This is a genomic window from Paraburkholderia susongensis (assembly GCF_900177725.1).
Lineage (GTDB): Bacteria > Pseudomonadota > Gammaproteobacteria > Burkholderiales > Burkholderiaceae > Paraburkholderia > Paraburkholderia susongensis.
Map to the genome: position 1 here is coordinate 170,361 of NZ_FXAT01000002.1, position 57,148 is coordinate 227,508.

General features: G+C 65.1%; 47 protein-coding genes, 1 tRNA gene and 1 pseudogene. 20 read left to right on the forward strand and 29 right to left on the reverse strand.

The annotated features are described in order from the left end of the window. Positions 1–4: 4 nt before the first annotated feature. The 5 genes from B9Z01_RS05880 to B9Z01_RS05900 form a co-directional block, all read right to left on the reverse strand. Positions 5–2,203 carry a polysaccharide biosynthesis tyrosine autokinase gene (locus B9Z01_RS05880; RefSeq protein ID WP_085481323.1) on the reverse strand — a complete coding sequence of 733 codons (2,199 nt, stop codon included), beginning with the start codon at positions 2,201–2,203 and terminating at the stop codon, positions 5–7. A 203-nt stretch (positions 2,204–2,406) separates the two neighbouring features. Further along, positions 2,407–3,612, reverse strand: coding sequence for a polysaccharide biosynthesis/export family protein (locus tag B9Z01_RS05885; RefSeq protein ID WP_085481324.1), 1,206 nt, complete (start codon positions 3,610–3,612; stop codon positions 2,407–2,409). Next, positions 3,606–4,061: an arsenate reductase/protein-tyrosine-phosphatase family protein gene (locus tag B9Z01_RS05890; protein ID WP_085481325.1), complete on the reverse strand. Its 456-nt coding sequence runs from the start codon at positions 4,059–4,061 to the stop codon at positions 3,606–3,608. Before B9Z01_RS05890 ends, B9Z01_RS05885 begins: the two co-directional genes overlap by 7 nt. 49 nt (positions 4,062–4,110) lie before the next feature. Continuing rightward, on the reverse strand, positions 4,111–5,586 hold the full coding sequence (locus B9Z01_RS05895) for a UDP-glucose dehydrogenase family protein (RefSeq protein ID WP_085481326.1): 1,476 nt from the start codon (positions 5,584–5,586) through the stop codon (positions 4,111–4,113). Positions 5,587–5,677: 91 nt separating this feature from the next. Further along, complete coding sequence (locus B9Z01_RS05900) at positions 5,678–7,075, reverse strand: undecaprenyl-phosphate glucose phosphotransferase (RefSeq protein WP_085481327.1); 1,398 nt, start codon at positions 7,073–7,075, stop codon at positions 5,678–5,680. 44 nt (positions 7,076–7,119) lie between these two features. Here B9Z01_RS05900 and B9Z01_RS34685 point away from each other — a divergent pair, with 44 nt between their 5' ends. Beyond that, on the forward strand, positions 7,120–7,344 hold the full coding sequence (locus B9Z01_RS34685; protein ID WP_143808840.1) for a hypothetical protein: 225 nt from the start codon (positions 7,120–7,122) through the stop codon (positions 7,342–7,344). 439 nt (positions 7,345–7,783) lie between these two features. After that, the gene (locus tag B9Z01_RS05905) at positions 7,784–9,391 is read left to right on the forward strand and encodes a mannose-1-phosphate guanylyltransferase/mannose-6-phosphate isomerase (RefSeq protein WP_085481328.1); all 1,608 of its coding nucleotides are present in this window, start codon (positions 7,784–7,786) and stop codon (positions 9,389–9,391) included. 111 nt (positions 9,392–9,502) lie between these two features. On the opposite strand, the gene B9Z01_RS05910 is transcribed toward B9Z01_RS05905, so the two are convergent. Both B9Z01_RS05910 and B9Z01_RS05915 read right to left on the reverse strand, forming a co-directional pair. Continuing rightward, complete coding sequence (locus tag B9Z01_RS05910) at positions 9,503–10,801, reverse strand: transposase (RefSeq protein ID WP_085481329.1); 1,299 nt, start codon at positions 10,799–10,801, stop codon at positions 9,503–9,505. Positions 10,802–11,424: 623 nt separating this feature from the next. Next, positions 11,425–11,721 (reverse strand): YciI-like protein, encoded by a 297-nt coding sequence (locus B9Z01_RS05915; protein ID WP_085481330.1) that lies wholly within the window; start codon positions 11,719–11,721, stop codon positions 11,425–11,427. Positions 11,722–12,177: 456 nt separating this feature from the next. On the opposite strand from B9Z01_RS05915, the gene B9Z01_RS05920 reads away from it, so the two are divergent. The 3 genes from B9Z01_RS05920 to B9Z01_RS05930 all read left to right on the forward strand — a co-directional run bounded on the left by B9Z01_RS05920 (position 12,178) and on the right by B9Z01_RS05930 (position 14,040). After that, complete coding sequence (locus tag B9Z01_RS05920) at positions 12,178–12,474, forward strand: PsiF family protein (RefSeq protein WP_085481331.1); 297 nt, start codon at positions 12,178–12,180, stop codon at positions 12,472–12,474. Between the two features lie 294 nt (positions 12,475–12,768). Next, a complete protein-coding gene (locus B9Z01_RS05925) occupies positions 12,769–13,218 on the forward strand; it encodes a hypothetical protein (protein ID WP_085481332.1) in 450 nt (149 codons plus the stop codon). 231 nt (positions 13,219–13,449) lie between these two features. Further along, entirely contained in the window at positions 13,450–14,040 is a 591-nt protein-coding gene (locus tag B9Z01_RS05930; protein WP_085481333.1) for a BPSL1445 family SYLF domain-containing lipoprotein, read from the forward strand. Positions 14,041–14,144: 104 nt separating this feature from the next. Here B9Z01_RS05930 and B9Z01_RS05935 read toward each other — a convergent pair whose 3' ends face one another. The 10 genes from B9Z01_RS05935 to mltG all read right to left on the reverse strand — a co-directional run bounded on the left by B9Z01_RS05935 (position 14,145) and on the right by mltG (position 24,011). Then, positions 14,145–15,212 carry a glycosyltransferase family 4 protein gene (locus tag B9Z01_RS05935; RefSeq protein ID WP_085482014.1) on the reverse strand — a complete coding sequence of 356 codons (1,068 nt, stop codon included), beginning with the start codon at positions 15,210–15,212 and terminating at the stop codon, positions 14,145–14,147. 250 nt (positions 15,213–15,462) lie between these two features. Continuing rightward, positions 15,463–16,875 (reverse strand): alpha,alpha-trehalose-phosphate synthase (UDP-forming), encoded by a 1,413-nt coding sequence (otsA, locus tag B9Z01_RS05940; RefSeq protein WP_085481334.1) that lies wholly within the window; start codon positions 16,873–16,875, stop codon positions 15,463–15,465. 113 nt (positions 16,876–16,988) lie between these two features. Then, positions 16,989–18,212 (reverse strand): mechanosensitive ion channel family protein, encoded by a 1,224-nt coding sequence (locus B9Z01_RS05945; protein WP_085481335.1) that lies wholly within the window; start codon positions 18,210–18,212, stop codon positions 16,989–16,991. Positions 18,213–18,401: 189 nt separating this feature from the next. Then, complete coding sequence (locus B9Z01_RS05950; protein WP_085481336.1) at positions 18,402–18,758, reverse strand: Rap1a/Tai family immunity protein; 357 nt, start codon at positions 18,756–18,758, stop codon at positions 18,402–18,404. Between the two features lie 214 nt (positions 18,759–18,972). Beyond that, positions 18,973–19,728: an ankyrin repeat domain-containing protein gene (locus tag B9Z01_RS05955; RefSeq protein WP_085481337.1), complete on the reverse strand. Its 756-nt coding sequence runs from the start codon at positions 19,726–19,728 to the stop codon at positions 18,973–18,975. 51 nt (positions 19,729–19,779) lie between these two features. Beyond that, positions 19,780–20,571, reverse strand: coding sequence for a TatD family hydrolase (locus B9Z01_RS05960; RefSeq protein WP_085481338.1), 792 nt, complete (start codon positions 20,569–20,571; stop codon positions 19,780–19,782). A gap of 58 nt (positions 20,572–20,629) precedes the next feature. Further along, the gene (locus tag B9Z01_RS05965) at positions 20,630–21,151 is read right to left on the reverse strand and encodes a GNAT family N-acetyltransferase (RefSeq protein WP_085481339.1); all 522 of its coding nucleotides are present in this window, start codon (positions 21,149–21,151) and stop codon (positions 20,630–20,632) included. A gap of 91 nt (positions 21,152–21,242) precedes the next feature. Further along, the gene (locus B9Z01_RS05970; protein ID WP_085481340.1) at positions 21,243–22,286 is read right to left on the reverse strand and encodes a DNA polymerase III subunit delta'; all 1,044 of its coding nucleotides are present in this window, start codon (positions 22,284–22,286) and stop codon (positions 21,243–21,245) included. Positions 22,287–22,380: 94 nt separating this feature from the next. After that, positions 22,381–23,001 carry a dTMP kinase gene (tmk, locus tag B9Z01_RS05975; RefSeq protein ID WP_085481341.1) on the reverse strand — a complete coding sequence of 207 codons (621 nt, stop codon included), beginning with the start codon at positions 22,999–23,001 and terminating at the stop codon, positions 22,381–22,383. Continuing rightward, a complete protein-coding gene (mltG, locus tag B9Z01_RS05980; protein ID WP_085481342.1) occupies positions 23,001–24,011 on the reverse strand; it encodes an endolytic transglycosylase MltG in 1,011 nt (336 codons plus the stop codon). The genes tmk and mltG overlap by 1 nt, the downstream gene beginning before the upstream one ends. A gap of 225 nt (positions 24,012–24,236) precedes the next feature. Here mltG and B9Z01_RS05985 point away from each other — a divergent pair, with 225 nt between their 5' ends. The 4 genes and pseudogenes from B9Z01_RS05985 (at position 24,237) to B9Z01_RS06000 (ending at position 27,347) form a co-directional block, all read left to right on the forward strand. Continuing rightward, complete coding sequence (locus B9Z01_RS05985) at positions 24,237–24,926, forward strand: class I SAM-dependent methyltransferase (RefSeq protein ID WP_085482016.1); 690 nt, start codon at positions 24,237–24,239, stop codon at positions 24,924–24,926. A gap of 81 nt (positions 24,927–25,007) precedes the next feature. After that, positions 25,008–25,211: pseudogene (locus tag B9Z01_RS05990) on the forward strand (tyrosine-type recombinase/integrase); the annotation flags it as partial. 111 nt (positions 25,212–25,322) lie between these two features. Then, positions 25,323–26,411 (forward strand): CAF17-like 4Fe-4S cluster assembly/insertion protein YgfZ, encoded by a 1,089-nt coding sequence (ygfZ, locus tag B9Z01_RS05995; protein WP_085481343.1) that lies wholly within the window; start codon positions 25,323–25,325, stop codon positions 26,409–26,411. A gap of 84 nt (positions 26,412–26,495) precedes the next feature. Then, the gene (locus B9Z01_RS06000; RefSeq protein ID WP_085481344.1) at positions 26,496–27,347 is read left to right on the forward strand and encodes an NRDE family protein; all 852 of its coding nucleotides are present in this window, start codon (positions 26,496–26,498) and stop codon (positions 27,345–27,347) included. Positions 27,348–27,422: 75 nt separating this feature from the next. Here B9Z01_RS06000 and B9Z01_RS06005 read toward each other — a convergent pair whose 3' ends face one another. The 4 genes from B9Z01_RS06005 to B9Z01_RS06020 form a co-directional block, all read right to left on the reverse strand. After that, a complete protein-coding gene (locus B9Z01_RS06005; protein WP_085481345.1) occupies positions 27,423–28,382 on the reverse strand; it encodes an alpha/beta hydrolase in 960 nt (319 codons plus the stop codon). A gap of 84 nt (positions 28,383–28,466) precedes the next feature. Next, positions 28,467–29,375 (reverse strand): SDR family oxidoreductase, encoded by a 909-nt coding sequence (locus B9Z01_RS06010; RefSeq protein ID WP_085482020.1) that lies wholly within the window; start codon positions 29,373–29,375, stop codon positions 28,467–28,469. 40 nt (positions 29,376–29,415) lie between these two features. Beyond that, complete coding sequence (locus B9Z01_RS06015) at positions 29,416–30,414, reverse strand: NADP-dependent oxidoreductase (protein ID WP_085481346.1); 999 nt, start codon at positions 30,412–30,414, stop codon at positions 29,416–29,418. A gap of 83 nt (positions 30,415–30,497) precedes the next feature. Beyond that, positions 30,498–30,983 carry a PaaI family thioesterase gene (locus B9Z01_RS06020; RefSeq protein ID WP_085481347.1) on the reverse strand — a complete coding sequence of 162 codons (486 nt, stop codon included), beginning with the start codon at positions 30,981–30,983 and terminating at the stop codon, positions 30,498–30,500. Positions 30,984–31,346: 363 nt separating this feature from the next. Between B9Z01_RS06020 and B9Z01_RS06025 the strand changes: the two genes are divergently transcribed. Next, positions 31,347–31,811, forward strand: a complete 465-nt coding sequence (locus B9Z01_RS06025; RefSeq protein ID WP_143808873.1) for an LEA/WHy family protein — start codon at positions 31,347–31,349, stop codon at positions 31,809–31,811. A 9-nt stretch (positions 31,812–31,820) separates the two neighbouring features. Here the strand turns inward: B9Z01_RS06025 and B9Z01_RS06030 are convergent, their stop codons facing one another. From B9Z01_RS06030 to B9Z01_RS06040, 3 genes are all read right to left on the reverse strand, one after another. Continuing rightward, positions 31,821–32,999, reverse strand: coding sequence for an acetyl-CoA C-acyltransferase (locus tag B9Z01_RS06030; RefSeq protein ID WP_085481349.1), 1,179 nt, complete (start codon positions 32,997–32,999; stop codon positions 31,821–31,823). 189 nt (positions 33,000–33,188) lie between these two features. Continuing rightward, positions 33,189–35,294 carry a 3-hydroxyacyl-CoA dehydrogenase NAD-binding domain-containing protein gene (locus tag B9Z01_RS06035; RefSeq protein ID WP_085481350.1) on the reverse strand — a complete coding sequence of 702 codons (2,106 nt, stop codon included), beginning with the start codon at positions 35,292–35,294 and terminating at the stop codon, positions 33,189–33,191. 171 nt (positions 35,295–35,465) lie between these two features. Then, positions 35,466–37,160 carry a 3-(methylthio)propionyl-CoA ligase gene (locus B9Z01_RS06040; RefSeq protein ID WP_085481351.1) on the reverse strand — a complete coding sequence of 565 codons (1,695 nt, stop codon included), beginning with the start codon at positions 37,158–37,160 and terminating at the stop codon, positions 35,466–35,468. A 144-nt stretch (positions 37,161–37,304) separates the two neighbouring features. Here B9Z01_RS06040 and B9Z01_RS06045 point away from each other — a divergent pair, with 144 nt between their 5' ends. The 5 genes from B9Z01_RS06045 (at position 37,305) to B9Z01_RS06065 (ending at position 41,296) form a co-directional block, all read left to right on the forward strand. Further along, complete coding sequence (locus tag B9Z01_RS06045; protein ID WP_085481352.1) at positions 37,305–38,861, forward strand: protein adenylyltransferase SelO; 1,557 nt, start codon at positions 37,305–37,307, stop codon at positions 38,859–38,861. A gap of 67 nt (positions 38,862–38,928) precedes the next feature. After that, entirely contained in the window at positions 38,929–39,351 is a 423-nt protein-coding gene (gene msrB, locus B9Z01_RS06050) for a peptide-methionine (R)-S-oxide reductase MsrB (RefSeq protein WP_085481353.1), read from the forward strand. A gap of 311 nt (positions 39,352–39,662) precedes the next feature. Next, on the forward strand, positions 39,663–40,193 hold the full coding sequence (locus tag B9Z01_RS06055; protein WP_085481354.1) for a septation protein A: 531 nt from the start codon (positions 39,663–39,665) through the stop codon (positions 40,191–40,193). 1 nt (position 40,194) lies between these two features. Beyond that, the gene (locus B9Z01_RS06060) at positions 40,195–40,506 is read left to right on the forward strand and encodes a BolA family protein (RefSeq protein WP_085481355.1); all 312 of its coding nucleotides are present in this window, start codon (positions 40,195–40,197) and stop codon (positions 40,504–40,506) included. Positions 40,507–40,516: 10 nt separating this feature from the next. Next, positions 40,517–41,296, forward strand: coding sequence for a peptidylprolyl isomerase (locus B9Z01_RS06065; RefSeq protein WP_085481356.1), 780 nt, complete (start codon positions 40,517–40,519; stop codon positions 41,294–41,296). Positions 41,297–41,405: 109 nt separating this feature from the next. On the opposite strand, the gene purL is transcribed toward B9Z01_RS06065, so the two are convergent. Then, positions 41,406–45,485 (reverse strand): phosphoribosylformylglycinamidine synthase, encoded by a 4,080-nt coding sequence (gene purL / locus B9Z01_RS06070; RefSeq protein WP_085481357.1) that lies wholly within the window; start codon positions 45,483–45,485, stop codon positions 41,406–41,408. A 312-nt stretch (positions 45,486–45,797) separates the two neighbouring features. On the opposite strand from purL, the gene B9Z01_RS06075 reads away from it, so the two are divergent. The 3 genes from B9Z01_RS06075 to pgi all read left to right on the forward strand — a co-directional run bounded on the left by B9Z01_RS06075 (position 45,798) and on the right by pgi (position 50,960). Further along, a complete protein-coding gene (locus tag B9Z01_RS06075; protein ID WP_085481358.1) occupies positions 45,798–47,093 on the forward strand; it encodes an FAD-dependent oxidoreductase in 1,296 nt (431 codons plus the stop codon). A 219-nt stretch (positions 47,094–47,312) separates the two neighbouring features. Continuing rightward, positions 47,313–49,052 carry an NAD(P)H-hydrate dehydratase gene (locus tag B9Z01_RS06080; RefSeq protein ID WP_085481359.1) on the forward strand — a complete coding sequence of 580 codons (1,740 nt, stop codon included), beginning with the start codon at positions 47,313–47,315 and terminating at the stop codon, positions 49,050–49,052. A 285-nt stretch (positions 49,053–49,337) separates the two neighbouring features. Then, positions 49,338–50,960, forward strand: coding sequence for a glucose-6-phosphate isomerase (gene pgi / locus B9Z01_RS06085; protein ID WP_085481360.1), 1,623 nt, complete (start codon positions 49,338–49,340; stop codon positions 50,958–50,960). 153 nt (positions 50,961–51,113) lie between these two features. On the opposite strand, the gene B9Z01_RS06090 is transcribed toward pgi, so the two are convergent. Beyond that, a complete protein-coding gene (locus B9Z01_RS06090; protein ID WP_085481361.1) occupies positions 51,114–51,800 on the reverse strand; it encodes an ABC transporter ATP-binding protein in 687 nt (228 codons plus the stop codon). On the opposite strand from B9Z01_RS06090, the gene B9Z01_RS06095 reads away from it, so the two are divergent. Together B9Z01_RS06095 and B9Z01_RS06100 are read left to right on the forward strand one after the other, a co-directional pair. Continuing rightward, positions 51,799–52,503, forward strand: a complete 705-nt coding sequence (locus B9Z01_RS06095; RefSeq protein ID WP_085481362.1) for an arylesterase — start codon at positions 51,799–51,801, stop codon at positions 52,501–52,503. The two genes, B9Z01_RS06090 and B9Z01_RS06095, sit on opposite strands and share 2 nt — an antisense overlap. A gap of 121 nt (positions 52,504–52,624) precedes the next feature. Beyond that, positions 52,625–52,966, forward strand: coding sequence for a hypothetical protein (locus B9Z01_RS06100; RefSeq protein ID WP_085481363.1), 342 nt, complete (start codon positions 52,625–52,627; stop codon positions 52,964–52,966). A gap of 74 nt (positions 52,967–53,040) precedes the next feature. Here the strand turns inward: B9Z01_RS06100 and B9Z01_RS06105 are convergent, their stop codons facing one another. From B9Z01_RS06105 to B9Z01_RS06115, 3 genes are all read right to left on the reverse strand, one after another. Beyond that, complete coding sequence (locus B9Z01_RS06105; RefSeq protein WP_085481364.1) at positions 53,041–54,975, reverse strand: SurA N-terminal domain-containing protein; 1,935 nt, start codon at positions 54,973–54,975, stop codon at positions 53,041–53,043. A gap of 86 nt (positions 54,976–55,061) precedes the next feature. Beyond that, positions 55,062–55,138: transfer RNA gene (locus B9Z01_RS06110), tRNA-Asp, on the reverse strand. 322 nt (positions 55,139–55,460) lie between these two features. Continuing rightward, positions 55,461–56,861, reverse strand: coding sequence for an MFS transporter (locus B9Z01_RS06115; protein WP_085481365.1), 1,401 nt, complete (start codon positions 56,859–56,861; stop codon positions 55,461–55,463). Positions 56,862–57,148: the final 287 nt, after the last annotated feature.

The window sequence follows — 57,148 nt, forward strand, 5'->3', positions numbered from 1 at the left end:
GGTGTCACGTGCTCAGGTATTCCTGAACCGCCGCATAGCCGCGGTCGTAGCCGACGCGCGAGCGCGCGGGCATACCGTTGAAGATGCCGCCCTGCACGTGCACGCCCGCCGCGCGCAGACGCTTGAGCGCATCGGCGATCTCGACTTCGCTGTGCATGCCCGAGCGCATCACGAAGAACGTCGAGCCCGCGTACGCGCCGATGATCGACGCATCGGTCACCGCGAGCACCGGCGGCGTGTCGATCAGGATCACGTCGTAGCGCTTCGCGAGACCGTCGAGGTATTGCGGCAGACGCGGCGACATCAGCAGCTCGGACGGATTGGGCGGGCGGCGGCCGCACGAAATGAAGCTCAGGTTTTCGACACCCGAGGCGCGGATCGCTTCCTCGAGCGAGATCTGGCCGCTCAGCAGTTCGGACAGGCCGTTCTCCTGCGCCCCGCCCACGTAGCGTTCGAGCACGCCGCGACGCATGTCGCCGTCGATCAGCAGCACGCGCTTGCCCGAATGCGCGAGCAGCATCGCGAGATTCACGCTCAGGAAGCTCTTGCCGACGCCGGCCATCGGGCCCGTCAGCATCACGATGCGGTTGCGCGCGTCCATCATCGTGAACTGCATCGCGGTGCGCAAGCTGCGCAGACTTTCGATCGTCACGTCCTTGGGCCGCGCGTTCGCGAGCACCGGGCGCAGCCGTTCGCCGCCGCGCTCGAAGCTGTGTTCGAGCTGCACCTGCTGCGCGCTTTGCGGCACGATGCCGAACACCGGCAGATGGAATGCGCGCTCGACGTGATCGGGATCGTCGATGCCCTTGAACAGATTGCGGCGCAGGAACACGAAGCCGGTGCCCGCGATCAGGCCGAGAATCACCGCCGCCGAGATGATCAGCATCTTCTTCGGCTTGACCGGCGCGCCGGGTCGCAGCGCGGCGTCGACGATATGCACGTTGCCGCCCGTGCCCGCCTTCTGCACCGACAGTTCCTGCACGCGGTTGAGCAGCAGCACGTAAATGTCTTCGGCGACCTTCGCGTCGCGCTGCAACTGCACGGCCTTCACTTCGGTGGCCGGCAGATCGCGGAAGCGGTCCGCGTATTTGGCGCGCTGCGCCTGCAGCTCGGCCATCTGCTCGCGCGCGGCGACCAGCATCGGGTGGTCGTCGCCGTAACGCTGGGTGAGCTGCGTCATCTGCAAACGCAGTGCGGCGATCTGCTGCTCGTACTGCATGCTGCCTTCGAGGTAGACCTTCGCCTCGTCGCTCGCGTTGATCGAGCCGGACTGGCGCTGGTACGCGGTCAACGCGGCCTCGGCGCGTTCGAGGTCGGCCTTCAGGCGCGGCTCCTCGCTCTTCAGGAAGTCGAGCATCTTGCTTGCGTCTACCTGCTTGTTCGACACGTGCTGGCGCAGATACGACTGCGCGAGCGCATTGGCGACGAGCGCCGCATGTTCAGGGCTCTTGTCCTCGAGCGAAATCTGGATCACGCCGGTCTGCTTGCCCTGCTCCTGCACGGTGATCGCCGACTGGAATGCGGTAATCGCGTCGAGGTCGTTCGAGCGTACGACGATGAATTCCTGCCCCGGACGCGCGACGAGCGTCTTGACGCGCATCGTCACGCCGCCGCCCTGCGCCTCCTCGCCGACCTGGCCGCGCAGCAGCAGCGCGCCATTCGGCGCGAGCAGCTCGTAGTGCTGCGCATCGACCACGCGCAGCGTGAGCTTCTGGCCTTCGAGCGCAGGCATGACGTCGATCGAATCGACTTCGACGCTCTCGCCGCCCCACGCATACGAGGTCAGGCCGAGCCACGGACGTGCGGGCTGACCCGGCGTCGCGAGGCGCGCGGCGATGTTGCCGAGAACCGGAATCGTCTTCGGCGTGACGCTGAAGTTCAGCTTCAGCTGCTGCACGACCGGGCCGACCACGCCGCGGCTCTTGATGATCTCGATCTCGGCGTCGGTCGGCAGCGAGGTCGAGCCGCTCGTGATCGCGGCGCCGGTCTGCGTTTGCGTGAGTGCCTGCGAGGTGTTGTCGGACTGCTCGACGCGCACGTGCGCGTCGGCCGAATAGATCGGCTTGGCGAGGTAGCAGTACGCGACCGCCAGCGAGACGATGATCGCGGTGATCGCGAGCAGCCACCAGATGTCGTCGAGGATCACCTGCACCAGTTGTCCGAGGACGACGTCTTCTTCTTCGGTCTTGATCGGACCAGCCATGTGTGGAGAAATTTGATTGCTCACAATTCAATCCCGTTTTGTTTGCCCCGGCGGTTGCCTGGTTGCGTGCGTGGTTTCCTGCTTCTTCACTCACTTCAGCAGCCGCTTCGGCGGGTACTTCGGCGTTTGCTGCGGCCCCGCGCCGCGCGCTCATCAAAGTTCATGAAGGCGATACGGCGCGGGACGCTCTACGGCCCAAACGTTCAGCGCGTCAACTGCTTCAGATAGAACGCTGTCTCCACGGTCGGCAGGATCTGCTGCAACACGCGGTTGAACGTGGTCGACGCGGCGGTGCCGATATAGACGACGTCCATCGGTTGCAACTGGAACTGCGAGGACAGCATGATCGAGTCCGGCTGCGTCATGTCGAGGCGGAACACCTCCGGCGTGGTCGGGTTCTCGCGCATGCCGCGCATCACGAAGATCTGGCGCGGATTGGCGTCGGTGTTGAGAATGCCGCCCGCCTGCGTGAGCGCGTCGGCGATCGTCAGCTCACCCTTGATCAGCGGCATCTGCATCGGCGTCTTCACCTCGCCCATCACGAAGATGCGGCTGTCGCTGCGGTCCGGCACGTTGATGACGTCGCCGTTTTGCAGCATCACGTCCTGCGAGGTGTCGCCGCGATCGAGCATGCGGTTCGCGTCGAGCACGTAGAGTTGCTTGTTGCGCGTCAAGCGCACGCGCTGGATGTCGGCGTTGTCCGTCGTGCCGCCCGAGCGCGTGAGCGCGTCGACCAGCGTGAGCGGCACGTCGCTGACCGCGAGCGGCCCCGGCTGCTTCACGTCGCCCGTGACCTGCACCTTCTGGCCGCGATACGACAGCACGCGCACGTCGACCTGCGGATTGCGGATGTAGCGCACGAGCCCGGAAGCAAGCTGATCGCGCAACTCGGTCGTGGTCTTGCCCGCGGCCTTGATGCGGCCGACGAACGGGAAGAAGATCGTGCCGTCCGCGGCGATGGTCTGGCCGTACGGATCGGCCTGGCCCGGCAGCGCGGCCGTGTACGGCTGCTGCAATGCGCCCGCGACGGACTGCGTGGTATTGCCGCCCGACGAGAGCGTGCTGCCCTGCGGCGTAGTCAATTCGGGGTGATCCCACACCGTGATGCCGAGAATGTCCTGCGGCGCGAGGTGGTACACGTACTGCGACGCATCGGGCAGCGCCGAGGGCGGCAGCACCTGCGTCTTGCTGGCGGCGGCCTTAGCCTGCGCCATGATGAGGCTCGCGTCGATCAGATGGACCGGATAGGTTTCGGTCGGCGCCTTGTCGTTGTCTTTCAGGCGCGACGTGTCGAGATAATTGCCCGGTGCGGTGGCGCAGGCCGACAGAAAGGACGTCAGCAAAAGCGAGGCGGCGAGCTTCGTGCGGAAGCTCGCGAATGAGTTTGCAGTGAGTTTTTTCATCAGCATATTTTCTTCAGCCATCCCATGACCAGATGTTCGATGAGCACGAGACTCTCCTTGTAATCGGCTTCCGCGCAGCCATGCGGGTCGGCGACGTCCGAGTCGGCTTCCCATTTGCCGAGCGGATAGACCTTGCCGCGCGAAGCCGGATCGAGCGCTTCGACCACGCCCACCTGCGCGCGCTCGGTGACGAGCACGAGGTCGGCGGCCCGCACGAGCGCGCGGTCGAGACGCCGCGCGTAGTGGATGCCCGAGGTGATGCCGCGCTCCGTGAGCAGGCGCCGCATCACCGGGTCCATGCCGTCGCCGTTCACTGCGCGAAGGCCCGCCGAATGAAACGCGATCGGCACCGCGCCCGCGCGCGGCGCGGCAGGCTGCCGGGCCTTGAACAGCATTTCGGCGGCAGGCGAGCGGCACACGTTGGCGTGGCAGACGATCAGAACGTTGTCGAACATGGCGGACTCCTTCGAGGCGCGGCGATCGAGGCATTATTCCGGGGTTGTCCTAACGGACCGATGATTCGGCTTCGGTTTCGGCTGCCTTTGGGGCTGCCCTCGGGGCTGCCGCCTCGGCCTGCATGAACCCGTTCGCGCCGACCCTTGCCGGCGCACTGCGCAGCGCATGCTGCCGCCCGATCGCGTGATACTCGATGCCGAGTTCGAGCAGCACGTCCGGCTCGTACAGATTGCGGCCGTCGAAAATCAGCGGCGTTTTCATCACCCGATTGAGCGAATCGAAATCGGGGCTCTTGAAGACTTTCCACTCGGTAAGGACCACGAGTGCGTCGACATCGGTCGCGGCTTCCATCTCTTCGTTCACGAACGAGAGCCGCGCCTGGTGCTGCGGCACGTCCTTCAGATCGAGCGCGAAGACGCGCTTCGATTCGTCGATCGCGACCGGGTCGTACGCTTTCACACGCGCGCCGCGCCGCAGCAGTTCGGCGATCAGCACGCGGCTCGGCGCCTCGCGCATGTCGTCGGTATTCGGCTTGAACGCGAGGCCCCATACGCCGAACGTCCGGTCCGACAGATCCTCGCCGAGGCGCGCGACGATCTTCTGCGAGAGGATCTGCTTCTGCGCGTCGTTGACCGCTTCCACCGCCTCGAGAATGCGCAGGTTCGCGCCCTGATCGGCCGCGGTGCGGATCAGCGCCTGCACGTCTTTCGGGAAGCACGAGCCGCCATAGCCGCAGCCCGCATACAGAAAGTCGTAGCCGATGCGCGGATCGGAGCCGATGCCGCGGCGCACCGCCTCGATGTCCGCGCCGACGCGATCGGCCAAATTCGCGAGTTCGTTCATGTACGAGATGCGCGTGGCGAGCATCGCATTGGCCGCGTACTTCGTGAATTCGGCCGAACGCACGTCCATGTAGAGCGTGCGCTCGCGATTGCGGTTGAACGGCGCATAGAGGCGCTTCATGAGCTCGCGCGCCCTTTCGCCGGGCACGTCCTCGTCGCAGCCGATCACGATGCGATCGGGCCGCGTGAAGTCGTCGACGGCCGCGCCCTCCTTCAGGAACTCCGGGTTCGAGACGACCGAGAACATGTGGTCGGCGCCGCGCGCGGCCAATTCGGCCGCGACCACGTCGCGCACGCGCGAGGCCGTGCCGACCGGCACCGTCGATTTATCGACGATCACCTTGAAGCCCGTCATATGGCGGCCGATGTTGCGCGCGGCCGCGAGCACGTATTGCAGATCGGCGGAACCGTCCTCGTCGGACGGCGTGCCGACCGCGATGAACTGGATGTCGCCGTGCGCGACCGCGGCCTCGACGTCGGTGGAAAACGTCAGGCGTTTCGCGCGCCGGTTGCGCGCGATGATCTCCTGCAGACCCGGTTCGTGGATCGGCACGCCACCGCCGTTGAGCACGTCGATCTTGCGCTGATCGACGTCGAGACAGAACACGTCGTGGCCAATGTCGGCCAGACATGCGCCCGTCACGAGGCCTACGTAGCCGCTACCGATGATCGTCAGGTTCATGTATTACACCTCGGAAAATGGAGTTGATTCAGGAATGCGCTCGCGTGACGCGTTGCCCTGCGTCGTGTGAGCAAGGCAACGCGCTCGACGTTCAATAAGCGTTGCTGCCCACGAAGCCCTTCCACAGCGTCAGCGCGACGATCTTGAGGTCGAGCCAGAAGGTCCAGTGCTGCATGTAGTACAGATCGAGCTTCACGCGGCCCATCATCTTTTCGATGCGGTCGGTTTCGCCGCGATAGCCGTTGATCTGCGCCCAGCCGGTGATGCCCGGCTTGATCCGGTAGCGGTGCATGTAGCCCTTCACCAGATCCTTGTAGATGTCGTCGTGTTCGAGCGCATGCGGGCGGGGACCGACCACCGACATCTCGCCGCGCAGCACGTTGATGAATTGCGGCAATTCGTCGAGGCTCGTGCGGCGCAGGAACGCGCCCACCGCGGTAATGCGCGGATCGCGCCGCGTCGCCTGAGTGATCTTGCCGGCCTCTTCCTTGTGGACCCGCATCGAACGGAACTTGTAGATTTCGAACTGGTTGCCATCGATGCCCTTCCTCTTCTGGCGGAAGAACACCGGTCCCGGCGAGCTGAGTTTCACCAGCGCCGCGATCACGAGCATCAGCGGCGACAGCGCGAGCAGCGCGCCGAGCGCGAACACGCGATCGAAGACGCGCTTGGGCAGCACGCGCAGATCGGTGATCGGCGACGCAGCGAGGTTGATCGCGGGCACACCGAGCAGCTCGACCATCGGCTGATTGAACAGCGTGAGGCTGCCCACGTCCGGAATGAAGCGGATGTTCACGAAGTCGTTGCGCAGATCCATCACGAAGCGATGGATCTCCTTCTCCTTCGAGATCGGCAAGGCGAGCCACAATTCGCGGATCGCGCGCTGACGCACGAGCTGGATCATGCGCTGATAGTCGCGCTCGACCGGCACGCCGTCGATTTCGCGCGCGGCGTCGGGGTCTTCGTAGTGATTGATCGTGCTGTTCTCGTCGAACACGATGGCGGGCGCGAAGCCCGCTTCCGGACGGCCGCGCATCTGCTCGATCAGGAAACGCCCATACGGCGCCCCGCCGACGATCGCCACGGCGCGCTGATTGAAGCCCTCACGGCGCAGTCCGCGCAGAATCGAATACACGATCGCCTTCGTGACGACGAGCAGCACGATCGTCGCGACGGCCCAATACACGAGCCACAACCGCGACAGGCTGTCCGAGCGGTGCACGCTGAAGCTGATGAGCACGCCGGCCACTTCGACCATGAGCCAGCCGCCCGCGACGCGCGAGAGCAGATCGTAGAGCGGCTTGCCGCGCCACGACTGATAGATCCCGAGCGCCGGAAAAAACACCACGACGAGCAGGCAGCCGAATGCGAGCGACACGCTTTGCATGTCGTCGAGCCACGCCACTTTCCCGCTGTGCACGGCCGCCGCCAGGACAGCGCCGAGCGCGACCATGGCGATGTCGATGATTCTCGCTAGAACACTCAGCATGCGCTGCCCCTCAGTTCGTCAGTCAAGTGCCATCCGTCGGTTAGTTGAAATTCGTCTTGCACGTCTATTGCACGTCTCCTGCGCTTCGATTCCGCTCTGCTGCGCGCAACGCCGGCAGCCGCATCGCGCGAGTCGATGCGCGACGCGAAACTGATAAGAGCCGGGTGCCGGTGCGCGTCGTGCTGCTTTGCGCCTTCATTTCCAATCCACCGATCGACGCGCCGATCGTCCAAATGGCCGGATTGGAAAAGCCGAGTCGGAATGAGTGAATACCCTTGTACAGGTATAGATAAAGCGGCATTAAAATTCGTACGGCAAGGCCGCAAAAATCTCAAATTGTATCGGTCAAAATTTCAGTATTTTTTCTGAGTTTTATCCGGCAATTGTTGCCGGAATATGGGCTCGAAAAGGCGTTCGGCACGCCTTTCCGGCGTTTCCGTAAGGTACATCCACCTCGCCGGCAAGGTTCCCTACGAAGCTTACGCGATCAACTCCGGCGCCATTCTGCCGCGAAAAATCGATGTAAAAAAATCGCCGCCAATTTTTTCGGATATTTTTTATTTTTGACTCAATATGGCGGACATTTTTCCTGACTTTTTAAAGCAGATTTAATTGCACGATTTATCGTTACTGGATTTAACGCGCTTTTATTGATTTGCAACTTCGTGATAAAACTCGACGCATTCATTCAGCCTCGAGGAGTCCATCATGACAGCTCCGGCCCCGGTCACCCCCGCCGGCACCCGGCCCACGCAAGCCCAGTCCCCCATGTCGTCAACGCCTACTCACGTCAAGCTCAAGGTTCATCCCGTGATTCTCGCGGGCGGCTCAGGCACACGGCTGTGGCCGATGTCGCGCGAGCAGCATCCGAAGCAGTTGATCGGCCTGCTCGGCGAAGAGTCTCTGCTGCAATCCACCACCCGCCGCCTCGACGGACTCGAGGCCGGCTATCCGCTTGCCGGACAGCTCGTCGTGGTCGCCAACGAAGAGCAGCGCTTCACGACCGCCGAACAGTTGCGCACGAGCGGCAAGCCGACCCGGCTGATTCTCGAGCCCATCGGCCGCGACACCGCACCCGCGTTGACGGTGGCGGCGCTCTCCGTCGCCGCGCAGGACGAGGACGGCATCATGGTCGTGATGCCCGCCGACCACGCGGTCACCGACAGCGCGGGCTTTCATGCGGCAGTCTCAGCCGGCGTGCAGCATGCGGCGGCGGGTCATATCGTCACGATGGGCATCGTGCCGACGCGCGCGGAAACCGGCTATGGCTATATTCGCATCGGCGCGGCACTCGCCCCGGCCCCCGACGACGCCACCTCTTCCACGCCCGGCATTTCTGCTGACCCGAACGCTACGGAGAACGAATCGTCGCCGCCGCTCGTCGCTCATCAGCTCGACCGCTTCGTCGAGAAACCGCATCTGGAACTCGCGCAGCGGTATATCGAATCGCGGGAATACTGGTGGAACAGCGGCATCTTCATCATGCGCGCCTCGACGTGGTTAAAGGCGATCCGCCATTTCCAGCCGGCCATTTACGAAGCGTGCGCAGCGGCCTTCGCAGGCGGCAAGGCGGACGGCGACTTCTTCCGTCTGCAACGCGATGCATTCAGCGCGTCGCCGTCGAATTCGATCGACTACGCGGTGATGGAACGGCTCGGCGGTGATCAAAACGCCGCATCGGGCGTGGTCGTGCCGCTGCGCGCCGGTTGGTCCGACGTCGGTTCCTGGGATGCGATCTGGGATATCTCCGAGAAGGACGCCGACAGGAACGTGCGCCGCGGCCGCGTGATGTTCGAAGGCGCAAGCTCGACCTTCGCGCATTCCGAAGGACGCCTGATTGCCTGCGTCGGCACCCAGGATCTCGTCGTGGTCGAAACCGCCGATGCGATTCTCGTCGCCGACAAGTCGCGCGTGCAGGACGTGAAGAAGATCGTCAACCGGATTCGCGAGGACGGCGGGCTCGAAGCGGCCAACCATCGCAAGGTGCATCGTCCGTGGGGCAACTACGATTCCGTCGATACCGGCGAGCGCTTCCAGGTCAAGCGCATCGTCGTGAAGCCCGGCGCGCGGCTGTCGTTGCAGATGCATCATCATCGCGCCGAACACTGGATCGTCGTGCGCGGCACGGCGCTCGTCACGCGCGGTGAAGAGCGCTTTATCGTGTCCGAAAACGAATCGGCCTATATTCCGCTGGGCGTCACGCATCGCCTCGAGAACCCGGGCAAGATGCCGCTCGAAATGATCGAGGTCCAGTCGGGCTCGTACCTCGGCGAAGACGATATCGTGCGCTTCGACGATACCTATGGACGGCAGTGAGTCTGGGCAGAGTGAACCTGCGCAGTGATCCTGACACCGGGTCACTGCAATGAAGCGGAAACCTGCGGCGGCGCTGTGCGGCCGCGGGGGACTGCTGCACTCACCTCGCACTCACCCCACGTGCGAGATCAATTCCTTGTATGACGGTGAAAAACGGTCTGATTGAGTGCCGTCGGCAGTCACGCTGGAGACTCCGCTCACCGTGCCCGCACCCGTCGTTGCAGCGGGCGGCTCGGCGGGATAGCGGCGCAGCGGTCCGCGAAACGCGTTCAGCGGGCCATGCAATGGCTGGCCGTGATTGACCGCTGCATTCGTCGCGGCGTTGCTCGAAGCGGGTTCGGGCACATGCCGCAATGCGGGCAGCGGACGCGCCGCCGTTCTCGGCGCATAGGCCGGAGCGCTCTGCGCCGATGCCGCCATGCTTGCAGCCGCCGTCGCTACCGCGGTTCCGGCCGGCGCAGCAGACATCTGTGCCGCCGCGGCCGCCTGCGTCAGGCATTCGCGATCGATCCACTGACGCGCCCAGTCGAGCGCGTACTGCTGCGCGTCCTGCGCATCGGTAAAGCGCGGGCCGACGAGGCCCGAGCGCTCGACGCGCTTGCCGTCCTTCATGATTTCGGCCCACGCGCGATACATCGCGCTGGGCACCTGCTCGACCACGACGTAGATCAGATAACCGCGCGGATCGGCAACCTGCATGCCGCTCGGCGCGAGACTCATCGACAGGGACGCGCGTTGATCGTCCAGCGCGTGCATGGGACGTGCGAATGCCGACGCGGAAACCTCGTAGTCCGCCGCCGCACTCGTCATGTACGCAGGGTTTGCCGCGCGCTCATCGAGCGCCGCGTCTGCCTGTTGTGCACGCGGATCGGCTTGCATCGGCGCGGGCTGCGTGTCGCCCGCGGCGCTCGCCGCGGGCGCATGCGCGAGACCGGACAGTTGCCGTGTGATATCCGCGATCGGATCGGCCGAGCGCCATTGACTCAGCGCGTTCGACGCACCGGGCGCTTGCCACGACTCGGGACTCTTCCACGACACGCCGCGCAGGCTTTCGTCGCGCGTGCTGGGGGTTGGCGCGACCGGCGCGGCGGGTTTGGCCACGACGGGCGGCACCGGTTCGGGAATATAGGCGAAGGTGCGCCCGGTTTGCGACAGCAGACGGACCATCTCGAGCAGCGTGCCGTTCAGCTGCCATTCTTCAAACCGGCGCCGGCACGTGGGGCCGGACGGATAACGGCCCGGCAGCTTCGACCAGGGCTCGCCGGTGGTCAGAATCCACAGCACGGCATTCGCCACGATACGCGGTTCGGCGCGCGGCCGGCCGCGGCGATTCAGACGGACGGCCGGCTCGTCGGAGACGAGCGGCGCAAGCAGCATCCATTCGTCATTGTTTAGTTCATCGAAAAACATTGGATTTTCTCCACGCAGCCTGGCCTGGCCGCGGCGTTGGGCCGGCCACGGATTCACAGCGTTCACGATCCGTGTGCGACCCCCGGTTGCACAAATTTGTTTTGTACGTTCGGCTGGCTGGTCGATACCGCCCGGACTTGGTGCGGTTCATCCCTATTGCGAAGCACAAAACGCGGTCTCACTCGTGCATGGGAGAATTTGTGCACGAAGCATACCATCCCAACCAGGGCCTGAATATGATTGAGACAAGTGTTACGGATAGAAACAATCTTGTCCTTTTCGCTGCGTCGATTCACGTATTGCCGTAACAGAAATGCCATCTTATCCGGCATCGAATCGGCCTATTGCATAGCACAATGAAATATATTCGATAGAAATGGCATTTACAAATTCGTTTATCGAACCGGGCAGCATTTCGATGCTTTCTGGCAGTCCGTGAATGACGGATGCGGCGGGTGGGATCGCCGTTCGGCGACGTGTGCGCGTCGTGGAAACCGCGCGATAAGGAGCGCGCACGCGCCCTGTATGCGAGCCGCATGTGCCGCGTGCGCCCGCACGTGCTCATCAGGCAGCGCGTCTTTCGATGCCTTACCTGTTCGATGTTGCCGTGTTGGTCCGCGCCGTCAGCGCACCGGTTTGGACGCGTGCTCGCCCACGACGGTGCTCCACTCGCGCACGCGCCAACGCGTCACGAGTCCGGAGAGCACGTACGGATCCGCCTTGGCAAAGGCTTCGGCGAGCGCTGGCGACGCGCCGCTGAAAAGCAGCACGGCACCGTCGGCAGGATCGGCCAGCGCGCCGGCCAGCACGAGTTCGCCGCGATCCGCCGCGGCCCACGCGAGCTTCAGATGCGCGTCGCGATACTCGCCGCGCCGCTCGAGATAGTCGTCCACAAGGTCGTACATCAGCAGGTAGTGCATGGCGAGCCTCCTTGGGCTGGCAGCAAAGGGAAAAATGACACTGGACCGGCACGCTTCAGGTCAATATTACGCATGCCGCTATTCAGCGAATTTCCTGCTTATTTTCTATTCATTTGCACTCGCAGCAATGCAAAAGGCATCCGCCGTTTATCCGTTGTTTTTCAGGCGACGTCCCGAATAGCGGGTGATTCAATTCGCTTGAAATGGCCGGCTGGATTAGTCAGCATTGCATAGCATAATTCTCGCGCATTTCCATTCGGCCGTTTCAAACGCGAAGCGCGCGTTTCGCCCGGTCCCTAAGGGAAAACGAGCTGCGGCCGCTGTCAACCGGAAGGTGCTTTGGTCCGTTCTCGCAGACGGCATTTGCCATAATGGATGCGGCGAGGGCCCTGGATTGCCGTCGACGCCCGCGCGCATGAACGACCAAAAACGTTTTCACCACCGATGGAGTGTCCCATGAAAATCCAATCCGCTATCGCTGCGCTGGTGTTAGGTGCGGTGCTCGTGTCGCCGGCGTTCGCGCAGAACAGCCAGCAGACCAAAATGGCCGACTGTAACAAGCAGGCCGGCGACAAGAAGGGCGACGAGCGCAAGGCGTTCATGAAAACCTGCCTGTCCTCAAAGCCGGCCGCCGCCGGGCCGATGAGCCAGCAGGACAAGATGAAGATGTGCAACAAGCAGGCTGCCGACAAGAAAGGCGACGACCGCAAGGCGTTCATGAAGACCTGCCTGTCGTCGGCGCCGGCCAACTAGGCACCGCAGTCGACGCCGGAATCGACGCCGGAATCGACATCAGAACCGGAGTCGGAACCGAAGCCAGCCGGCGCCGCGCGACGAACGCGGCGCCGGCGCATCCCTCCTTGGAACCCGCCCGCGCTTCACGGCACGGCTCGCGCTTTCCCCCTCCTTCGCAGTCCGCCCGCCCGAATGCGCCGTTTTCTTCTATGATGGCTGCGGAGACGGCCCACCCTCACATACAGAAATCAACCGGATCAAACGGGCCGCCATCTTGTCGTTCGTGCTGCTGAGCATCGATCGGAGGCAAGGATGGTATCGAAGCATAAAAACCGCTGGCTAAGGCGGTGGTTGGTGGTCATCATATTCTGGGCCGTGCCCGTGGCGATCGTTGCCATCAACGAGATCCGCGAGGAAATGTCGTATAACGCCGTCGATCTCGACCGCGCGCTGACCAGCTGGAATTTCACCGACGCGCAACGCGCAGCCGGCGCGCCCGCGCACTGCCACGGCAAGCCCGACGAGGCGAAAGCCGCCGGCTGTCCGGCCGACGTGCTGGCCGCCAATGCACCGCGTCAGCAGGACGCGATCAACGAATACAGCGTGCGCCGCTCGACGCTGATGGCTTATCTGTGGCACGCGTTCGTCGGCTACTGGGTCGTGCCGGCGGCGATTCTGTTCGCGATCGGTGTGATCATCGGCATGGTGCGCCGCGCGTTGCGGCGCCCGCCGCCGGTCAAGAGCCCGGCGAATCACGGGTGAGCGGCGAAGTTCACCGCGCGTGCAATCGGGAATACCGATCGATTCCGAAGCCCTCCCGAGCCCGGTCAAAATTACTCGAAGAGATCTCTAAAACAGCCTCGAAGCCCCTTCTCACAAGGCTTTTCGCGTTGCCACGCGGCGCGCCTTTTATGTTCGTGTGTGTTATAACTCAATGGCAACCCGGCGGGACCACCCGCGGTTGCGCCCCGGATCCACGACGGAGAAAAAACGATGCAAAGACGACACTTCATGTTGAAGACGACCACTGCGCTCGCTTTCGGAGGCCTCGCGCTCGCCGGCTGCACGACGACGGGCAGCAGCGGTCACGATACGGCCGCCACCAACGCCTCGAAACGCCAGTCGATCGACGCCAGCGTCGACGGCACGATGTCCCGGCTGTTCTCGACCGTGCCGGGCTCGCGTGAGCTGGTGTCGAAGTCGCGCGGCGTGCTCGTGTTCCCGTCGGTGCTGCAGGCGGGCCTCATCGTCGGCGGCCAGTATGGCGAAGGCGCGTTGCGCGTGGGCGGAGCGACGGTCGGCTACTACAGCACGGCATCCGGCTCGTTCGGCCTGCAGGCGGGTGCGCAGTCGAAGGCGCTCATCTTCCTGTTCATGACGCAGGACTCGCTCGACAAATTCCGCAACGCGGACGGCTGGTCGGTCGGCGGCGATGCCTCCGTCGCGCTCGTGAAGGTCGGCGCGAACGGCGCGATCGACACGACCACGGCCACCGCTCCGGTGCAGGTCTTCGTGCTGACCAATTCCGGCCTGATGGGCGACCTGTCGCTGCAAGGCACGAAGGTCACGCGCCTGAAGATCTGAGCGCGGGTCTGAGTGCATTCGTGGCAATGAAAACGGCGGTGCATATCACACCGCCGCCCTTTTTCTTTTGCTTCGCTCTCCCTCTTCCCTTCTTCCGCTATCCGTCAGCCTCCTGACGTATCGATCACCTTGAAGCGCGAACGCTTCTGCGCGCGGATCACCGACTGATAAGCCTCCACGTATTGCCGCGCCATCCGGTGCGAGGTGAAGCGTTCCTCGAAGCGCCGCCGCACGCCTGCGCGCGGCACCTTGTGCAGCCGGTTGACCGCCGCCACCGCGCCGATTTCATCCTCGACGATGAAGCCCGTCACGCCCTCTTCGAGCACTTCCGGCACCGAACCGCGGTTGAACGCGATCACCGGCGTGCCGCACGCCATCGCCTCGATCATCACGAGACCGAACGGCTCCGGCCAGTCGATCGGAAAGAGCAGCGCATGCGCGCCGGAAAGAAATTCGGCCTTCTGACCATCGGCGATCTCGCCGATGTATTCGACATACGGCAGATCGAGCAACGGCCGGATATCGCGCTCGAAGTATTCATGGTCGGCGGCATCGACTTTCGCCGCGATGCGGATCGGCATGCCGCAGCGCCCGGCGATGCGAATGGCCGTATCGACGCGCTTTTCCGGCGAAATACGGCCGAGAAACGCGAGGTATTTCTGCTCGACCGGCTGCGGCGTATAAAGCTGCTCGGGCAAGCCGTGATAGACCGTGGTGAGCCAGCGTGCCTGCGGCAGCGGATGACGCTGCGCATTCGAGATCGAGATGACCGGCGCGGTATTGAAGGTGTCGAACACCGGCTGCTGCTCGGGCAGATCGAGCCGGCCGTGCATCGTCGTGACGAACGGCGTGTCCTGGCGCTTGAAGACCGAAAACGAGTAATAGTCGAGGTGAAAATGCAGCACGTCGAAGTCCTCGGCCTGGCGGCGCACCAGTTCCATCAGCAGCATGTGCGGCGCGATGCGGTCGCGAATGCCCGGATCGAGACGCAACGCGCGCGGCCAGACGGCTTCGAGCTTCGCGCTCGTGACCGAGTCGCCGCTCGCGAACAGCGTCACGTCATGGCCCTGCTCGACCAGCGCTTCGGTGATGTAGGACACGACGCGCTCGGTACCGCCATAAAGCTTCGGCGGCACGGATTCGGTCAGGGGGGCGATCTGCGCAATCTTCATATTGTGTCTCCATGAACCGGCGGCTGGCGCCTCGTGGCGATGCGCGTCGGCGACGGCCGAGTATGACAGCGCCATGACGTCCGATCAATGCACGGTTCGCATAAGGCGTACGCATCGTCCGCAATGACTCATCGGTGACCCATTATTCCCTGGCGTCAGGAGAAAAGCCGCCGGTCTTGCATTTGCTCGGCGCTGTTACATTCGGCTTACATCCATGGATATGCGGGTCGAAACACAGAACCGCGCGCCGTCACTTGTGGCCGCCGCCCTCGCCCGGCTTGCGCACCGGCACGCTGCGCAAATCGTCGAGAAACGTGTCGCGCCATACGCCGAGATCGTTCTTGCGCAGCGCCGCCATGTTGATCTCGTGACGCCGCTGGCGCGCGTCGAGCGGCATCTGCAAGGCGCGCTGCAAGGCCTCGCACATGCCGACCGCGTCGTGCGGATTGACGAGCAGCGCGCCCGACAGCTCCGCGGCCGCGCCCGCGAATATCGACAGCACGAGCACGCCGGGGTCGTCGGGGTTCTGCGCGGCGACGTATTCCTTCGCGACGAGATTCATGCCGTCGTGCAAGGGCGTGACGAAGCCGATCTGCGATTCGCGAAACAGCGACATCAGCTTCCACCGGTCGTATTGCTGGTTCAGATAGCGGATCGGCGTGTAGTCGAGGCCCGAATAGCGGCCGTTGATTCGTCCTGCTTCGTATTCGAGGTCGTGGCGGATCTTCTGATAGGTCGCGACGTCCGAGCGGGTCGGCGGCGCGATCTGCACGAGCGTGACATTGCCGCGCCATTCGGGCGAGCGCTCGAGCAGCAGCTCGAACGCGCGGAAGCGCTCGACGAGCCCCTTCGAATAATCGAGCCGGTCCACGCTCATGATGAGCTTGCGCCCTTCGAGGCTCTGCTTGAGGTCGAGCACGTGCTGGCGGCTTTCGTAGCGCTTCGCCTGCTCGGCGATCTCGTCGGGAAACACGCCGATCCGGTAGACGCCGGTGCGCAGCTTGCGCCCGAACGCCTCGGCGACGCCATCGGCGCTCACGGTGCCGCGTGCATGGCGCGTCACGTAATCGTGGAACGCCAGTTGGTCGGTGGCGGTCTGGAAGCCGAGCAGGTCGTAGCACGACAGCGACTTCACGAGTTCTTCGTGCGGCGGAATGTTGAGCAGAATCTGCGGCGCGGGAAACGGAATGTGCAGGAAGAAGCCGATGCGGTTCGTGACGCCCTCGTTGCGCAGCGCCTCGGCGAACGGGATCAGATGGTAATCGTGAATCCAGATGATGTCGTCGGGTTCGAGCAGCTTGACGAGCTTGTGCGCGAGCCATGCGTTCACGCGGCGGTAGCCCGCGTACTCCTCGCGCTCGTAGCGCGCGAGGTCGTTGCGATAGTGGAACACGGGCCACAGCGTCGCGTTGGAAAAACCGCGGTAGTACTGGTCGTAGTCCTTGCGCGTGAGGCCGACGGTCGCGAAGGTCACGGCGCCGTCCTGTTCGAGCACCGGCCCCGCATTGGCGACGGTCTCGCTGACCACGTCGCCGCTCCAGCCGAACCATACGCCGCCCGCGTCCTTCAACGCGCCGAATACGCCGACAGCGAGCCCGCCCGCCGATCCTTTGGTTTCAGTCGGCGTCGCGACGCGATTCGACACGACGATCAGTCGGCCCATGTTGCATGTCCTCCGTTGGTTTGCACGGCGCAGCGCCTCATTGTGGGTGCGGCCGCTCATGCGCAGGTAGCAAGCTGCGCACCCGGCCGGTCAGCCGCGCCGACCGCGCGCGGCTAGGCCTTTTCCTTCGCCTTCTGCGCGGCGTCGGCCGCGCCCGGCCGTCCGATGCGGCTTGCCACCGGATCGGCTTCGGTATGCGCGGCGGTGCTGCCGGCCGGCGCCTGCCTGCCGCGCGGCAGCCAGTCGACCGAATCGCCTTCGCCCGTTTCGAGTTCCGCCGACACTTCGGCACGCGCGCGCGGCAGATATTCCGGATAGTGCCGTTGAATGAAATCGAGCAAGCCTTCGCGCACCCGGCAGCGCAGATCCCAGGCGAGGCCGGAATCGGGCGCGCTGACGAGCGCGCGCAACTGCATCGCGCGCTCGGTGCCTTCCGTGACCTGCAGCACCTGCACGCGGCGATCCCATTCGGGCGCGCTCTCGACGATGCGCGCGAGTTCTTCGCGCAGCGGCGCAAGCGGCATGCGGTAGTCGACGAACAGGAACACCGTACCGATGATCTGCGAGCTGCTGCGTGTCCAGTTCGCGAACGGATTTTCGATAAACCATTGCAGCGGCACGATCAGCCGGCGCTGGTCCCACAAACGCACCGATACATACGTGCCGGTGATCTCCTCGATGCGCCCCCACTCGCCCTGGATCACGACCACGTCGTCGAGGCGAATCGGTTGCGAGAGCGCGATCTGCAAACCGGCGATCAGGTTGCCGAGCACCGGCCGCGCCGCGATACCGGCGACGAGACCGGCCACACCGGCCGACGCAAGCAGGCTCGCGCCGATCTGCCGGACGTTCGGCAAGGTCATCAGCGCGCCGCCCACGCCGACGATCACGATCACGATCATCACCGAGCGTGCAAGCACGCGCGCCTGCGTGTGGATGCGGCGCGCATGCAGGTTGTCGGCGGTATCGAGCGGATGGGCGCGAATGATCGCTTCGCCGATCGCCGCCGCCGAGCGCACCGACAGCCACGTGAGCGCGGCGATCAGCGCGATCGACGTGACGTCGCGCACGGGTTCGATGAAGTTGAGGGAATCGGGTGCTTCGGACCAGACCCACGCGAACACGAAGATCACGAGGACGAACAGCGACGGCTTGTCGATGTAGCGCAGCACCACGCTGGTGACCGCATGAGGTTGCGCAATGCGCCTGACCACGCGCGAGCCGAACCGGTGAATGCCGATGGCCGCCACCGTCACGATGGCGGTGATGATCAGCGCGCCGAACCAGGAGTGCAGCGGCGCGGCGGCCACGTAGCTGAAGTCGTCGAAAGTAGGCATAACGGACATCTTCCTCCGGGCTCGAGCAACGGCGATATGCCTGCGGGACTACGGACAGCTCAGGCGCTCATCCCCGCATGATGGGGAACGACGGCCTTGATACCCGGCGCGCCCGCGATGGGCACCCGGGCGCGGTATCGCATGTCGTACCCGGACGCAATACGCCGGACGCAATACCGGACGCGGCCGTCAATCGCCGCTCCTGCAGGGGAATGCCTTGCCGAGTCCCAGCGAGATCGCCGTGCTCGCGTTGTAGCCCGCGGCGTTCGGGTTATCGGCGATGTAGCGGCGCACCGCGTCGGTCAACTGCGCCGAGCGTGCGTCCGGCGGCAGGCAGAAATACTGGCCGACACGCGGACCCGTGGTGCCGCCGATCGCGTCGATCGTGTTGAAAACGCCGTCGGCCGCACCTTCGATATAGGCCGCGCAGGCGCTGCGCGAAGCCACGTCCGTCTTGGTGCACAGCTTGTTGAGGTCGCCTCCCGTAAACGCGGCTGCCGAAAGCGGCAAGGCGAGCGCGCCGGCGAAAATCAAAGCCCGCAGCATGGTGTTCCTTTCCAGGTTTGTTTATCACGCGGTCTTTCGCCGCGTCCAGGTGGCGCGCCATGCGGCGCGCCGAAGTCGTCATTCTGCACTGTTTTACGTAGCGGCAGCAGGCCGGCTGCCGCTGCGTACGGACAAACCGGCGGCGAGCCGGAGCCACGCACAGTGCCGTGAGATGCGCCTCGCATGACCCCGGTTCGCCGCGCGTGTCGCGCCATTATTTCTGCTGCTGCGTTTGCTGCATGCGCGCCGTCAGCCCTTCGACGACATCCGGCTCCTTGTACTGCTTCGCGAAGTCGAGCGCGGTCATGCCCACCTGGTTCTTCACCGTGAGGTCAGCGCCGTTGTCGAGCAGGAGTTTCACCGTCGACACATGGCCGCCGCGCGCGGCCATCATGAGCGGCGTGGTGCCGTTCGGCGAGCCCGCATCGACGTAGGCCGAGCGATCGAGCAGCAGCTTGACGATGTCGTCGTGACCGTTCGCGGCGGCGTAATGCAGCGGCGCCCAGCCCTTCTTGTTGACTTCGGCGTCTTTCGCGAGCAGCAGGTTCACGAAGTTGATATCGCCCATGAGCGAGGCCATCATCATCGCGTTTTCGCCGGCCTTGTCCTCGATCTCGATGTTGGTCTTCGGATTGGCGACGAGCGCCGCGCCCACCTTGTCCGACTTTTCGCGTGCGGCGATCACGAGCAGCGGCATGCCCTGGTTGTCGACGCTGTTCGGATCCATGCCCTTCGCGAGCAGCTTGTTGACGCCGTCGATGTCGTCGAACTTGACCGCCTTGATGAGCGTGTCGATCGGCGCCGCGTGCGCGGGTGCGGCGACGAGCGAGCCCAGCGCGGCGCACGCGAGCGTGGCCGCGAAGGCCGCGCGGCGCATAGGCGCGAGCGCGGAGGCAAGGCCACGGCTCACGCCGGCGGATCTCACCGAAGTCTGTTGGAAAGCAGCGGACGACATCGAAATATTTTTCATATATTGCTTTAGGAAACTTCCCTATCCCTTTGATGTTACTCGACTTTACGCTCACGCACCGGCTGGCGCGGGAATCCTGAACAACCTGAAGAAGTTTTGCGTGGTCGCGGCGGCCAGCGCCTCGTCCGGCATCTCGCGTTGCTGCGCAATGAAGCGTCCGACATAACTTACGTACGCAGGTTCATTAGGTTTGCCGCGATACGGCACCGGCGCAAGATACGGCGAATCGGTTTCGATCAGCAAGCGCTCGAGCGGCACGCGCCGCGCGACGTCCTGCACGTCGGTCGCGCTCTTGAACGTCACGATGCCCGATAGCGAGATGTAAAAATTCTGCGCAAGCGCCTGCTCGGCGACGGCCCATGGCTCGGTGAAGCAATGCATGACGCCGCCCGTCTCACCCGCGCGCTCCTCGGCCATGATGCGCAGCGTATCTTCCGACGACGAACGCGTGTGAATAATCAGCGGCTTTTGCGTCGCGTGCGCGGCGCGGATGTGCGTGCGAAAGCGCTCGCGCTGCCACTCCATGTCGGCGATCGAGCGGCCTTCGAGACGGTAATAGTCGAGGCCCGTCTCGCCGATCGCGACCACCTTCGGATGCGCGGCCAGCTCGACCAGCTCGGCCACGCTCGGCTCGCGCATGTCCTCGTGATCGGGATGCACGCCGACCGACGCGTAGATGTTCTCGTAGCGCCCGGCGATATCGAGCACGGACGGCAGCGTTTCCAGATCAACCGAGACGCACAGCGCGTGCGAGACCGAATGGCTGCGCATGTTCTCGAGCAGTTGCGGCAGACGCTCAGCGAGTCCTTCGAAGTTGATATGGCAGTGCGAGTCGACAAACATGATGAGATCCTGCGAAAAATAGGTCCGGCGGCTGGGGTTGCCCGCCGGCTCAGGCGAATCAGCCCGCGTTCTGCGCCCCGAGACGCTTGCCGAGGATCACCAGATCGCGCTCGACGCCGTCGAGCACCGCGACGCGCGGCAGCGACCCCCACACGTCGAAGCCGAAGCCGCGGAAGAGCCGCATGCTCGCGTCATTGTGACCGAATACGAAACCGAGCACCGTGTCGATACCGAGGCCCGGCGCCGCTTCGAGCGACGCGGCCAGCAACTGCTTGCCGAGGCCCTGCCCGCGCGCGCGTTCGTCGAGATAGATGCTGACTTCGGCGGTGCGCTGATAGGCCGGACGGCCGTAGAAATCCGAAAAGCTCAGCCACGCGATCACCCGGCCCGGCTCGCGCGGATCTTCGACCACCCACAGCGGACGCGTCTGCGGGCCGTGCGCCTGAAACCACGCGAGGCGGCTTTCGACGCTGACCGGCTCGAGGTCGGCCGTGACTTGCCGCGACGCGACGGTCGAGTTGTAGATGGCGACGATCGCTGGCAGATCGTCGAGCGTGGCATCGCGGTAGGAAAGGCTCATGGTGTTGTTGGCTGGGATGTCTGAAAAAAGACGAACGAATGAACGGGCAAGCGGTGAACGGGTGAACGGGTGAACGGACAAACAGCGAGGCTTACGCGAACAGCGCGCGATAGCCGATAAACAGTTCCTCGAACACGAGGCGCGCATTCAGCGGATGGTTCTCGACCGCGCGCTGGCGCGTCACGGTGCGCAAGAAGCGCGCAAACGCACTGGCGTCCGCCTGCGCCGCGCAACGCGCGAGCGCCGCCTCGGCCTGCGGGAAATAACGCGGCGCGCCCGCGCTGCACTGCGCGAGCAGGTCGTACGTCCAGCGTTGCAGCCAGCCGAGCACGAGCGGCACCGGCAGCTTTTGCAGCGCCTCGCCGCAGGCGAACGCATCGCACCCGGCGCCGGCCGCCAGTTGCTTGAGCGTCCAGTCGCGCAGCGGACGGTTTTCGTCACTGGCGAGCGCAAGCGCGGCGAGCGGCGCGCCGCCGGCTTCGGCGAGCAACGCTCGCGCCTCCCCGACGCCCTGCGCGGCGAGCCACTGCGTGGCCGCCTCCGGCGCCGGCACGCTCATCGGCCATTGACGGCAGCGGCTGATGATGGTGGGCAGCAGGCGGTCGATCCGCGCCGACACCATCAGGAACACGACGCCCGCGGGCGGCTCTTCGAGTGTCTTCAGCAAGGCGTTGGCGGCCGCGACATTGAGCGCCTCGGCCGGATACAGCACGACCACGCGCGCGCCGCCGCGGTGCGAGCCGACGCCGACGAAATCGAGCAGGCCGCGAATCTGCTCGATCTTGATTTCCTTGCTCGGCGTGCGCGTTTTCTTGCCTTCGTCGCCGTCGGCTTTGTCGGCCTTTTCGTCGGCGGCGCTGGCGGAGTTTGCGGGGCCGGCCTCGGCGGCCAAAGCCTCGGGCACGACGATCCGGTAGTCGGGATGATTGCCCTGCGCAAACCAGTTGCAGGCCGCGCAGGCGCCACACGGCTCGCCGTTGGCCTGCGGCGCCTCGCACAGCAGCCCCTGAGCGAGGTGCTGCGCGAAGCGCAGCTTGCCGATGCCCGCCTGGCCATGCAGCAGCAATGCATGCGGCCAGTGGCTGCGCAGCTGCTGCAGGCGGTTCCAGTCATCGGCTTGCCACGGATAAATCATCGTTTCTCTTTTGAATCAATAGGTTGAAAATTCTTCTTCAGATATGACGCGAACTTGCTTCGGTGCTATAAGTTGAAATTATATTCTTTTTAAATCAAAGCACTGCGATCAATTCTTCGAGCTTCTTCTGAATACGGACGATACTCTGCGAAGAGTCGATGATAGCGAAACGATACGGCGCCTCTTCCGCACGGCGCAGGTATTCGGCGCGCGTGCGCTCGAAAAACGCCGCCGATTCGCTCTCGAAACGATCCGGATTGCGCGCCGCGCTGCGCCGCTCGTTCGCGACGTTGGGCGGCAGATCGAACAGCACCGTCAGGTCGGGCTGGAACCCGCCCTGCACCCAGCGTTCGAGCGTTTCGAGCTTGTCGCGCGGCAAGCCGCGGCCGCCGCCCTGATACGCGAACGTCGCGTCGGTGAAACGGTCCGACAGCACCCAGTCGCCGCGCGCGAGCGCCGGCTCGATCACTTCGGCCAGGTGCTGGCGGCGCAGCGCGAACATCAGCAGCGCCTCGGTTTCGAGATCCATTTTCTGATGCAGCACGATCTCGCGAATCTGCTCGCCAAGCGGCGTGCCGCCCGGCTCGCGCGTCATGACGACCGCGCGGCCCGTGTCCGCGACCTTCGCCTCGAGCCGTTCGCGAAACCAGCCCAGATGGGTGGTCTTGCCCGCGCCGTCGATACCCTCAAACGTGATGAATTTGCCGCGCGCCATCATTGCCCTCGAATGTATTTGTCCACGGCCTTGTTGTGTTCGCCGAGCGTGTCAGAAAAGATGCTGCTGCCGTCGCCGCGCGACACGAAGTACAGCGCGTTGCTTTGCGCCGGATTCAGCGCCGCCTGAAGCGACGCGACGCCCGGCAGCGAGATCGGCGTAGGCGGCAAACCCATGCGGGTGTAGGTATTGTAGGGAGTGTCGGTCTGCAGGTCTTTCTTCCTGATGCGGCCGGTGTAGCTCTCGCCCATTCCGTAGATCACGCTCGGGTCGGTCTGCAGCGGCATGCCCGCGCGCAGGCGGTTCGCGAACACCGCGGCAACCAGCGGCCGGTCGGCCGGCTTGCCGGTTTCCTTCTCGATGATCGAGGCCATCGTCAGCGCGTCGTACGGCGTCTTGTACGGCAGGTTCGGCGCGCGCGCGAGCCATGCCTCGTCGAGACGCACGTGCATCAGGCGGTACGCGCGGCGGTAGATGTCGAGATCGCTCGTGCCCTTGTCGAACAGATAGGTGTCGGGGAAGAACAGCCCTTCGCCGTTGCCGATCGACGCCTCCGGCGCGCCGATCGCCGTCATCAGGTCGGCGTCGCTCATGCCGGACGTGTCATGCCTGAGCGCGGGGTTCGCATCGAGCTCGGCGCGCATGCGCTTGAAGGTCCAGCCTTCGATGATCGTCGCCACATATTCGTTGACATCGCCGCGCGCGATTTTCTGCAGCACCTCATACGGCGTGATGCCGCTCTTGAACTCGTAGTTGCCGGACTTCAGCTCGCTTTGCAGCCCGAGCAGCCGCGTCATCATGACGAACAGTTCGGGCTCGAGCGGCACGCCGCCGCGATTGAGCTGCAGCGCGACGCTGCGCAGGCTGCTGTGCGGTTTGACGGTGACGTCGAGTTGCGCCGGGGTCAGTTCGAGCGGGCTCGTGGCCCAATGATATCCAGCGGCGATGGCCGCCGCGGCCAGCACAACGACGATTGCGCCGGCGATGAAACATTTCTTCAAAAGGGACACGACAGGTAACGTTTAGGGTTTAAGCAGCAAACACTTGATTTATAAAGAAAATGTCTCGCCCCGGTCAGCTTTGGGACAGTGCCGGTTTGCAGCTTTTTAGGCCATTTCCGCACCGTATTGTATAGATGTGGACACGTATCGGGCGCACTGTGCCGAGATCGGTTGACGCAATCATTCCGGAGTAAGACGATGGCGTGCCTATTACACGAACACGAGGAGACAAACATGGCGCAATTTCATTTCGTCGAAGATTACGAAAGGTTTGTTGATAATCTTGTCAAGCAGTATCCAATAGACGAAGCAATGGCGAGAGCCGTAGGCGGAAGCTACGATGATGTAGGCGAAATGGAATTGAATATCCTCAGGCACGCCGGACTGAAAGATGGCATGGCAGTGTTTGACCTGGGGTGCGGAAGCGGCCGGCTGGCAAGCGCACTTGGCAGGTCAGGGATGGATCTTGACTATCTCGGCACTGACATCGTACAAGCGCTGCTCGACTACGCAAAAACGAAATCTCCCGAACATTATCGATTCATCAAGCATGCAGCGCTGTCTATTCCCGCTGAAAATTCCTCAGTGGATGTTGCGTGTGCATTCAGCGTTTTTACGCACTTACTTCACCACGAAACGTATCAGTATCTTGAGGCTATGCGGCACGCGGTAAAGCCGGGAGGTCGAGTGGTCTTTTCCTTCCTCGAGTTCGCCGACGCCGGACACTGGAGTATTTTTGAACACACGATCCATCATCAGCGGATGGATGTGCAGACTCCCTTGAACTCGTTCATTGAGCGTAGCGTTATTGACGCCTGGGCGCAGCGGATCGGGTTTCGGGTGGTCGAATATATCAACGGCAACGTTGGCATCGGCGGAGGCGCGCCGCTCGGGCAATCTACTGCCATCCTTGAACGAATCTAGATCGCCTTCAGCGATTCCAGCGTCGTCGCATACCCGACATTGAACAGCCGTTGGCGCGTTGCGAAGCACAGCGTTCTGTCAAATGACGTACGACACACCTGGGCAAGTTGGCACGTTCAAGCGGGGACACCACTTAATCGGCTGATGGAATTGGGCGGGTGGGCGAAGTATGAGCACGTTCTCCGGTATGCCCATCTGGCACCGGACCACCTGGCAGAACATGCCCACATGGTCACAATCTGGGCACAACCGGAGGCGGCCGCCGTACAAACCCTTGCTGCGTAAGCCTCTGCCAAGGCTTACTTTCACTAGGGGCATGCGAAACGTGGCAGGGTTGGACTGAATATAATGACTGTTTGCCTTAGCCAAAGTCAGAATTGACTGTTCCGGGAATCCATGAACACACCGCTCGCTAATGCTTCAGACGCTTCAGACGCCCCGGGTACCGCTGCCGGTATCGCGCCCGCGGCTCCAGCCGCACCCGCCGCACTGCCGGTGCTGCCCCGTCCGCCGGCCGGCGAATTCGCGGCCGTGCTCGAACACGGCGCCTATATGCCGCTCACGCAGTTCGGCGTGATCGAGGCCACCGGCGACGATGCGGCGAGCTTCCTGCACAGCCAGCTCACCAACGACGTCCAGCATCTCGATGCCGCCCACGCGCGCCTCACCGGCTACTGCTCGGCGAAGGGGCGGCTGCTTGCCTCGTTCCTCAGTTGGCGCAGCGGCGACGCGATCCGCCTGCTGGTGTCGAAAGACGTGCAGGCTGCGGTACAGAAGCGCCTGTCGATGTTCGTGCTGCGCGCGAAGGCCAAGCTCGCGGACGCGAGCGGCGAACTCGCCGTGGTCGGTCTCGCGGGCGACGTGCGCCGCGCGCTGTCCGGCGTGTTCGACGCGTTGCCCGACGGCGTGCACGTGCAGGTGGACGGCGCGGCGGGTTCGCTGATCCGCGTACCGGACGCGTTCGAGCGGCTGCGCTATCTGTGGATCGGGCCGAAGGCGCAGGTCGAGGCGCTGCAGCCCTCGCTCGACGACAAGCTCACGCGCGTGTCGCCGGCGGTCTGGGACTGGCTCGACATCCGCGCGGGCGAGCCGCGCATCACGCAGCCGGTCGTCGAGCAGTTTGTGCCACAAATGGTCAACTACGACGTGCTCGGCGCGGTCAATTTCCGCAAGGGCTGCTACCCGGGCCAGGAAGTGGTCGCGCGCAGCCAGTATCGCGGCACGATCAAGCGGCGCACGTCGCTCGCCAACGTGGCCGGGGAACTGGAGGCGGTGCGGCCCGGCACGGAACTGTTCCACTCGGACGATCCGGCTCAGCCGTGCGGGATGATCGTGAACGCGGCGTCGGCGCAGGAAGGCGGCGTCGATCTGCTCGCCGAGGTCAAGCTCGCGGCGCTCGAAAGCGGTACGGTGCACCTGGGCGCGGCCGATGGTCCCGCGCTGCGCTTCATCGCATTGCCCTACGGCTTGCCCGCTGAAGTCTGAGCGGTCGGGCACGATACGAAGCGGCGCAATCGGGCGCCGCTTTTTATTGACTGCCGCCCATGTTCTCACCGGGAGACGTCCCCGATGTGCCTGATCGTTTTCGACTGGCGACCCGACGCGGTCGATGGCCCGCTCTTCACGCTCGCCGCCAACCGCGACGAATTCTTCCGCCGCGCGGCCGAACCGATCGGCTGGTGGCACGACGCGCCTGCCGTGCTGGCGGGCCGCGATCTGGTGGGCGGCGGCACGTGGCTCGGCATGTCGCGCGATGGCCGCTTCGCCGCGCTGACCAATTACCGCGCGCCCGCCGAGATGCGCGCCGATGCGCCGACCCGCGGCACGCTCGTCAGCGACTGGCTGAGCGACACGACGCAGAACCCGAGCGGCAATCCGCACAAAACGCCGCTCGACTATCTGCGGCACGTCGCGCAAAACGGCGACCTCTACAACGGCTTCAATCTGCTCGTCGGCGACTGGACGCGCCGCGAACTCGCCTGGTACTGCAATCGCGACAGCGCCCGTCGTGGACCCGCACTGCTCGCGCCGGGCACGCACGGCATCTCGAACGCGGTGCTCGATACCGCGTGGCCGAAGCTCGTCAGAAAGCGCACGGAACTCGGCGCGCTGCTCGCACGCGATGCGATGCCGCCGCTCGAACGTCTGATCGATCTGATGCGCGATCCGCGTCTCGCGCGCGACGACGAACTGCCGTCCACCGGCATTTCGCTCGAACGCGAACGGGTGCTGTCGGCGGCGTTTATCGAGTCGCCGGATTACGGCACGCGCAGCACGACCGCGCTGCGCGTCACCGGGTATGGCGAGGTGATCGGCGTGGCGGTCGCCGAGCGCAGCGACGACAACGGCTCACACCGCATCGTGCGGCCCGGCGACTTCGAGCGCAGCTTCGCGTTCAACGTCGAGCGGGCTATCGCGTGATCGACTGATCGCTCGCCTCGACGCGCGTGCCGGCACCTTCGCGGTCCGCCGCCCGCCAGGCCAAAAGAACCGCCCTCACCCGACTCCAAACGCCGCGCGCAACGCCGCCGCGGCCTCCGCATGCGCGGGCGCGACCTCGGGCACGAAGCCGCCCATCTTGAAGAACTCGTGGATCATGCCCGCATAGCGTTTGAGCGTGACCGGATTGCCGAGCGCGCGCAGCTTCTGCGCGTACGCATCGCCTTCGTCGCTCAGCGGATCGTATTCGGCGGTTGCGATCCAGGCGGGCGCGACGCCATGAAAATCGGGGGCGCCGCGCTCGCCGTCGAGCGGCGCGAAACGCCAGTCGTCGCGATCGCTGCCATCGCGCAGGTACTGCTCGAAGAACCACTGGATCGTGTCGCCAGACAGCAGGAAGCCGTCGGCGAGACGCGAATGCGAGCCGGTCTGCTGATGGCCGGTCGTGCCCGGATAAATCAGCAATTGCAGCGCGAGCGGGATGCCAGCGTCGCGAGCGAGCACCGCGCAGACCGTTGCAAGCGTTCCGCCCGCACTATCGCCGCCGACCGCGAGCCGGTCCGCGTCGATCGCGAATTCGGCTGCGTGGGCGTGCAGCCAACTGAGCGCATCGAACGCGTCTTCCACCGCGGTGGGAAATTTGTGCTCGGGCGCGAGCCGGTAGTCGACCGACAGCACCGCGCATCGGGCGTCGCGCGCGAACATCCGGCACAGCGCGTCGTGCGTGTCGACGCTGCCCACCGTGAAGCCGCCGCCGTGGTAATAGACGAGCGCCGGCAGAGGCTCGGCCCAGCCCGGCTCGACCGGGTAATAGAGACGCGCGCGGATCGTCGCGCCGTCGCGGGTCGGCACGCGCAGATCTTCGGCCGAAAACATCGGCGCGCTCGCGATCTCGAGGATCGGCGCGCTTTTAGCGTAAGACGCGCGCGCTGCCTGCGCGCTCATCTGGTGATACTGCGGGCGTTTTGCCCGCGCGATCATGTCGAGCACCTGCTCGATCTTCGGATTCAGCGGCATGGTTTCGGTAACGTGATGCGCGTTGCGCCTCGGGCGGCGCAGATGCGCCGGGAGTGAGCAGGAGCCGGCGTGCCGGCCAAGCGCTTACTCCGCGTTTTTCACCTCGGGCTTCAGCGACATCGGATCGGACGGCTCGCGCAACTGCTCGATATCTTCGTGACGCAGCCTCACCGTCGCCATGATGGCCGGATGCGTGATGATATAGAAACGCCGCGCGGCGATCGCCTCGAACGTGATGTCGGCGACGTCGGCGGCGGCGAGCTTGCCCGACTGCACCGCGCGCTGCAACTGCTTGCCCGCCGCGATCTGCGAGCGGGTCGGCCGGCTCGCGTTGCGCAGCTCCGCGGGACGCGAACGCTCGGCATCGGCGATGCCGGTCGGCACGAAAGCCGGACACAGCAGCGAACAACCGACCAGGCCGGCCGCGGCCGCAGCTTGAGAGCCGGTTTGAGAGCCCGCCTGCGCGAGCTTCAGGTCGTGATAGAGCGTCTCGGTCAGCGACACGACCGCATGCTTCGACGCGTTGTAGATGCCCATCGCGGGCGGCGACAACAGCCCCGCCACCGACGCAGTGTTGACGATATGCGCGGGCTCGTTCTGCGCAAGCATGATCGGCGTGAAAACACGCACGCCGTGCGCAACGCCCATCACGTTGACGCCGAACACCCACGACCAGTCGTTCGCCGAGCTTTCCCACAGGAAGCCGCCCGAGCCCACCCCCGCGTTGTTGAAGAGCAGGTGCACCTTGCCGAACGCGTCGAGCGCGGCCCGCGCGAGCGCTTCGACCTCGCCCGCGTTCGACACGTCGGCCGGCACGCCGATCGCATCGGCACCGGCAGCGCGCAATGCGTCGACGCTCCGCGCGAGTTCTTCGGCATTCACGTCCGCGAGCACGAGCTTCATGCCGAGCGCCGCCCCCTTCTGCGCGAACGCGCGGCCAAAGCCGCTGCCCGCGCCGGTGATCACCGCCACCTTGCCTGCGAATTCGAACATCATCTGACTCCCGGATTGAGCGGCGGCGCGCCGCTTATGCTCAGATCAGCTTGACCAGTTGCTTGCCGAAATTGCGGCCCTTGAGCAGACCGATGAACGCCTCGGGTGCCGATTCGAGCCCTTGCGCAATGGTCTCGCGATACTGCAGCTTCTTCTGCGCGACGAGCGTGCCGAGCTGCTTGAGCGCCTCGGGCCACACGTCCATATGCTCGCTGACGATGAAGCCCTGCACGAGCAGCCGCTGCGTGAGCATCAGCGACGGATGCTTGAGCGGCAGCGGCTGGCCGTCGTATCCCGCGATGAAACCGCACAGCGCGATACGCCCGAACGCGTTCATGCGCGCGAGCGTCACGTCGAGCACTTCGCCGCCGACGTTCTCGAAGCAGCCGTCGACGCCGTCCGGCGTCGCGGCCTTCAGGTCCTTGTAGAGATTGCCGGCCTTGTAGTCGACGCAGGCGTCGAAGCCGAGCGTCTCGACCACGTAGCGGCATTTGTCCGCGCCGCCCGCGATACCGACCGCGCGCCCGCCCGCTGCCTTCGCGAGTTGACCGACCACGCTGCCCACCGCGCCGCTCGCCGCGCTGACCACGACCGTCTCGCCCGCCTTCGGCGCGATGATGCGGTTCAGCCCATACCACGCGGTGACGCCCGGCATGCCGACCGGGCCGAGATAAGCCGACAGCGGCACGTGCGTGTCGTCGACTTTCTGCATGCCGGCGCCGTTCGAGGTGCCGTACTCCTGCCAGCCGAACATCGCGACGACTTTGTCGCCGGCCGCGAACTTCGGATTCTTCGATTCGACCACTTCGCCGACCGTGCCGCCGATCATCACTTCATCGAGCGGCTGCGGCGCCGCGTACGACTTGCTGTCGTTCATGCGCCCGCGCATGTACGGATCGAGCGACAGGAAATGGTTGCGCACGCGCACTTCACCGTCGGCGAGCGGTGCGAGCGGCGTTTCGACGAGCCTGAAGTTATCGGGCTTGACCTCGCCTTGCGGACGCGAAGCGAGCAGGAACTGCCGGTTGATCTGGGTCATGCTGATCGTCTCCTTGAGTTGCCGATGCCGGGGGGTTACCGGCGTGGCGGGGGTCGCGGTGCTGGCGCCGAGCGGCTGATCGATCAGTCGCTCGGGCCTGGTTTCGCCGACGGGTCGCTGCGCAGACGCTGCCGCGTCACGTCGCGGCCCACCGCGAGGCGCCGCATGTACTTGAACGTGCCGAGCGCCTTCGCGACGAAGTGGCCTTCGCTGTCGCGGATTTCGCCTTCGCAATAGGCCATCGTGGTCGAGCGGTGCAGCACGCGGCCGATCGCGCGCAGCTCGCCGCGGCCGGGCTGCATGAAGTTGACCTTCATCTCGACCGTGACGACGCCGACGCCGTCGCCCGCGAGACTGCGCGCGGCCATCGCGAGCGCAATGTCGGCGAGGGTCATCGTGACGCCGCCATGCGCGACGTCCCACGTGTTCATATGATCGTGCTGCAACGGCAGCACGACTTCGCTGACGCCGTCGGAGGCCGATAGCAGCCGCGCGCCGAGACGGTCGACGAAGGGGCTTTCGGGCAAGGAAGCGTTGTCCGTTTTCGGGGATGAGGTCGGATCGGTCATGGCGGTAATCGGTGTGCGATCGGTGTGCGTATTGAGGCTGTCTGGGCCTGGGGCTTGTCTGATGCTCGTCTGGAGCTTGTCCGGCACTCGCCTCGCGTTTGTCCGGCTCCGAGCGGGCCTATGCTTGTTGAACGCTCAGGCGAAGTCCATCGAAGCGCTGCATTTTATCCCCCGCCCGCGTTCGAATCCGGCCAACCTGTCGTGACCGGGAACTTCGCCCGCTAGAATGGGCGATCAACCCGCTTTCAATCCGCTTGTTTCGAGGTGCCGGCCATGTCTTCCATGTTCCGCTTTCACGCGCTGAGGTTCACGCGCCGGTCCGCACATCGGTCCACTCGTTTGTCCACGCTCGCGCGTCTCGTCATGTTCGCCGCCTTCACCGTTTTTGCCGCTCTCACGCTGCCCGGTTGCGCCGGCCTGCTCGGCGGCGATCCGCTGCGCGTCAGCGTCGCCGGTATCGAGCCGCTGCCGAGCCAGGGACTCGAGATGCGCTTCAATCTCAAGCTGCGCGTGCAGAACCCCAACGACAGCGCGGTGAGCTTCAGCGGCGTATCGCTCGATCTCGAACTGAACGGCAAGCCGTTCGCAAGCGGCGTCAGCGACCAGGGCGGCACCGTCCCGCGCTTCGGCGAAACGCTCATCACCGTGCCGCTGACCGTGCCGGCGTTCTCCGCGGTCCGCCAGGCGTTCGCGTTCGCGGGCGCCACGCAGTCCGGGCAGATTCCGTACGTTCTGCGCGGCAAGCTCGCGGGCGGCCTGATCGGCACGACGCGTTTCGTCGATCAGGGGACGCTGAGCCTGCCGGTGCCGGGTATCGCGTCACGGTAACGCCGCTTCTCAGAGCACCTCGAACAGCCCCGCCGCGCCCTGCCCACCGCCGATGCACATCGTCACCACGACGAACTTCACGCCGCGCCGCTTGCCCTCGATCAGCGCGTGACCGACGAGCCGCGCGCCCGAGACGCCATACGGGTGGCCCACCGCGATTGCGCCGCCATTCACGTTGAGGCGCTCGTGCGGAATACCGAGCGTGTCCGCGCAATAGAGCACCTGCACCGCGAACGCTTCGTTCAGCTCCCACAGGCCGATGTCCTCGACCTTGAGGCCGGCCTTCTTCAGCAGCTTCGGCACCGCGAACACCGGGCCGATGCCCATTTCGTCGGGCTCGCAACCGGCCACCGCGAAGCCGCGGAAAATGCCGAGCGGCTGCAGCCCTTCGCGTTCCGCGAGCGTCGCGTTCATCACGACGCAAGCCGACGCGCCGTCCGAGAACTGGCTCGCGTTGCCCGCGGTGATGACGCCGCCCGGCACCGCCGTGCGAATCTTCGCGACGCCTTCGAGCGTCGTGTCGGCGCGAATGCCTTCGTCGCCGCTGACGGTCACTTCTTTCGTGTAGAGGCGGCCGGTCGCTTTGTCGGCGACGCCGGCGAGCACCGTCATCGGCACGATTTCGTCCTTGAACCTGCCGGCTTCGAGCGCGGCCGCCGCGCGCTGCTGCGAACGCACGCCGTACTCGTCCTGACGCTCCTTCGAGATCGAGTAGCGCTTCGCGACGTTCTCCGCGGTTTGCAGCATCGGCCAGTAGATTTCCGGCTTGTGCCGGGTAAGCCACCCTTCGGCCATCATGTGGCGGTTCATCTCGTTCTGCACACACGAGATCGACTCGACGCCGCCCGCGACGAACACATCGCCTTCACCGACGATCACGCGTTGCGCGGCGAGCGCGATCGTCTGCAGGCCCGACGAACAGAAACGGTTCACCGTCATGCCCGGCACGCTGACCGGCAGGCCGGCGCGCAGCGCGATCTGCCGCGCGATATTGCCGCCCGTCGCGCCTTCCGGATTCGCGCAGCCCATGATGACGTCCTCGACGCGCGCCGGGTCGATTTTCGCGCGCTCGACCGCGGCCTGCGTCACGTGGCCGCCGAGCGTCGCGCCGTGCGTCATGTTGAAACCGCCGCGCCACGATTTGGCGAGCCCCGTGCGGGCGGTGGATACGATTACGGCATCAGTCATGCATATCTCCAAGTGTCGATGGCGGCGCGCCGGCTCGATGCCGTGCGTTTCATGCGCGTGGCCGCGCCGCCTCGGTCGTTTCGTGTGAACGGGCTGTGCTTCGCTGGGTTTGCTCAGTCAGCCTGCTCAGTCAGCCCGCTCAGTCAGTCTGCTCAATCAGCCCACTCAACCTGCGTTGGCATGGCCCGCTCAGCCGTTGAACCCGCGCCCTTCTCCGGCCAGCTTCGCAATGCCCGGCGCGAGCTTCCAGGCGTCGCCGTTCGGCCGCGCCGCATAGCGGCGAATCGCGCGCTCGACGTTGTAGAGCCCGACCGTGTCCGCGTAAAGCATCGGGCCGCCGCGATATAGCGGGAAGCCGTAACCGGTCAGATAGACCATGTCGATGTCCGACGCCTTCGACGCGATGCCTTCCTCGAGAATCTTCGCGCCTTCGTTGACGAGCGCGAACACGAGACGCTCGACGATTTCCTCGTCGCTGATCTTGCGGCGCTCGACGTGGGCTTCCTTCGAGTACGCGCGGATCATGTCGTCGACCACGCTCGACGGGTACGCCGTGCGGTCGCCCGCCTTGTAGTCGTACCAGCCGCCGCCGGTCTTCTGGCCGAAGCGCCCCAGCTCGCACAGACGGTCGGCGATCTTCGAGTAATGCATGTCGGGACGCTCGACATAGCGGCGCTTGCGAATCGCCCAGCCGATGTCGTTGCCGGCAAGGTCGCTCATGCGGAACGGGCCCATCGCGAAGCCGAACTTCTCGATCGCGCGATCGACCTGCGCGGGCAGCGCACCCTCTTCGAGCATGAAGAGCGCCTGGCGCACGTACTGCTCGACCATGCGATTGCCGATGAAGCCGTCGCACACGCCCGAGACCACCGCGGTCTTTTTGATTTTCTTGGCGAGCTTCATGACGGTGGCGAGCACGTCTTTGGCGGTCTGCCTGCCGCGCACGACCTCGAGGAGCTTCATCACGTTGGCCGGGCTGAAGAAGTGCATGCCGACCACGTCCTGCGGACGCTTCGTGAACGCGGCGATCTTGTCGACGTCGAGCGTCGACGTGTTCGACGCGAGGATCGCACCGGGCTTCGCGACTTCATCGAGCCGGCGGAACACCTGCTCCTTCACGCCAAGCTCCTCGAACACGGCTTCGACGATCAGGTCGGCCTGCCTGAGATCGTCGTAGGAAAGCGTCGGCTTGAGGAGCGCCATGCGCTGCTCCATCACCTCGGGCTTGAGCTTGCCCTTCCTGACGCTCGCTTCATAGTTCTTGCGGATCGTCGCGAGGCCGCGGTCGAGCGCTTCCTGCTTCGTTTCGAGCAGCGTGACCGGCATGCCCGCGTTGATGAAGTTCATCGCGATGCCGCCGCCCATCGTGCCCGCGCCGACCACGCCCACCTGGTTGATCTCGCGCACCGGCGTATCGGACGGCACGTCGGGAATCTTGCTCGCCGCGCGTTCGCCGAAGAACGCATGACGCAGCGCGCGGCTCTCGGGCGTCTGCACGAGCGCGACGAAGCATTCGCGCTCGAACGCGAGGCCCTTGTCGAAACCGTTCTGTACGCCTGCTTCTACTGCATCGATGCACTTGTGCGGCGCCGGAAAGTTCTTCGCGATCGCGGCGACGCTGTTGCGCGCGAACTGGATGAAACCGGCCGCGTTCGGATGCTCGATCTTGCGCTCGCGCACCTTCGGATGCGGGCCTTCCTTCGCACCGGCCTTGCGCGCAAAAGCCAGCGCCGCTTCGGCCAGTTCGGCCGGGTTCGCGACGACTTCATCGAACAGACCCGAATCGGCAAGCTTTTCGGAGAGCACGGGCGCACCCGACACGATCATATTGAGCGATGCTTCGAGACCGATCGCCCGGGGCAGGCGCTGTGTGCCGCCCGCGCCCGGCAGGATGCCGAGCTTCACTTCCGGCAGCGCGATCTGCGCGCCGGCCGCGGCGAGGCGGTAGTGCGCGCCGAGCGCGAGTTCGAGGCCGCCGCCCATCGCGACGCTGTGAATTGCCGCGACGACCGGCTTCGCGCTGTCCTCGACGGCCTTGATGACCGTCGCGAGCGTCGGCTCCTGGGTCGCCTTCGGCGTATTGAATTCGGTGATGTCGGCGCCACCCGAAAAGGCCTTGCCCGCGCCCGTCAGCACGATGGCCTTCACGGCCGCATCGTTCTGCGCGCGCTCGAGTCCAGCGACGATGCCTGCTCGCGTCGACAGTCCGAGGCCATTTACGGGAGGATTGTTTAGCGTGATGACGGCCACGCCGTCATGAGTCGTGTAGCCCACTGCCGCGTCGTTTACTGCCATGCCTGCCTCCGTGCGATCCATGCGATCCGTGCGATGAGGCGGCGCATGATGCGCCGCCTGCCCGGTTCATCGAGTCCAGTCATTGTCGGACTTTTCGACCGGATTTTTCGACCAATGATTCCGGGGTCAGCACGCAGGATACACAGAAAAGCACGATCGTTCAAATTACAGTCAGACGGGGTTTCCCCTGGCGTCGGAAGTCAGAGGCGTGAGCGGACAGTCCCGGCTGTCTTCCAGCGCGGACGGCAGCACGTGGTCGCGGAACAGGTCGCGCAGCTTGAGCTTCTGCAGCTTGCCGGTCGCCGTATGCGGCAGTTCGTCGACGAACACGACGTCGTCGGGAATCCACCACTTCGCGACCTTGCCTTCGTAGAACGCGAGCAGTTCCTCGCGCGTGGGCTCGTGCCCCTCGCGCCTCACGACCACGAGCAGCGGCCGCTCGGTCCACTTCGGATGCGCGCACGCGATGCACGCCGCTTCAGCCACACCCGGATGCGCCACGGCGACGTTCTCGACGTCGATCGAGCTGATCCATTCACCGCCCGATTTGATGACGTCCTTCGAACGGTCGGTGATGTGCAGGAAGCTGTCGGGGTCGATCGTCGCGACGTCGCCGGTCGGGAACCAGCCGTCGACGAGCGGCGAGTCGTCCTTGCGGAAATACCGGTCGATCACCCAGGGTCCGCGCACGTGCAGATCGCCGAACGCGACGCCGTCCCACGGCAGCTCGCGCCCGTCCTCGCCGACGATCTTCATGTCGACGCCGTAGAGCGCATGGCCCTGCTTTTCGAGCAGCTTGCGTTGTTCGGCGAGCGGCCGCTGGCTCTGCTCCCACGTCAGTTTCGACAGCGTGCCGAGCGGCGACATCTCGGTCATGCCCCACGCGTGAATCACCTGCACGCCGTAGTCGTCCTCGAACGCGCGCAGCATTGCGGGCGGACACGCGGAGCCGCCGATCACCGTACGCTCGAGCGACGAAAACTTCGCGCCCGCCTCGCGCACGTAGTTCAGCAGACCCAGCCACACGGTCGGCACGCCGGCCGAATACGTGACGCGTTCGCTTTCCATGAGCTCGTAGAGCGACTTGCCGTCGAGGTCCTTGCCGGGGAACACGAGTTTCGCACCGGTCAGCGGAGCCGCATGCGGAATGCCCCATGCGTTGACATGGAACATCGGCACGACGGGCAGCACCGCGTCGCGCGCGGACAGGCACATCGCGTCGGGCAGCGACGCGCCGAACGCATGCAATACGGTCGAACGATGCGAATAGAGCGCGCCTTTGGGGTTGCCGGTCGTGCCCGACGTGTAGCAGAGATACGAGGCCTGGCGCTCGTCGAGCGCGGGCCATTCGAAGCAGCCGTCCTGGGCGGACACGAGCGTCTCGTAGCAAAGCACCGGCGTTTGCATCGGCGGCCGATGCGCTTCGTCGGCGAGCGCGATCCAGCCGCGCACTTTCGGGCACTGCGGCGCGAGCGCGTCGACGAGCGGCGCGAACGTCGTATCGAACAGCACGTACGCATCGTCGGCGTGATTGACGATGTAGGCGATCTGATCGGGAAAGAGCCGCGGGTTGATCGTGTGGCACACGGCGCCGAAACCGGTCGTGCCGTAATACGCTTCGAGATGCCGGTAGCCGTTCCATGCGAGCGTCGCGACCCGCTCGCCCGTTTCGACGCCCAGTGCAATGAGGGCCTGCGCGAGTTGCTTCGCGCGCTTCTCGCAATCGCGGTAGGTGTAGCGATGCAGATCGCCTTCGATGCGGCGCGACACGATCTCGGTGCTGCCGAAATGCCGCGCGGCGTGCGCGAGCAGTGATGACACGGTGAGCGGCACGTCCATCATCTGGCCCAGCAACGGCGTCGTCATAAGGCAGGGTCTCCTCGGCTTGTCTGTGTCGGTCGGGGGGGTGAGGTTAGGTCGAGATTGCGTTGAAGTTGAGTTGCAGCCGGGGCCAGCCAGCAGCGCCGCAGAGGCGGACTTACAATATCGGTTAATCCAGAGGCGCTCAATATGTCGTTTTCCCCAAGCATTGCAGGGTTATCCGCAGCTTTGACGGATCTTTCCAACACACTCGTCACGCCCCCTCACGACGCGTTCGCGCGGCTCGGCGGCACGTTCTTCACACGCCTGCCCGCCGCGCCGCTCAGCGAGCCCTATCTGGCCGGCTTCTCGGCCGGGACCGCCGCGCTGCTCGGTCTGCCGCAAGGCATCGAGAACGATCCCGGCTTTATCGACCTGTTCTGCGGCAACGCCACGCGCGACTGGCCCGCTGAAGCGCTGCCCTACGCGTCGGTGTATTCGGGGCATCAGTTCGGCGTGTGGGCCGGCCAGCTCGGCGACGGCCGCGCGCTCGGTCTCGGTGAGCTCGAGCACGGCGGCCAGCGCTTCGAACTGCAATTGAAGGGCGCGGGCCGCACGCCCTATTCGCGCATGGGCGACGGCCGTGCGGTGCTGCGTTCGTCGATCCGCGAATATCTCTGCTCGGAAGCGATGCATCACCTCGGCATTCCGACCACGCGCGCGTTGTGCGTGATCGGCTCGGACCAGCCGGTGCGGCGCGAGACGATCGAAACCGCCGCCGTGGTCACGCGCGTGTCGCCCAGCTTCGTGCGCTTCGGCCACTTCGAGCACTTCTATTCGAACGATCGCGTCGATGCGCTGCGCACGCTCGCCGATCACGTGATCGAGCGCTTCTATCCGCATTGCCGCGAAGCCGACGACCCCTATCTCGCGCTGCTCGACGAAGCGGTGCGCTCCACCGCCGACCTGATGGTCGACTGGCAGGCGGTCGGCTTCTGCCACGGCGTGATGAATACCGACAACATGTCGATCCTCGGCCTCACGATCGACTATGGTCCGTTCGGTTTCATGGACGGCTTCGACGCCGGTCACATCTGCAATCACTCCGATACGCAGGGCCGCTACGCGTACCAGCGGCAGCCGCAGATCGCCTACTGGAACCTGTTCTGCCTCGCGCAGGGGCTGCTGCCGATCCTCGGTGAACAGCACGAGGAAAGCGTGCGCGGCGACAAGGCGGTCGAAGACGCGCAGCGCGTGCTCCTCGGCTTCAAGGATCGCTTCGCACCGGCGCTCGAAGCGCGCATGCGCGCGAAGCTCGGCCTCGAACACGCGCGCGAGGGCGACGACACGCTCGTGAACCGCCTCTTCGAAGTGATGCACGCGAACCGCGCCGATTTCACGCTGACGTTCCGCAACCTCGCGCGCATGTCGAAGCACGATGCGAGCGGCGACGCGCCGGTGCGCGACCTGTTTCTCGATCGCGCCGCGTTCGACGCGTGGGCGAACGACTACCGCGCGCGGCTGTCCGAAGAAACACGCGACGACGCCGCTCGCGCCATTGCAATGAACCGCGTGAACCCCAAATTCGTACTTCGCAATCATCTGGCGGAGACCGCGATTCAGCGCGCGAAAGAGAAAGATTTTTCCGAGGTGGAGCGGCTCGCGGCAGTGCTGCGCCACCCGTTCGACGAGCAGCCCGAATACGAGGCGTATGCGGGCCTGCCGCCCGACTGGGCAAGTTCGCTCGAAGTGAGCTGTTCGTCGTGAAGCACCGACGCTCTTCCAGAAAGAGACCAGGAAAGACCCCGAGACAGACCCAGGACAGGAAGCGACCATGAACAATCCCGACGACCTCAAACACGACGCGCCCGCAGTGCAAAAAAGCGATGCCGAATGGCGCACGCAGCTCTCCGACATCGAATATCAGGTGACGCGCCACGCATCCACCGAGCGCCCGTTCACCGGCCGCTATCATGACCATTGGGAGCGCGGCGTCTACGACTGCGTTTGTTGCGGCACGCCGCTCTTCGAGTCGGACACGAAGTTCGACGCCGGCTGCGGCTGGCCGAGCTACTTCCGGCCGATCAACGGCGAGGTGATCGCCGAGAAAACCGACCGCTCGCATGGCATGCTGCGCATCGAGGTGCAGTGCAAGCACTGCGGCGCGCACCTCGGCCACGTGTTCGAAGACGGACCGGCGCCGACCGGTCTGCGTTACTGCATCAATTCGGCTGCGTTACAATTCGAGCCCAAGTAACGCGCGAGTTCACGCGAGTTCGCCGTCCCTTGGCGCGGATCCGGCCTGCCGGTCCGGGGGCGCGTCAGGCTCCGGTGCGAGCCGGGCGCGATGTCCCTCGGCAGGCTTGCGGGCCGTTTGCGGGGGCAACACGCGCAGGCGGCAAACCGGGCACGACACCGCCCGCAAACCGCCGCGGCGTCATTGTGTGGATGTCCTGCACCCGCACCCCTTGCCAGGCACCCTTCACTGCCTGACCCGTTGCCCAGCTTATTGCTCCACCCATTGCTCCACTCATCGCTCCATTCACTCTCCGACCTCCCGGCCAGATAATGAAATTCCTGTTCGATCTGTTCCCGATCATCCTGTTCTTCGTCGCCTTCAAGATCTGGGGTATTTTCACGGCGACGGCAGTGGCGATCGTCGCCACGCTGGTACAGATCGCGTGGGTGGCGTTCCGCCACCGCAAGGTTGATCCGATGCTGTGGGTGAGCCTCGGCGTCGTCGTGGTATTCGGCGGCGCGACGCTCGTGCTGCACAACGACACGTTCATCAAATGGAAGCCGACCGTGCTGTACTGGGCGTTTTCGGTCGCGCTGATCGTCTCGCAGCTCGGCTTCAACAAGAACCTCATCGAGGCGATGATGGGCAAGCAGATCACGCTGCCGCACGCGATCTGGGGCAAGCTGAACCTGATCTGGGCCGTGTTTTTCGTGCTGCTCGGGCTGCTCAACCTGTTCGTCGCCTATCACTACACGACCGATCAGTGGGTCAATTTCAAGCTGTTCGGCGCCACCGGCTGCCTGCTCGTGTTCATCGTCGGGCAGAGCCTGTGGCTGTCGAAGTACATGAAGGAAGAATGACATGAGCGATGTGTTCATGCACGCGAGCACCGCCGAGCGCGCCGCGCTGATCGAGGTGCGTCTCACCGCCGCGCTTGCGCCCGTCGAGTCGATCCGCATCAGCGACGACAGCGCGCAGCACGCGGGCCATGCCGGCGCGGCCGCCGGCGGTCATTTCAGCGTCACGATCGTGGCCGCCGCTTTTGCCGGCAAGGCCCGCGTGGCGCGGCATCGCATGGTGTATGATGCGCTGGCCGATGCCATGCAGCGCGGCATTCATGCTCTTGCCATCACAGCGTATACGCCCGAAGAATTTGCTTTGTTGCCCCGCTAGGAACCTTTCGATGACCTTGAAGAAAACCCGCCTCTGGGTATTGCTGGCTGCGTTCGCGGCCGCACCTGCATTCGCACAGAACATTGCCGTTGTGAACGGTACGCCGATTCCGAAATCGCGCGCCGATGCGCTGATCCAGCAACTGGTTCACCAGGGCCAGCAGGACACGCCGCAGCTGCAGCAGGCCGTGCGCGAAGAGCTCGTGAATCGCGAAATCCTGATGCAGGAAGCACTGCGCCGCGGGCTGCCGAGCCGTCCGGACGTCAAGGCGCAAATCGCGGTCGCGCAACAAACCGTCGTGCTGCGCGCGCTGATCGAAGACTTCGTGAAGAACAACCAGCCGACCGACGCCGAAGTCACCGCGCGCTACAACGCGCTCGTCAAGGACGCGGGCGGCAAGGAATACCACCTGCATCACATCCTCGTCGACAACGAGCAGCAGGCGAAGGACCTGATCGCGAAGATCAAGGCCGGTGCGAGCTTCGAAGATCTGGCAAAGCAATATTCGAAGGACCCGGGATCGGGCAAGAACGGCGGCGACCTCGACTGGTCGGACCCGAAGGCCTACGTGCCTGAATTCGCGGACGCGGCCACGCATCTGCAGAAAGGCCAGATGACCGACACGCCGGTGCACACGCAATTCGGCTGGCACATCATCCGTGTCGACGACATCCGCGACGTGACTCCGCCGCCGCTCGAGCAGGTGCGCCCGCAGATCGTGCAGCAGATCCAGCAGGAAAAGCTGCAGGCGTTCGAAGAGAATCTGCGCAAGAACGCGAAGATTCAGTAAAGCGTCAGGGAGCGGGTTATCGTTGGATAGTCCGCTGGTTCTGAAGCCCAAAAGCAAAAAAAACCGCCCGAGGGCGGTTTTTTTGTTGCCGCGTTGCCGCGGTTTCATATCAACCAAGCCAGCGGCGCGCGTTCTGGAACACGCGCAGCCACGGGCTCGCGTCCGTGCCGATCTCGCCCCAGCCCTGCGGATGCCAGCTCATCTGCACCGCGCGATGCACGCGCTCCGTGTGCGGCATCAGCACCGTGAAACGGCCGTCGGCCGTCGTGACCGACGTGATGCCGGCGGGCGACCCGTTCGGGTTGAACGGATACTGCTCGGTTGCTTGTCCCCGGTGGTCGACAAAGCGCATTGCGACCGCGACCTTCGACGCATCGCCTTGCTGCGAAAAGTCCGCATAGCCTTCGCCGTGCGCGACCGCGACCGGAATGCGCGAGCCTTCCATGCCCGCGAAGAAGACCGACGGCGACGCCTGCACTTCGACCAGCGAGAAGCGCGCCTCGAACTTCTCCGACTTGTTGCGCGTGAACTTCGGCCATGCTTCAGCGCCCGGGATCATCGACGCGAGGCTGCTCATCATCTGGCAGCCGTTGCAGATGCCGAGCGCGAACGTGTCTTCACGACCGAAGAACGCCGCGAACATGTCGGCCAGTTGCGCGTTGAAGCGGATCGTCTTGGCCCAGCCCTCGCCCGCGCCCAGCGTATCGCCGTACGAGAAGCCGCCGCACGCGACCGCGCCGGCGAAATCGGCGAGATTCGCGCGGCCCGCGAGCAGGTCGCTCATGTGCACGTCGTGCGCGTCGAAGCCGGCGCGATCGAATGCATACGCGGTTTCGAGGTGCGAGTTCACGCCCTGCTCGCGCAGGATCGCGACACGCGGACGCGCGCCCTTACCGACGAATGGCGCGGCTACGTCTTGCGCCGGATCGAAGCTCAGCACCGGCGTGATGCCCGGGTCGGCGGCGTCGAGCAGCGTGTCGTATTCGGCATCGGCACAGGCCGGGTTGTCGCGCAGACGCGCAATGCGCCAGCTCACTTCGCTCCACGTGCGATGCAGTTCGGCGCGCGGCGCTTCGTAGACCTTCTTCGCGTCGCGATAAACCTCGATCACGTCACGCTCGTTGATCTTGCCGATCACGTGCGAGCATGCTGACAGACCGTGTTCGCGCAACGCGCCGAGCACCACGTCGCGGTCCGCCGCGCGCACCTGGATCACGCCGCCGAGTTCTTCGTTGAAGAGCGCGCGAATCGTGCGGTCTTCGCGGCGTCCGCTCGTCTGCTTCGCCCAGTCTTTCGCGTCGCCGTAATCGGATTCGTGGTTCTCGTCGAGTATGAGCATGTCGACGTTCAGCGACACGCCGGCGTGACCCGCGAATGCCATTTCGCAGACCGTCGCCCACAGGCCGCCGTCCGAGCGGTCGTGGTACGCGAGCAGCTTGCCGTCGCGATTGAGCGCCTGGATCGCGTTGAAGAAGCGCTTGAGGTCTTCGGGATCGTCGACGTCGGGCACGATGTCGCCGACCTGCTGCGTGACCTGCGCGAGGATGCTGCCGGCGAGACGCTGCTTGCCGCGGCCGAGGTCGATCGCGATCAGCACGGAGTCGCCCGCGTCGGCGACGCGGCGCAGTTGCGGCGTCAGATGCCGGCGCACGTCTTCGACCGGCGCGAACGCCGAGATGATGAGCGAGACCGGCGCGACCACTTCCTTCGCGACGCCGCGCTCTTCCCAGCGCGTGCGCATCGACAGCGAATCCTTGCCGACCGGAATGCTGATGCCGAGCGCCGGGCACAGCTCCATGCCGATCGCCTTGACCGTGTCGTAGAGCGCCGCGTCTTCGCCCGGCGCGCCGCACGCGGCCATCCAGTTCGCCGACAGCTTGAGCTTGTCGAGCGACGCGATCGGCGCCGCCACGATGTTCGTGATCGCCTCGCCGACCGCCATGCGGCCCGAAGCCGGCGCGTCGATGACCGCGAGCGGCGTGCGTTCCGACATCGTCATCGCTTCGCCGCCAAAGCCCGCGTAGTCCATCGTCGTGATCGCGACGTCGGCCACCGGCACCTGCCACGGACCGACCATCTGGTCGCGCGCGGTCGTGCCGCCGACCGAGCGGTCGCCGATCGTGATGAGGAACGACTTGCTCGCGACCGTCGGATGACGCAGCACGCTCTGCGCGACATCCGCGAGCACGATGCCGGTCACGTCGACCGGTTCGAGCTTGCGCTCGACGCGCGCAACGTCGCGATGCATGCGCGGCGGCTTGCCGAGCAGCACTTCCATCGGCATGTCGACCGGCTGATGCGCGGCTTCGTTCTGTTCGGAATCGATGAGCTTCAACTGACGCTCGGCGGTGGCCGTGCCGATCACCGCGAACGGGCAGCGCTCGCGCCTGCACATCGCTTCGAACACTGCCAGGTCGGCCGGCGCGATCGCGAGCACGTAACGCTCCTGCGCTTCGTTCGACCAGATTTCGCGCGGCGACAGGCCGCTTTCCTCGAGCTGGATCTTGCGCAGTTCGAAGACCGCGCCCTTGCCCGCGCCATCGACGACTTCAGGGAACGCGTTCGACAGACCGCCCGCGCCGACGTCGTGAATGCTCAGAATCGGGTTCTTCTCGCCGAGCTGCCAGCACGCGTTGATGACTTCCTGCGCGCGCCGCTCGATTTCGGGGTTGCCGCGCTGCACCGAGTCGAAGTCGAGCTCGGCGGTGTTGGTGCCGGTCGCCATCGAGCTCGCGGCGCCGCCGCCCATGCCGATGCGCATGCCCGGGCCGCCGATCTGGATCAGCAGCGACCCTTCCGGCAGATCGTGCTTGTGCGTGTGCTGGTCGGAGATGTTGCCGATGCCGCCCGCGATCATGATCGGCTTGTGATAGCCGCGCACGAGGCCCGCGACGTTCTGCTCGTAAGTGCGGAAGTAGCCGCCGAGGTTCGGGCGGCCAAATTCGTTGTTGAACGCGGCGCCGCCGAGCGGCCCGTCGATCATGATCTGCAGCGGCGAGGCGATGCGGTCCGGGCGGCCGTAGGCTTCGTGCTGGTCTTGCGGATTGCGGTGCGCGAGCGGCTGCGCGGTGTCGCGCGCGTTTTCCCATGCCTCGACGGCATCCGGCAGTTCGAGATTCGACACCGTGAAGCCCGCGAGACCCGCCTTCGGGCGCGCGCCACGGCCGGTCGCGCCTTCGTCGCGGATTTCGCCGCCCGCGCCGGTCGCGGCGCCCGGGAACGGCGAGATCGCGGTCGGGTGGTTATGCGTTTCCACCTTCATCAGCGTATGCGTGAGTTCGACGCTGCGGCGATAGTGCTCGGGCAGTTCGCTCTCGCCACGCTGCGGTGTGCGCGGGAACCAGCGCTCGGCCATGCCGCCCTCCATGATCGCCGAGTTGTCCGAATACGCGACGATCGTGCCTTGCGGGTTGAGCTTCTCGGTGTTGCGGATCATGGCGAAGAGCGACATGTCCTGCTTTTCGCCGTCGATGGTCCAGTCGGCGTTGAAGATCTTGTGGCGGCAATGTTCGCTGTTGGCCTGCGCGAACATCATCAGCTCGACGTCGGTCGGGTTGCGGCCGAGCTTCGTGAATGCGTCGACGAGGTAGTCGATTTCGTCGTCGGCGAGCGCGAGTCCCAGCTCCGCGTTCGCGGCTTCCAGCGCGCCACGGCCGCGGCCGAGCACGTCGACCGTTTGCAGCGGCTTGGCCGGCAGTTCGTCGAACAGATGCAGCGCATGATCGCGCGATGGCGCGACGCTCTCGGTCATGCGGTCGTGCAGCGCCGCGGCGACGGCCGCGCGCGCTTCGTCGGAGAGTGCTTTCTTGCCGCCGAGCAGGCCGCTTTTCAGCGTGACCGTGTACTCGACGCCGCGCTCGATGCGGCGCACCTGCGTGAGGCCGCACAGATGCAGGATGTCGGTTGCCTTGCTGGCCCACGGCGACACGGTGCCAAAGCGCGGCACGACGAGGAAAGTCTCGGCCGCGCCGCGTTCCTTGCCTTCTTCGAACGGATCGCCGTAGTGCATCAGCGCCTCGACCTTCGCGCTGTCTTCAGCGGACAGCGGCGTCTGCGCACCGACGAAGTGCAGATACTGACCGCGCACGCCGGTGATGTTCGGGTCGATGCGCGTGAGCGTGTCGAGCAGGCGGGTTTGACGGAAATCGGAAAGGGCCGAAGCGCCGGGGAAACACGAGAAGTGGGCCATGGGACTTGACGTTGCGTCGCTCAATGATGCCGGAGAGTCGCGCATGCAGGCGACGTGAGGCGGAAAGGAAGTCCGGGATTATACCCCGGGAACGGGCGTCCAGCGGGCTTCAGGCTACGCGGACAAAGGGCTGCGCCGGCCGGCGCGAGCCCTCGCCGCGCTGCCCGCCGCATCGCCGCGCGGGCGGTTTGACTGCTATCATTCGCCCTTTCACGAGATCGGCGCGCGGTTCGAGCCTTACACGGCAGCGCGCCGCATGTCACGCCCAACGGGGATGCGCGTGAGCGGCCCGTCGGCAAATCGAATCAGAACATGGATGTCATCGTCATTGGCGGCGGGATAGCGGGCGTCGCCACCGCTTATCACCTGCGCGCGGCCGGCCACCGGGTATGCCTCGTCGAGCGTCACGCGACCGTCGCGCAAGGCGCGACCTACGGGCAAGGCGGCACCGTTCTGCCCACGCCGCTCGACGTCTGGTTCGGCCCGACCTTCATGGCAAGCCGCCACAACGCGAAAAACGGCGTCATCAGCAAGACCGGCTTCAACGGGCCCGCGCGGCAGTTCGTCAAGCAGCTTGCCGCGTTGCAGGAACCCGAGGCGTTCGCGCGTCAGTACACGCTGCTGCGGCCGCTGATCGAAGCGTCGCGCGAGGCGATGGCCGACGTGGAAGCGCGCTTCGGACTCGAATTCGAACAGGCGAGCGGGCTGCTCTACCTCGTGCGCAGCGCGCACGAATGGGAACAGAGCACGACCGCGCTCGATCTGCTGCGCCAGTTCGAGGTGCCGCATCACGTGCTGACGCCGGCCGAATGCGCGGGCGTCGAGCATGCCGTGCCGACCGAGCCGGAATTCGCCGGCGGCGTGCTGTTCGAGCACGAGCGCACGGCGAACTGCCCGCTCTTCACCAAGCTCGTCAAACAGGCCCTCGACATGCAAGGCGGCGTGCAGTTCATGCCGGGCTGCGAGGTGTCCGCGATCCGCCTCGAAAACCAGCGCGCGACGGTCGAGCTGGCGCCGCGCGGCGACGCGCCCCGTGCGCGCGAAGTCGACGTGATTCACGCCGACGCGGTCGTGGTCGCGGCGGGCCACGACAGCCTCGCGTTGCTCGAGCGCGCGGGCCTCAGACTGCCGCTGCATCCGCTGCGGCTCCATACGCTCGTCGCGCCGATCGCGCACGAGGAATACGCGCCGCACGTGGCGATCGTCGATGCGGTCAAGCGCATCGGCATCAGCCGCATGAACCACCGGCTGCGTATCGCCGGTGGCGCGGTGCTGCAAAGTGCGAGCCTGATCGACAAGCCACTCGGCGAGGCGCTGACCAAGGAAGCGCTGGCGCTGCTCGGCCAGGCGACACACGACTGGATTCCGGGCGCCGCGCGGATTTCGGCGGCGCTGCCGTGGGAGGGCGTCAAGCTGCTCTCGCCGGACGGCTTGCCGGTGATCGGCAACGCGCTGCATCCGCGTCTGTTCGTCAACGCCGGCCACGGACCGGCGGGCTGGGGGCTCGCCTGGGGCTCGGGCAAGCTCGTCGCCGATCTGATCTCGGGTCAGGCTCCGGAGGTTGCGCAGGATACGCTTGCGGCGGTGAGGCCGGAGCGGTTCCAGTAAATCGCCGTCTGGCGGCGATGGGCTGGTGGGCTCGTCCGCCAGGCTGGCTCGCCCGCCGCTTCTGCCACTCCTCCCGCTTCTGCCACTTCCACCGCTTCCGCGAACGGCACTCTCGCCGTGAGCGAAACGAGATCACCACACGCCGCTCGCCCATCGGCACTACCATAGCGATTCCCAAGCCCGCCCGCCTCGCAGCGGGCGTACCGCCCAGGTTTCGCCATGACAGACGCAGAAAACCCGCTGCTCACGCTTCCCGGTCCGCTGACCGCCCCGCCCCATCGCGCGCTGCCCCTGCTCACGCTGACCGATCTGCGGATCGCCGAAACGCAAGCCGCCGCGGCGTTGCCTGAACATACGCTGATGGCGCGTGCGGGCCACGCCGCCGCGCGTTTCCTGCTCGAGCGGATCGCCGCGGACACATCGGTCACGAAATCGCAGCAGCGCGTCTGGCTGATCGCCGGCCCCGGCAACAACGGCGGCGACGCGCTGATTCTCGCGACCGAACTGCACAAGGCCGGCGTCACCGTGGAACTCTGCCTGCCGGTCGACGTGAAGCCGGCCGACGCGCGCTGGGCGCTCGACACCGCGCGCGCCGCCGGTGTGCCGATCAGCACCACGCCGCCGGCCTCGCTCGACGGCTATGGCTGGCTCGTCGACGGTATGTTCGGCATCGGCCTGACGCGTGCGCTCGACGGCGTGTTCGCGGCCGTTGCCCGCTTGCTGTCGCAACGGACCGCGGCACGCGAGGCGCCACGCGCCGTGCTCGCGCTCGACGTGCCGAGCGGACTCGACAGCGACACCGGCGCGGTGGTCGGCGGCAGCGGCGCTGCGGCCGTCCGCGCGACCCACACGATCACCTTCATCGGCGCCAAGCCGGGGCTGTTCACCGCGCAGGGCCGCGACCTCGCCGGCCACGTGACGCTCGCGCCGATCGGATTGAGCAGAGGTGTCAATCGCGACGGCGGCGAGCGCGGCGCGGGTGGCGGCAGCAGCGGCAGCAGTGCGGGCGACGGCACTCACGGCGGCAGCAGCGGCAGTGCGGGCAGCGGCACTCACCGTGGCACCCGCAGCGGCCCAAGCAGCCCCCCTCACGCCGCCATCCAGTTGAACGCCCCCGAACTTTTCGGCCCCTTCATGCCGCCGCGCGATTTCGCGACCAACAAAGGCACCTTCGGCAGCCTCGCGGTGGTGGGCGGCGACACCGGCATGTGCGGCGCGCCGATTCTCGCGGCGCGCGCGGCGCTATACAGCGGCGCGGGCAAGGTCCATGTCGCGCTGCTCGGCGAGGGCGCGCCGCCCTACGATCCGCCGCACCCAGAACTGATGCTGCACGCGATCGACGCGCTGCCGCTCGACGCGATGGACGCGCTCGCTGTCGGTTGCGGCATGGGGCATCGCGAACGCGCGACGCGCGTGCTGCACGATGTGCTGCAACTCGATGCGCCGAAGCTGTTCGACGCGGACGCGCTGAACCTGATCGCCCAGGACCCCGCGCTCGCCGCCGAGGTCGCCGCGCGCGGCGTACAAGGCGACCCGTGCATCCTGACGCCGCATCCGCTCGAGGCGGCGCGCCTGCTCGGCAGCGACGCGCCCGCCGTGCAGCGCGACCGGCTCGCGGCCGCGCGCGCGCTCGCCGCGCGTTTTGCGAGCGTGGTCGTGCTGAAAGGCGTCGGCACGATCGTCGCCGCGCCGGACGGCCGGCTCGCGATCAATCCGAGCGGCAACGCCGCGCTCGCGACGGGCGGCACCGGCGACGTGCTCGGCGGCATCATCGGCGCCCTGCTCGCGCAGCATCTGCCGCGCTACGAAGCGGCGCTCGCGGGCGTCTACCTGCACGGCCTCGCCGCCGATACGTTGAGCGCGCAGGGCCACGGCCCGGCGGGTCTGACAGCCGGCGAACTCGCGCCGATGGTGCGCACGCTGCTCAACCGCCTGTTCTATGCGCCGACGGATGCATGAGGATTGCACTCGCATGCGGAGCACTGCTGCCTGTCACGCATCCCCGCTATACTGATGCTGGACTGTCCGCGCCGTGCATCGGATCGATCGCGGGTGGCGGCGAAACTTCAGCGCTCGCGGGCGCCGCCTCGTGAGGTTCGCGCGTTTTCACGAGTGCTGGCCACTACCGCCGCTACCCACACCCGAACACGTCCGCGCGGCGTCGCTCCGACTGCATCGCCGCATCATTCTCGGCCGCGCTTCACGCGTGCGCCTTTCTTCGTGCCCCTTGGTTAGACGAACGCTATGACCCAGAACTCGCTCCCCTCCTGGTCCTCGTTGCAGACCCATTACGAAAAGATTCGCGATGCGCATCTGCGCGACTGGTTCGCCCCCGGGAACGATCCCGCTCCCACCCGCGCCGAGCGCTTCACGTTCCAAGGCGGCGGTCTCGCTGCCGATTTCTCGAAACACCGCATCACCGAAGAAACCCTCGGGCTGCTCGTGCAGCTCGCGCGTGAAGCCGGCGTCGAAAAGCGCCGCGACGCGATGTTCGCGGGCGAGGTGGTCAACCCGACCGAAGGCCGCGCCGCGCTGCATACCGCGTTGCGCGCAACGGATCCGAAGGCGCCGTTCTTCGCCGAAGTGCAGGCCGAGCGCGCCAAAATGGCCGCGTTCGCCGAGCAGGTGCGCAGCGGCCAGTGGACCGGCTACACCGGCAAGCGGATTCGCCACGTCGTGAACATCGGCATCGGCGGCTCGGACCTGGGGCCGAAGATGATCGTGCATGCTCTGCATCATCTCGCCACGCCGGAGATCACCACGCACTTCGTGTCGAATGTCGACGGCGCCGATCTCTACAACGTGATGCAGCAGATCGATCCCGAAGAGACGCTTGCGATCATCGTCTCCAAGACCTTCACGACGCTCGAAACGATGACCAACGCGCGCTCGCTGCGCGACTGGTTCATCGAGAAAGGCTGCCCGGAAAGCGCGCTCGCGAAGCACTTCGTCGGCGTGTCGGCCAATCCCGCGGAAGTGGTCAAATTCGGCATCGCGCGGGAGAACGTGTTCGAGATGTGGGACTGGGTCGGCGGCCGCTATTCGCTCTGGTCGGCCGTGGGTCTGTCGATCATGATCGCGATCGGTCCGCGGCAGTTCGACGAACTGCTCGCCGGCGCCAACGACATGGACCAGCATTTCCGCACCGCGCCACTGGAGAAGAACCTGCCGGTGCTGCTCGGCATGATCGGCATCTGGTATCGCAATTTCTTCGGCTCACAGAGCTATCTGGTCGCGCCGTATTCGGAAGCGCTGCATTTTCTGCCGTCGTATCTGCAACAGCTCGAGATGGAGAGCAACGGCAAGTCCGCGCGGCTCGACGGCGCGATGGTCGACTATCCGACCTCCGCGGTCACGTGGGGCGAGCCGGGCACGAACGGTCAGCACGCGTTCTTCCAGATGCTGCACCAGGGCCCGACGATCGTGCCGATCGATTTCATCGCGGTGCTCACGCCCGAGCATCCGCTCGTGAGCCATCATCCGAAGCTGCTCGCGAACTGCTTCGCGCAAAGCGAAGCGCTGATGCTCGGCCGCACGCTCGAAGAGGCGAAGAAAGTGGCCGGCCCGGACAAGCCGGAACTCGCGCCGCACCTCGTGTTCCCGGGCAACCGTCCGACCGCCACGCTGCTGCTCGACGCGCTCACCGCACGCACGCTCGGCGCGTTGATCGCGCTGTACGAGCACAAGGTGCTCGTACAGGCGTCGGTATGGAACATCAATCCGTTCGATCAATGGGGCGTCGAACTCGGCAAGATTCTCGGCAAGGTGGTCGAAGCCGATCTGGGCGCGGCGAGCGCCGACGTGAAGAAACATGATTCGTCGACGTCGACGTTGATCGCGCGGGCGCGCGCGGCGTTGAAGCGGTGAGCGTGAATGGCGCGAGGTTGGCGGCGGGTTGACCACGCGCTTGACCGCGACTCACCTGGCTGCGCGCCGTGAGGCGCAATAACGAAGCGGGCTACGGCCCGCTTCGTTTTTTCAGCGACGAACCGCGTATGCGATCGCCCACCTGCCGTCCGCTCACGCCAGCCGCCCCGCTTCGATCGTCACCGTCGTATCGCACCGGCGCGCGAGCTCGATGTCATGCGTGACGAGCACCAGCGTCGCGCCGTTCGCGCGATTCATTTCGAACATCAGGTCGATCACCGCATGGCCGGTGGCCGCATCGAGACTGCCGGTCGGTTCGTCGGCGAACAGGATGGCCGGCCGCGTGACGAACGCGCGCGCCAGCGCGACACGCTGCTGCTCGCCGCCCGACAGCAGCTTCGGATAGTGACCCGTGCGCTGCCCGAGCCCGACCTGCTCCAGCAGACTACGCGCACGCGTGGCGGCCTCGCGCGTGCCGATGCCGCCTTGCAGCTCGAGCGGCAATGTGACGTTTTCGAGCGCGGTCAGATGCGGCATCAACTGGAACGACTGGAACACGAAGCCGACCGAGCCGCTGCGCAACGCGGCGCGCTCGTCCTCGCCCAGTTCGGTGAGTTCGCGGCCGAGCAGCCGAACCGAGCCCGAACTCGCACTGTCCAATCCCGCGAGCAAGCCGAGCAGCGTAGACTTGCCCGACCCGGATGCACCGACGATCGCCACACTGCTGCCGGCATCGATAGCAAGATCGATGTCGTCGAGAATGGTCAGTTCGCCCGTTGCATCCTTAACCCTCTTGCACAAACCCCGCACTTCAATGACTGGATCAGTTCTGTTTGGCATGGTGAAGCGTAGGTTGAAAGTGCGCGCCATCGCCCGTTGCACCGCGGTGTTGAGCGCGGCATCCGGCGCGGCCATGATGGCTGCCGCCCTGTTTTCGATGCCCTTGCCGGTTCATGCGGCCAATGCGCCGGAACCTGCCAGGCCCGTGATCGTCGTACTCGGTGACAGCATCTCCGCCGAATACGGCTTGCCCCGTGACACGGGCTGGGTTGCCTTGATGCGGCAGCGTCTCTCCGAAAAGCGCATCGATTATAGCGTTGCCAATGCAAGCATCAGCGGCGACACCACGAGTGGCGGACGGGCTCGTCTGCCGGCGCTGCTGCAGCGTCTGAAGCCGAGCATCGTGATCGTCGAGCTGGGCGCCAACGACGCGTTGCGCGGCGTGCCGCTCTCCACGACCGAGGACAACCTGCGCACGATCATCGAACAGGCCCAGCAGGACCATGCGAAGGTCGTGCTGGTGGGCATGTACGTGCCGCCCAATTACGGCCCCGACTACACACAAAAGTTCCACGGTCTGTACGAACAGTTGTCGAAGGAGTTGCACGTGCCGCTCGTGCCGTTCCTGCTCGCCGGCATCGCGGATAAACCGGACATGTTCCAGGCCGACCAGATCCATCCGACCGTGCAGGCACAGCCCGTGCTACTCGACAACGTGTGGCCCGCTGTCAAGCCACTCCTTCGCACAAGTTCGCCGCACTGAAATGCCTGCTAACAACTTGTTTCCGGAACTTGGGAAACACGGATCGCCGAACGTCGTTTCGACACTTTCGCAATCCCGTGCAACCTTCGCTCGATTCTCGAGCGACTTCTGAGGAGATAACGTGAAATATTTACCGTTAATCGCTTTGACCGTTGCCCTCTCGGCCTGTGCCGCCCAGCCGCCCGCCGGCGTTCAATCCGTCGGTCAAAGCCAGCAACCGCCCGGCGCCGTCGCCGCCTGCATCGCGCAGAAATGGGCGGACGGTTCGCAACAACAGGTGATCTCGCAAAATATTCTCGCCAACGGTCAGGCCATGGACGTCTACGTCCCGGGTCAACAGCCGCCTGGCGGCGCAGCCGCGGTGGTGCGTCCGTCGTTCACCGGCAAGGGTACATCGGTCGGCTTCCGTGCCGGTGGCGGTGCCGGCAGCGACGCCACCAGCGCGATCAGCGGGTGTCTGTAATGCGGTAATGCGTGCGGTACGCCGGATGAAAAAAGCCCCGCGATTGCGGGGCTTTTCTTTGTTTGCGGGACGGCTTACTGGTCGGCCGTTTGTGCGTTGCTGTCGAGCGAGCCGTAGAACTTTACTTTCGAGCGCTCGCGCAGTGCCTTGGCGTAGGCTTCGACCTCCGACTGCGCATCGACCTGCGCGATCTGCTGCTGCGCGGCGGCCAGACGCTGCGGATCGATCGGCGCACCGGCCACCACCTGGTTCACGCGATAGATCGCGTAGCCGTCGTCACCGAGATCGACACCGACGTAAGCCGGCAATTTTTGCGCATCGACCTTGTAAATTGCGCTCAGTGCGGCAGGCGGCACGCCTTGCGAGTCGTTGCGCGACACCTTCAGCGGCGACGAGAAACCCGCCGTCGTCTTCGATTTCTCGAACTCGGCCAGCTTCGCGATGCCGTCCTTGTGCGCGGCCTCGCTCGACTGGGCGGCGATCACCTTCTGGCGCACCGCGTCCTTGACGGCATCGAATGCCGGCACTGCCGCGGGTTTGTAGTCGGTGACGCGCGCGGCGATCAGCGTGTTGTTGCCGACGTCGATGGCCTGCGTGTTGTTATGCGCGGACACCGAGTCGTTCGCGAACACCGCCGCGAGGAACTTCGCGTTGTTCAGCGGGCTGTCGGGCGGCAGCTTCGGGTCCGGCTGCGGCGTGACCGTGGCGGTCTGCACCTGCAGCTTGTACTTGTCCGCGGCCGGTTGCAGGCTCTTGGCCTTTTCATAGACGAGCGACGTGAAGCCTTCCGAGTCGTCGCTGAACGCCTTGGTGGCAAGCTGCGTCTTCAGGTCTTTCGCGATCTGGTCTTTCACTTCGTCGAACGGCCTCGTGACCGCCGGCTTCACATCCGTGACCTTGACGATGTGAAAACCGAAATCGCTCTGCACGATGCCGCTGATTTCGTCCTTCTTCAGCGCGAACACCGCGTCGTCGAATGCCTGGCCGCCGGCGATCATGCCACGGCCGAAGTAACCGAGATCGCCGCCCTTCGACGCCGAACCCGGGTCCTGCGAGTTCTGCTGCGCGATCTGTGCGAACTGGTCCGGATGCGCCTTGACCTGCGCGAGCACCTCTTCGGCCTTCTGCTTTGCTTTGGCCTTGTCGGCCGCGCTCGCGTCTTTCGGCGCCGCGATCAGGATGTGGCTCGCGCGCACTTCGCCTTCGGTGCGGAAATGCGCGATGTTGTCGTCGTAATACTTCTTCAGGTCAGCGTCGCTCGGCTGCAGCGACGCGCTCAGCGTGGCCGGCGACATCACGAGGTACTGGATCGTCGCGGTGGCCGGCGTTGCGAAGTCGTTGCGATGCGCGTCGTAATACGCCTGCAGTTGCGCGTCGGTCGGCTGGATCTGCGCCGCATAGTCGTGCGGATGGAACGCGATGCCCTGCACCTCGCGTTGCTGCCCGGCAAGCTCGGTCAGATGCTGCGCGAGCGTCTTCGACGTGAACGCACTCGCCTCGATGCTCGCGGGCAACTGCTGCGTGGCGAGGCTGTAGCGCACGCGCTCGTCGTACTGGTCGGGCGTCATGCCCTGCATCGCGAGCAGCTGCTTGTAACGGTCGAGGTCGATCGAGCCGTCGGGATTCTTCAGCGACGAAATCACCGGATCGGCCAGCAACGCGCGGCGCACGGCGTCATCCGATGCGGTCAGATGCAGGCGCTGCGTTTCGTCGGCGAGCACACGCTGCTCGATCATGCCGTCGAGCATGTCGCGCCGACGCTCCGGCGTGTCGAACGCCTTCATGTCGAATTGCGCACCGAGCATCTGACGGGCACGGTCGAGCTGTTGACGCATCGCGTCGTCGTACTCCACCCGGGTGATCTTGTGACCGTTGACGCTCGCGACGTTCGCGCTTTCGTCAAAGAAGCCACGGAAGCCCTGGATACCCACAAAACCCAACCCCGGCACAATGACGAGGACGAGCATGAACATCATCAGGCGTTTGTGATTGCGGAAGAAATCGAGCATGCGTGAGGGGTGCCAAAAACAGAACGCCCGATCTTACAACAGCGGGCAATAAAAAAGGCGAACCGGAGTTCGCCTTTCGTGGATACTGGCGGAGTGGACGGGACTCGAACCCGCGACCCCCGGCGTGACAGGCCGGTATTCTAACCGACTGAACTACCACTCCTTATACTGCGCGTACTGCTGAGACACTGCTGCCGAATCTGAAACCGATGGTGCCGAGGAGTTCGAAAACGCCCCGCCAAACCTTACAGAAAAAGACCCGTACGCAATTCGATCCAGCAGATACAAAAAATACAACGGCCCGCTATTGTAGACGAAACGGTGACAGAAAAGCAATGTCGGCGCGGGACCGGGCGCTCGCGTTATGCGGCAACTCTGTCGTGCGTCTGGTTGCCTCGGCTCAATCATGACCGCAACGGGCCCGCGCCCTGGGGGACGCCGACGATCAAACCGACGGGACGATTACGGTAACGCCCGCGCGTCAGTCAATGCTCGGACACCGACTGCTCCGGCGCCAGGTTTCGCTCCCGCGGCCCATCGCCGTGATCCGCCATCCGCCGCACCGAGCTTGCGCAGGCAGCAACCCAGGCCAGCCCGGCGGCAATGCCGGCAATCATCGTCATATGCTGGCCATTCACGAGTCCGAACACCACGGAGACCACCACGGCGCCGCCCGACTGGCCGAGCAGGCGTCCCATCGATTGCAGGCCGGACGCGCCACCGCTGCGATTCCTCGGCGCACTGCCGATGATCACGCGATTATTCGGCGACTGGAACACGCCAAAGCCCAGACCGCAAATCGCAAGGCGCCAGGTGATGTCGAAAGGCGTCGCCGCTTCGCCGAGCGTACACAGCGCGGCGAGGCCGAACCCCAGCACGACGAGGCCAATGCTGCTGATGCGCCCCGGCGGCATCCGGTCGGAAAGACGGCCGGCCACCGGCGCGATCAACGCAGTCACGAGCGGCCACGGCGTCATCAGAAAGCCCGTTCGCGTTTCCGAAAGCTTCAGCGTCTGCTCGAAATAGAAAGGCAGCACGATGAACGCCATCGTCTGCGCGGCGAACGAGCAGATCGAGGTCGCCATCGACAGTGAAAACACCGGCATGCGCAACAGGTCGATGGGCAGTATCGGCGTCGCGAGCCGGCTTTCGCGCCGCACGAAGAGAACGCCGACAATCAGCGCGATCGCAACCATGACGATGCCGCGCCACATCGCGCCGGCTTCACTGAATGCGGCGAGACCGGAGATCAGCAGACCGAAGGTGATCGCATTGAGCAGCACGCTCAAGCCGTTCAGGCGGGCACCGGATCTCGGCGTCGCGGGCAACGTGCGCGTGCCGATCAACAGCGCCAGCACGCCGAGCGGCACGTTGACCAGAAACAGCCACTGCCAGTGCGCGACCGACAGAATCGCCGATGCGATGCTCGGCCCCGCCGCCGACGAGACGGCCACGACCAGCGACGTATAACCGACGCCGACGCCGAGCCGCGCCTTCGGATAGATGAAGCGCACCAGCGCGATATTGACGCTCATGACACCGGCCGCACCAAAGCCCTGGAACACGCGGGCGACGGCAAGAAGCGAGAGCGTGTGCGCATTCGCGCAGGCGAACGATGCCAGCGTAAAGAGCGCGAGCCCAAAGCAGTAGACCCGCTTGTAGCCGAGGCTGTCGCCGAGCACGGCAAGCGGCAGCAACGACACCGTGATAGCCAGCTGATACGCATTGACGACCCAGATCGCGTCCGCGGGCGACACCTTGAGATCGCTGCAAATAGTGGGCAGCGCGACGTTCACGATCGAGGTGTCGAGAACCGACATCGTCATCGCAATGGCAATCGCAATGAAAGCAAACGCGCGTTGGGGATTGGGCAGGCCGTCGGTCATTGTGCAAGTGAGTCGAATGAGAATGCTCGCGCGACAGCGCGCGCAGGTGCGCACGTGTCGTCGCGGATGCATTGTTGCAACTCTGACTCGCGGGATCAAGGCAAAGCCAGATACCGGAATGATGGCTACCTGCTTCGCAGCGCCTTCAACGTGGCCTTTTACAGGGAGCGAAGCGCGAAACCGCATGATGATCTGTGCTTCGCGCTCCCGCTCGATGCCCTGCTTCAGGCCATCACGGCGCATCGAATAACATGCATATGCACATTCGCCCTCAGGCCGCCATGCTG

Coding starts and splice junctions, on each gene's coding strand:
- B9Z01_RS05880 (WP_085481323.1), bottom strand. CDS start 2,203: ATGGCTGGTCCGATCAAGACCGAAGAAGAAGACGTCGTCCTCGGACAA.
- B9Z01_RS05885 (WP_085481324.1), bottom strand. CDS start 3,612: ATGCTGATGAAAAAACTCACTGCAAACTCATTCGCGAGCTTCCGCACG.
- B9Z01_RS05890 (WP_085481325.1), bottom strand. CDS start 4,061: ATGTTCGACAACGTTCTGATCGTCTGCCACGCCAACGTGTGCCGCTCG.
- B9Z01_RS05895 (WP_085481326.1), bottom strand. CDS start 5,586: ATGAACCTGACGATCATCGGTAGCGGCTACGTAGGCCTCGTGACGGGC.
- B9Z01_RS05900 (WP_085481327.1), bottom strand. CDS start 7,075: ATGCTGAGTGTTCTAGCGAGAATCATCGACATCGCCATGGTCGCGCTC.
- B9Z01_RS05905 (WP_085481328.1), top strand. CDS start 7,784: ATGACAGCTCCGGCCCCGGTCACCCCCGCCGGCACCCGGCCCACGCAA.
- B9Z01_RS05910 (WP_085481329.1), bottom strand. CDS start 10,801: ATGTTTTTCGATGAACTAAACAATGACGAATGGATGCTGCTTGCGCCG.
- B9Z01_RS05915 (WP_085481330.1), bottom strand. CDS start 11,721: ATGCACTACCTGCTGATGTACGACCTTGTGGACGACTATCTCGAGCGG.
- B9Z01_RS05920 (WP_085481331.1), top strand. CDS start 12,178: ATGAAAATCCAATCCGCTATCGCTGCGCTGGTGTTAGGTGCGGTGCTC.
- B9Z01_RS05925 (WP_085481332.1), top strand. CDS start 12,769: ATGGTATCGAAGCATAAAAACCGCTGGCTAAGGCGGTGGTTGGTGGTC.
- B9Z01_RS05930 (WP_085481333.1), top strand. CDS start 13,450: ATGCAAAGACGACACTTCATGTTGAAGACGACCACTGCGCTCGCTTTC.
- B9Z01_RS05935 (WP_085482014.1), bottom strand. CDS start 15,212: ATGAAGATTGCGCAGATCGCCCCCCTGACCGAATCCGTGCCGCCGAAG.
- otsA (WP_085481334.1), bottom strand. CDS start 16,875: ATGGGCCGACTGATCGTCGTGTCGAATCGCGTCGCGACGCCGACTGAA.
- B9Z01_RS05945 (WP_085481335.1), bottom strand. CDS start 18,212: ATGCCTACTTTCGACGACTTCAGCTACGTGGCCGCCGCGCCGCTGCAC.
- B9Z01_RS05950 (WP_085481336.1), bottom strand. CDS start 18,758: ATGCTGCGGGCTTTGATTTTCGCCGGCGCGCTCGCCTTGCCGCTTTCG.
- B9Z01_RS05955 (WP_085481337.1), bottom strand. CDS start 19,728: ATGAAAAATATTTCGATGTCGTCCGCTGCTTTCCAACAGACTTCGGTG.
- B9Z01_RS05960 (WP_085481338.1), bottom strand. CDS start 20,571: ATGTTTGTCGACTCGCACTGCCATATCAACTTCGAAGGACTCGCTGAG.
- B9Z01_RS05965 (WP_085481339.1), bottom strand. CDS start 21,151: ATGAGCCTTTCCTACCGCGATGCCACGCTCGACGATCTGCCAGCGATC.
- B9Z01_RS05970 (WP_085481340.1), bottom strand. CDS start 22,286: ATGATTTATCCGTGGCAAGCCGATGACTGGAACCGCCTGCAGCAGCTG.
- tmk (WP_085481341.1), bottom strand. CDS start 23,001: ATGGCGCGCGGCAAATTCATCACGTTTGAGGGTATCGACGGCGCGGGC.
- B9Z01_RS05985 (WP_085482016.1), top strand. CDS start 24,237: ATGGCGCAATTTCATTTCGTCGAAGATTACGAAAGGTTTGTTGATAAT.
- ygfZ (WP_085481343.1), top strand. CDS start 25,323: ATGAACACACCGCTCGCTAATGCTTCAGACGCTTCAGACGCCCCGGGT.
- B9Z01_RS06000 (WP_085481344.1), top strand. CDS start 26,496: ATGTGCCTGATCGTTTTCGACTGGCGACCCGACGCGGTCGATGGCCCG.
- B9Z01_RS06005 (WP_085481345.1), bottom strand. CDS start 28,382: ATGCCGCTGAATCCGAAGATCGAGCAGGTGCTCGACATGATCGCGCGG.
- B9Z01_RS06010 (WP_085482020.1), bottom strand. CDS start 29,375: ATGTTCGAATTCGCAGGCAAGGTGGCGGTGATCACCGGCGCGGGCAGC.
- B9Z01_RS06015 (WP_085481346.1), bottom strand. CDS start 30,414: ATGACCCAGATCAACCGGCAGTTCCTGCTCGCTTCGCGTCCGCAAGGC.
- B9Z01_RS06020 (WP_085481347.1), bottom strand. CDS start 30,983: ATGACCGATCCGACCTCATCCCCGAAAACGGACAACGCTTCCTTGCCC.
- B9Z01_RS06025 (WP_143808873.1), top strand. CDS start 31,347: ATGTTCGCCGCCTTCACCGTTTTTGCCGCTCTCACGCTGCCCGGTTGC.
- B9Z01_RS06030 (WP_085481349.1), bottom strand. CDS start 32,999: ATGACTGATGCCGTAATCGTATCCACCGCCCGCACGGGGCTCGCCAAA.
- B9Z01_RS06035 (WP_085481350.1), bottom strand. CDS start 35,294: ATGGCAGTAAACGACGCGGCAGTGGGCTACACGACTCATGACGGCGTG.
- B9Z01_RS06040 (WP_085481351.1), bottom strand. CDS start 37,160: ATGACGACGCCGTTGCTGGGCCAGATGATGGACGTGCCGCTCACCGTG.
- B9Z01_RS06045 (WP_085481352.1), top strand. CDS start 37,305: ATGTCGTTTTCCCCAAGCATTGCAGGGTTATCCGCAGCTTTGACGGAT.
- msrB (WP_085481353.1), top strand. CDS start 38,929: ATGAACAATCCCGACGACCTCAAACACGACGCGCCCGCAGTGCAAAAA.
- B9Z01_RS06055 (WP_085481354.1), top strand. CDS start 39,663: ATGAAATTCCTGTTCGATCTGTTCCCGATCATCCTGTTCTTCGTCGCC.
- B9Z01_RS06060 (WP_085481355.1), top strand. CDS start 40,195: ATGAGCGATGTGTTCATGCACGCGAGCACCGCCGAGCGCGCCGCGCTG.
- B9Z01_RS06065 (WP_085481356.1), top strand. CDS start 40,517: ATGACCTTGAAGAAAACCCGCCTCTGGGTATTGCTGGCTGCGTTCGCG.
- purL (WP_085481357.1), bottom strand. CDS start 45,485: ATGGCCCACTTCTCGTGTTTCCCCGGCGCTTCGGCCCTTTCCGATTTC.
- B9Z01_RS06075 (WP_085481358.1), top strand. CDS start 45,798: ATGGATGTCATCGTCATTGGCGGCGGGATAGCGGGCGTCGCCACCGCT.
- B9Z01_RS06080 (WP_085481359.1), top strand. CDS start 47,313: ATGACAGACGCAGAAAACCCGCTGCTCACGCTTCCCGGTCCGCTGACC.
- pgi (WP_085481360.1), top strand. CDS start 49,338: ATGACCCAGAACTCGCTCCCCTCCTGGTCCTCGTTGCAGACCCATTAC.
- B9Z01_RS06095 (WP_085481362.1), top strand. CDS start 51,799: ATGGTGAAGCGTAGGTTGAAAGTGCGCGCCATCGCCCGTTGCACCGCG.
- B9Z01_RS06090 (WP_085481361.1), bottom strand. CDS start 51,800: ATGCCAAACAGAACTGATCCAGTCATTGAAGTGCGGGGTTTGTGCAAG.
- B9Z01_RS06105 (WP_085481364.1), bottom strand. CDS start 54,975: ATGCTCGATTTCTTCCGCAATCACAAACGCCTGATGATGTTCATGCTC.
- B9Z01_RS06115 (WP_085481365.1), bottom strand. CDS start 56,861: ATGACCGACGGCCTGCCCAATCCCCAACGCGCGTTTGCTTTCATTGCG.